Here is a 57,000-nt window from a genome sequence, read left to right as displayed (position 1 = left end):
TCGTCTTCGACACCGCGGTGACCGCCGCGACCTGGGACGAGACCCAGCAGCGCTGGCTCGTCGAGACCGAGGGCACGAACGGCAGGAAGACGTACGCAGCGACCACCGTCATCGCCGGACCCGGCGCGCTCTCCGAGCCGAAGCTCCCGGACATCGAGGGCATCGAGGGCTTCCAGGGCGAGATCTTCCACTCCGCCCAGTGGAACCACGACGTCGACCTCACCGGCAAGCGCGTCGCGGTGATCGGCACCGGCGCCAGCGCGATCCAGATCGTCCCGGAGATCCAGAAGAAGGCCGCGCGCCTCGACGTCTACCAGCGCACCGCGCCCTGGGTGCTCCCCCGCAACGAGCACCGCTACTCCAAGCTCGAGAAGGCCGCCTTCCGCCACGTCCCCGGCGTCCAGCGGCTCGCCCGCGCGGCGGTCTACTGGGGCCTGGAGGTCCGCGTCCTGGGTCTGGCCGTGGAGCCCAGGCTCACCAAGGCCCACGAGCTGATGGCACGGAACAACATCCGCCGCGGCATCAAGGACCCCGAGCTTCGCCGCAAGGTCACCCCCGACTACACGCTCGGCTGCAAGCGCACGCTGATCTCCAACGCCTACTACCCGGCGCTGGCCGCCGACAACGTCGACCTGATCACCGACGGCATCGACCGGGTGAGCGAGAACGCGATCGTCGCCAAGGACGGCACCAGCCGCGAGATCGACGTCCTCGTGGTGGCCACCGGCTTCTACACCACCGACCTACCGATCGCCCACGCGATCACCGGCAGCAAGGGCCGCACCATGGCCGAGCGGTTCGCGGAGACGGGGATGAGCGCCTACAAGGGCACCACCGTCCCCGAGTTCCCCAACCTCTTCTTCGTGGTCGGCCCCAACACCGGCCTGGGCCACTCCTCGATGGTCTACATGATCGAGTCCCAGGTGGCCTACATCCGCGACGCGATCCGCACGATGCGTACGAACGCGTACGCCACCGTCGAACCCACCGAGGACGCCACCTCCGCCTGGAACGACGACCTGCAGCGCAAGATGGACAAGACGGTGTGGTCGGAGGGCGGCTGCGCGTCGTGGTATCTCGACGAGCACGGCCGCAACACCACCCTGTGGCCGAGCTTCACGTTCCTGTTCCGCCACCTGACCAGCAAGTTCGACGTCGACAAGTACGCCGTCACCGCCGCCGGCAAGCCGGCAACGACCAAGGAGAGTGTCCCCGCATGAAGTCCTTCGACGACAAGGTAGTCGTGCTCACCGGAGCCGGCTCCGGCATCGGCCGCGCCCTCGCGCTCAACCTCGCCGGGCGCGGCGCCCGGCTGGCGCTCTCCGACGTGAACGAGGCCGGCCTGGCCGAGACCGTCGAGCTCGCCAAGCAGGCCGGCGCCCGTGAGATCAAGGCGGACAAGCTGGACGTCGCCGACCGCGAGGCCTTCACGGCGTACGCCGCGGACGTCATCGCCCACTTCGGCACGGTCAACGTGGTGATCAACAACGCCGGCGTCGCGCTGTCGGGCCGCGTCAACGACCTCGACTGGGACGACATCGACTGGATCATGGGCATCGACTGGTGGGGCGTCGTGCACGGCACGAAGCTCTTCCTGCCGGCCCTGATCGAGTCCGGCGACGCGCACATCGTGAACATCTCCTCGCTCTTCGGGCTGGTCTCGATGCCCGACCAGGCGTTCTACAACGCGGCGAAGTACGCGGTGCGCGGCTTCACCGAGGCGCTGCGCGAGGAGATGCTGATCGACGGCCACAAGGTGGGCGTCACCTCGGTCCACCCGGGCGGCATCAAGACCGCGGTCGCCCGCAGCGCCCGCGTCTCGGCCAAGGACGACCAGGCCGCGACCGCGAAGTTCTTCGACGAGAAGCTCGCCAAGATGGAGCCCGAGCGGGCCGCCGAGATCATCGTCAAGGGCATCGAGAAGAAGCAGGCCCGCGTGCTGGTCGGTCTCGACGCCCACGTGATCCACAACTTCGGCAAGTTCACCGGTTCCCGCTACCAGGACCTCATCGCCTTGGGTGCCAAGTACGTGATGCCGAAGAAGCAGGCAGACTAGGCCCATGCGCTTCGAGGCCGGTCATCCTGTTCGTGTCGAGTTCACGAAGTGGGGTGGCCGGCCTCACTGGTCCTTCACGGGTCTCTACCTCGGCGAGGACGAGCACGGCGAGTGGATCGGCCACCCGGTCGGCACCGAGTTCGCCCGCCCGGGCCGGGGCTGGGTCGCCGACTGGGAGTCGGTCAGCCTGGTCCCCCACCACGACGCGGCCCACTTCCCCGCCTTCAACCGGCCCAACGAGCGGGTGACCTCGCAGATATATGTCGACATGTGTACTCCGCCGGTGTGGCAGGACTCGACGGTCACCTGCATCGACCTGGACCTCGACGTGGTCAAGAAGTTCGACGGCTCGGTCTACATCGACGACGAGGACGAGTTCGAGCACCACCAGATCGAGTACGGCTACCCGCCCGAGATCATCTCGATGACCGAGGACTCCGCCGAGCGGGTCTATCTCGCGGTCAAGGAGAGCCGGGCGCCGTACGACGCGACCCCGGAGCGCTGGTTCGAGGTGCTCGCCGGCCTGTGAGGCCTAGGCATCGGTCTCGACGGCGGCCGGCACCGGGGTGGTCCGGTCCTTCCGCAGCGGACCGACCAGGCGCGGTCCGGAGAGTCGGGTCTCGATCCGCCAGGACCGGCGGCTGAGTGGCTGGGCGATGTATTCGCCCAGATAGACGCCCGAGGCGAGAGCCAGCGCGACCGAGGCCGCGGTGAAGAGGGCGACCAGGCCGACCGAGGTGGTCGCCGGGGTCTCCTGGGCCAGCATGGTGAGGCCGCGGTAGATCGAGTAGCCGGGCAGGAACGGCACCACCGAGGACACCACGATGACCAGCGGCGGCACCTTCAGCCGGGTGGCCACCGAGTAGGCGATGAGACCGATGAAGAGGGCGGCCACGGCCACCCGCCACGTACGTCCGACGTCGCCGGGCACGACGATCGACAGCACCACGGCGATGCCGGCGATGACCGCGATCGGGACCAGCGTCCGCTTGGGGGCGTACGCCGCGTAGGCGAAGGCCGCGGCCCCGACGGCCCCGCCGACGGTGGCGAGGGTGATCGACTGCAGCGTGCTGGTGCCGCCGGAGACCGCACCGTGGATCGGCACCCCGACCGCGCCGGCGAAGACCAGACCGCCGGTGACCCCCGCGATGATCCCGGCGGTGGAGACCAGGGCCTCCATGATCCGGGCGCTGGCGGTGACGTGGAAGCCGGTCAGCGCGTCCTGCAGGGCACCCATGAAGCTGATCCCGGCCAGCATCACGGTGATGTTGGCGGTGATCGAGGTGGAGACGTCGAGGTTCAGGGGCAACGCCGCGGCGATGACCGCGAGCAGCGTGGCCAGGCCTGCCCCGGCGACCTGCAGGTAGAAGAGCGGCAGCCGCCAACGGCGGTGGAGGAGGTGCTGCAGCTGGTCGATGGACGCGCCCGAGATGAAAGAGAGGACGACGACCCAGGGATCACCACCGACGTAGACGGTGAACGCGGCGGCCATCACCGCCATGCCGAGCGTCGCGGCCCAGCGCGGCCGGCGGTGGCCGCCGGAGATGATGCGACCCAGTGCGATCCGGGCGCCCTGGAGGTCCACCTCGTCGCGTACGACCTGGCGGACCAGGTGGTCGACGGCGGTCAGGTGGTCGTAGTCGATCGTGCGGTTCTTGACCTGCCGCGTGGTGTGGATCGGGATCGCCTCTGGGTCGGCCTGATAGCTCATCGAGAGGCTGGTGTAGGTGACGTCGACCTCGGCTCCGCGGAGCCCGAGATGCTGAGAGAGCGACCTCATCGTCGCGGTCACGTCAGCGGCCCCGGCGCCGGTGGAGATCAGCAGCTCACCGACGCGGAGGCAGAAGTCCAGAGTCAGGTTCACCTCGCGCGCGTCCACCGTCACAGGGTGCCATCGGGGCGGTGATCGACAGGCATTCACGGTGCTCGACAAACGGGCCCGTGCAAGGAACGCTCAATACATGCGGATCGACTTCCACCCCTCCCCGCGACCGACGCTCGGCGTCGAGTGGGAGCTCGCCCTCGTCGACCGTCAGAGCCGGGACCTGGTCAACGTCGCCGACCATCTCTTCGCGCGGGCCAAGGCCCGGGTTCCCAACCCCGAGCGGATCCACAAGGAGCTGCTGCGCAACACCGTCGAGATCGTGACCGGGATCTGCGGGACGGTCGAGGAGGCCATCGACCAGATCCGGGAGACGACCCTCGAGGTCGTACGCGCCGGGGACGATCTCGGCGTGGACCTCTTCGGTGCCGGCACCCACCCGTTCGCGTCCTGGACCAGGCAGGAGCTGTCCGCGGGGCATCGTTACGAGGAGCTGATCAACCGCACCCAGTGGTGGGGGCGGCAGATGCTGATCTGGGGCGTGCACGTGCACGTCGGGATGCCGGAGCGCGACCGGGTGCTGCCCGTCCTCAACGGGCTGCTGACCTACTACCCCCACTTCCAGGCGCTGTCGGCGTCCTCCCCGATCTGGGCCGGCGTGGACACCGGCTACGCGTCCAACCGGGCGCTGATGTTCCAGCAGCTGCCGACGGCGGGGCTGCCGTTCCAGTTCGCGACGTGGCCGGAGTTCGAGGCGTACGTCTCGGATCAGACGGTCACCGGCGTGATCGAGGACATCAGCGAGATCCGCTGGGACATCCGGCCCTCGCCCCGGATCGGCACCATCGAGAACCGGATCTGCGACGGGGTCGCGACCCTGCAGGAGCTGGCCGCGATCGCGGCGCTGGCCCACTGTCTCTGCGTCGACCTGGATGCCAGGGTGGCCGCCGGCGAGCCCGTCGCCACGATGCCACCGTGGCACGTCCAGGAGAACAAGTGGCGCGCCGCCCGCTACGGCCTGGACGCGATCGTGATCCTCAACGACGCCTCGGACGAGCGGCTGGTCACCGAGGATCTCGCCGAGCTGCTGGTGCGGCTGGAGCCCGTGGCCGCGCGCCTCGGCTGTGAGAAGGAGCTCGCCGGGGTGCACGACATCATCCACAAAGGTGCCTCCTACCAGCGACAACGTGCCATCGCGGCGTCCACCGAGGGCGACCTGGTCGCGGTCGTCGACTCGGTGGTCCGTGATCTGCGCGGGTCGCTGTGAATGCTCACCGAGCTGACTCGGTGAGCATTCACCGAGGCGGCAGCGGCGGCAGCGCGTCGGTCGCCTCGAACTGCCCCATCCCGGTGACCCCGAGCAGGTCGACGATGATCGACCTGATCTGGACGAGGATGACCTCGGCGTTGAGCGATTCCGTACGCTCCACCTCGGCCGAGTGCTCGCCGACCGCGAGCAGCACCGACCGGGCCTCATGGCTCAGCCCGTCCGGGCCGAGGCCCGCGGCGAGCTCGGCCTCGACGACGTCGACGGCGTCGGCGAGCCCGAAGGCCAGCTGGTAGTAGCTCTCCGGCACGATGTCGCCGCGATAGGCCGACACCGCCGCCCGCCGCACCAGCACCCGGGTGCTCCGCAGCGCCCGGTCGAGCGGCTCGACCAGCTCGGCCATCCGGTGCACGTGGCTGCGATGCCGGAACCGGAACGGCGAGACCGCCAGCACCGACATGCCCTCGTCGGAGGCGTCCTGCAGCTCGCGGATCAGCGGATCGGTGGCACGCGCGTCGGCGAGCACCTTGAGCCCGTGGACCGCGTCGGCGTCGAGCATCACCTGGCCCGCGGCACGCAGCAGCGAGGCGATCTTCCTGGCGACCACCGCCGCCTGCTCACCGGGCCGTCGCAGCGGGGCGGCGGGCACGATCGAGGCCGCGACCAGTGCGACCGCACCGCCGATCAGCGCGTCGGTCCAGCGGGTGAAGGCCGCGCCGGGCGTCGGCAGCAGCCCCATCACGAAGATCGACTGCACCGCGGCCTGGTTGCGGAAGACCTGGCCCGAGGAGATGAAGATCCCCACCGCCATGGCCATCCCCACGACCAGGGTCATCTGCCAGGCACCTTCGCCGATGACCTGCACCACGACGTCGCCCAGGAAGACGCCGAGCGCGACCCCGATGGTCACCTCGGTGACCCGTCTCAGCCGCTGTCCGTAGGACGTGCCGAGGCTGACCACCGCCGCGATCGGCGCGAAGACCGGTTGGGCGTGGCCGAGCAGCCCTGCCGCGATGAACCACGCCACCCCCGCCGCTCCCGCGGCCTGGAACACGTGCCACCGCTTCGACTTCAGGCGCGCCAGCCGGCGACGTACGTCGGACTTCACCTGCTCACGGGTGACTCGCGGAGCAGTGAACGCCATGGCGCAGATCCTAGGCCAGCCGAGTCCTCAGTTGTGGCGGCCGAATCGGTGGTTCTGGCGAATGAGATCGGGATCTCGGCTGCCATTTCCACCGATTCGGCCGCCACTTCTGCAGAGTCGGCGTGGGGTCAGCGGGCGAGGGTCACCGACACGGTCTGGCTGCCGCAGCCGTTGGCGGAGGTGAGGTTGGTGAGCGCGGACTTCTCGGTGCTGTCGACGGAGAGCCGCCAGCGGATCTTCACCGAGACGAACTCCTTCAGGTAGCGGCACTTCTGCAGGTCGGGCATCCACCCGGCCGGGTCGGAGTCGGACTTCTCCTGGTTCTCGTTGTCGGTGACGCCGACGAGCGAGCCGTAGTAGCCGAGGTCGTTGGCGTAGTTCTTGCGCTCGGTCGAGGTCCAGGTGCGGGCGCCGGAGTCCCAGGCCTCGGCGAGCGGAACCATGTGGTCGATGTCGATGTCGCTGGTGGCGGTCCAGGACAGTCCGTCGTAGTAGGAGTACCAGCGGCCGCCCGACAGCGAGCAGCTCGAGCCGACCGTGGGGGCCTCCTCGGCTTCCGCGATCAGCACCTCGTTGCGGGTGTTGCAGCCGTCGCCGTCGGCGTCGATCCAGTGCTGGAAGAGGTCGCGGCTGTAGCCGGTGCGGTTCTCGGCGGCGACCGGGAGGTCGCCGATGGCGGTGGAGAGCGGCTGGGAGTAGGACTCGGCGTGTGCTGCCGCCGGAATCGTGAGCGGCACGAGGGCGCCGCAGGCGAGGATGAACAGGCCACGGAGTTTCATGGGGGTCTCCCGAGGTGAGGTGTTCGGTCGCCCCCAGACGATGCCGCGTTTTGCGCGGCCCGTGTAACGCGGTTACCAGATGTTGCGAGAAGTTCATCCAGCGGCGCGATCACGCCGAGACGAACGGCTCCGTCAGGTGCGGCGTCGCGAGGTGAAGCGTGGTGTCGGCCTCGCGGCTGAGCATGCGCTCCCTCGAGCGCCTGGCCGCATCGGGATCGACCTCGTGCGCGTAGGCGAGCTCGGGGTGGAGCAGCTGGAGCGCGTGCACCAGGAGGTCGCCGGTGACCAGCACCAGCTCGCGCCCCTCGGTGACCAGCACGCTCTGGTGCCCGGGCGTGTGACCGGGCGTGGCGACCACGCGCCCGGCGCGCAGGGACGTGTCACCGTCGAGGAGCCGGAGCCGACCGGCCTCCGCGAGCGGGTCGGTGAGGGTCTCGCGAAGCTGGGGGTTGAGCGAGTCGAGGGCGTCGTACTCGGCCCGCTGGAGCAGGTAGTCGGCGTTCGGGAAGTAGGGGTGGCGACCGTCGGCCTCGGTCACGACGGCCCATCCGACGTGGTCGGTGTGCAGGTGCGTGAGCACCACGGTGTCGACCTCGGCCGGGTCGATGCCCGCGGCGTCGAGCGACCGAGGAAGCACACCGGGCACGGGCGCCCACGAGGCGGCCGGGCCGTCCGCCGGGCCGATCCCGGTGTCCACCACGGTGAGGCCCTGGTCGCTGCGGATCGCGTAGGCACGGAACTGGATCCGCCAGCGACCCTCGGCGTCGACCGCGCCCGGATCGTGGCGGTCGGCCTCGGCCCACTGAGCGGCCGTGGCCTCGGGGAAGGCCTGGGCACGCGGGGAGAAGAACGGGCCCTCGCCATCGGCGAGGGCGATGATCTCGGTCGAGCCGATCCGGAGGCGGGGGACGCTGAGGGCCATGGCCGCGATCCTGCCACGCCTTCTACGCGCCTCGCGTCACACCAGAGGTCTCGAGAAGCTCACCCAGGTCGCGCTCGACCAACCCGTCGGTGCCGCCGTTCCCGTGCGCCGCGACGACGGCCCGCAGCCGGGCGCGGGTGATGTCGGAGACGTACGCCATCTCGGCCTTGGCCGCGTTCGAACCGGGCCGGGTCGTCTCGGCGATCTGCACCGACCAGCACGTACGCCGCGCCCCGTCCTCCACGTTGGCCAGCGCGACCGCGTGGCCGGTGGTGCCGGATCCGGCGAAGAAGTCGAGGACCCTCGCGTCGGTCGGCATCGTGGCCAGGATCCGGCGGATCAGCCCGGTCGGCTTCGGCGACTCGAACAGCGGCCCCACCAGCGACTTCAGCTCGGCGACGGCGGAGTCGGTCGAGCCGATCTCCTCGGCCAGCCAGATCGTGGTGAGCTTCTTGCGCCGGGCATCGCCCGAGGCGTCACGGGAGAGCCAGTCGCGCTGGTAGACGTCGACCCGCTCCCCCAGCTTCCCGCGTACGCGACGGCACATCAGGTCGTCGGGACGGGCCTCGATCAGCGGGGCGCTCCACCGCCAGACCGCCGGGCGGCCGTCACCGAAGACCGGCCAGATCTCCTGGCCCCCGTCGAACGGCTCGACACTGACGCGGCCGGAGTCGGGGTCTCCCCACACCGGGAAGTGGAGCGTCCGGGCGGTCGCCGGGTTGAACTTCTTGTTGGTGTTGCGCAGCGGGAGCCGTCGGTAGTGGCGCCCGTCGTCGGTGACCAGCGGGAAGTCCCGCTCGTTGACGGCCTCGGGGATGCTCGACTCCAGCGCACAGGACCGGGCGTCCTTGGCGTAGACGAGCAGATACTCGTGGGACGTGGCGAACCCGTTGCCGAGCTGGCGGCCCTTGGGGTTGAGGTTGACCACGATCTGCGCGAGGTGGTTGCGCTCGTCGAAGACCTCGTCCATCAGCACCTTGAGGTGTGCGGCCTCGTTGTCGTCGATCGAGACGTAGATCGCCGCGCGCTCCGACATCACGGTGCGCGCCGCCTCCAGCCGGGGCCGCATCATCGCGATCCAGGCCTCGTGGCGGCCGGCCCGCTTGCCATCTTTCCCGCGCCGGTCGTCGTGGTAGGCGAAGAGGCTGCCGGTGTTGTAGGGCGGGTCGATGTAGATCAGGTCGAAGGTCTCCCCCGCCGCCGAGAGCGCCTGGAGCACGTCGAGGTTGTCGCCCTCGACGAAGGTGTTCCACGGCTCCCCCACGCGGGGAACGTTAGCCGACCGGCTGATCGACACTCAGCAACGCGACCGATCGCTCGGCCACCAGGCACTGGATCTTGGTGCTCTTGGGCGGGGTGACGTGGAGGACCACGTCAGCGCCGGAGGTGGAGGCCGTGATGGTCGCCGGGTCCGGCGCCTCGCAGCCGTCGTAGACCGTCTGGGCATAGAGCCGCTGGCCGGACGGGACATGGGCGAGCAGCCTGGTCGCCTCGGTGGTGAACGAGTCCTGGAGCGAGGAGCCGAGGCCGGCGGCGTACGCCTGGATCGCGGCGGCGTCCGGGAGCGGGGTCGCGGTCTTCTCCAGGTCTCCCTCGGCCGCGCCGCCGGCGGAGACGAGGCCACGGACGGGCTTCTCCGAGCTCGGCGGACGGGACGGCTCGGGTTCCGACTTGGGCGTGCCGGGCGAGGAGGCGGAGGGCGTCGGGCTCGAGCCCGGGTCGGTCGCCTCGTCGGGGCTGCCGCAGGAGGAGACGAGGAGCGCCGTCGCAGCGACTGCGAGTGGGAGAAGACGCGTGGGGTGCATATTTCACATACTCCCCACGGCACCCGGCTGTTGCACCCCCGAGGGCCCGGTCGTTACGGAGATGGAAAGATCACGCCGTGGCCCGCTTCACCCAGGCCGAGCTCCAGACCTACTACGGCGCCTCGGTCCCCGACCTCCTCCCGGCAGACGACCAGCCGCTGCGCCTCCTCTTCGTCGGCATCAACCCCGGCCTGTGGACCGCGGCGACCCAGACCCACTTCGCGCACCCGCTGAACCGCTTCTATCCCGCGATCTTCCGCGCCGGGATCACGACCCGGCCGATCGACGCCTCCGCAGGGATGACGCCGGAGGACCGCGACTACTTCCGGTCCCGGGGCATCGGCTTCACCAACATCGTCCGGCGTGCCACGGCCAAGGCCTCCGAGCTCTCCAACGCCGAGCTCAAGGAGGGCGGCGCCGAGCTGTTCTCCCTGGTCGCACGGAGGAAACCGGCCGTCGTCGCGATCGCCGGGATCACCGCCTACCGCACCGCGTTCAACCGCCCCAAGGCCAAGCAGGGCCGCCAGCCCGAGCCCCTGGCCGGCGCCGAGCTCTGGGTGGTGCCGAACCCGTCGGGCCTCAACGCCCACGAGACGGTGCCCACGCTGGCCGCCGCCTACGCCGAGGCGGCCCGCGCCGCCGGTCTGATCTGAGACCTCAGAACCCGGAGGGAGCTTCCGGCAGCTCCGGGACCCCGAGCTTGGCCAGCAGCGCGACCGCGTCGTCGGCCGAGACCCTCGCGGACTGTGAGTGCAGCATGTCATCGACAGCGAGGTCCACCTCGGCGGTGAGGCAGACGAGCACGTCCTCGCCCTCGGCCTCGGCCGGCCCCTGGAAGGCGAGCACGGGCAGGTAGGCCAGGTCCAGGGATGCGGCCTTCTGCAGGAGACGTACGGCGCCGAGCACGTCGGCACGCGGATCAGCGACCTCGAGCGGGCGGCCCTCGACGGACGCCACCCCGTCGGCCGGCACCTCGACCACACCGGCCGTGGAGGGGATGTCGTACTGCTCCACCACGGCGATCCCGCCGGGGTGCACCACGACGGCCTCGATCTCGCGGCCGGAGACCGGGACGTTGAGCACGACCAGCGCCGACTCGAGCTGGCCCAGCGCCTGGCGGAGCTTCTCCTCGCCGAAGGTCTCCGGCGCACCGAGGTCGAGCATCCAGCCGCCCGCGGCGGTGGCGACCCAGGAGGCGGTCTCCTGCTCCTTGAGCGCCATCAGCTTCTCGGCCTCCTGGCGCAGCCGGTCCCGCTCCAGCGCCGCGTCGTGCGCGCGCCGGCGCTCGTCGTCGAGCTCGGCGCGCAGCATCGCGACCTCACTCTCGGCCAGCTGCTGCAGCTCCCGGCGGCGCTCCGCCTCCCGGGCACGCTCCTCGGCGGCCTGCTTCTCGGCCCGCAGCCGGGCGACCTCGAAGCGGCGTACGCCCTCCTCCAGCAGGCCGAGGGTGCGGTCGGAGACCGCGACGTCGGCGCCCGACTCCAGCCGGTCGCGCAGCGCACCCCAGTTGACCTCGGGGTGGTCGGTGACCAGCGCGTCCAGCACCTTCAGGAGTACGTCACCCTCCACTCCCGCACGCGCGGCCAGCGAGGCCTGGTTGAACCGAGCCGGCGCGGGCGCCGGGGCCGAGACGGGCGCCGGGGCCGGGGCCGGAGCCAGGCTCCACTGCCCCGGAGGCCCCTCGACGAAACCACCCGAGCCGAGCACGGCGAGCAGCTCCTCCTCGGTCAGCAGGACCCGCTTCCCCTTCAGCGCGGCGCGCAGGACCTGCAGGCTCAACGGAGCCCGCAGGCGCAGGATCTCGGCGACGGCCGGCTTGGAGGATTCAGGCATAGGGGCTGGTAAAAAGGGGTCGTTCTCGCAGGCGCGGCGATCGTACACCGGCCCACCGACAATCGAGCTCCGCCAGGAGCCGTTGCGTGGAACAAGACGAAGCCCCGGACACCGCCAGGTGTCCGGGGCCCCGTCATCGGGCTAGTCCAAAGGCTTCAGGTCGAAGTTGTAGACGGTCGTCTGACCAGCCACGATCTGCGCCTTCTTGGTTGCCGGCACGAACCCGTCGGCCGCGACGATCACCTGGAGCGGCGCGTTGGACTTCTGCATCCAGTACCCGTAGGTGCCGTCCGCCTTCGTCCGCAGCGTCACGTCGTAGGACACACCGTCGAGAGCCACGACAGCTCCCTCGAGCGGCTCGCCCGAACCCGTCACCGTGCCCGTGATCTTGCCCCAGCCGGAGGGCGCCTTCACGATCATGGTCGCCGGGACCGGCGCCACGGTGTAGGGGGTGTTGTTCCCGATGACCACGTCGGCCGTGTAGGTGCCCGGCTGGTCGACCGTGGCGTCGAACGTGACGATCGCGGTGACCGCCTTGCCCGGCGCCAGCGTGAACGACGGCGGCTGGACGTCCAGCCAGGCGACGCCACCGCCGCCGGTCTCACCGGTCACATCGAGGATGATGTTGGAGTCGGGGAACCCGAGCTCCGCGGCGTCCGTCGGCTCCGGCGTACCGCAGGCGTCGGAGGCCAGGTAGGTCGGCGACGTCTCGGCAGCGGGGTTGCCGCCGAAGTAGACCGCCGCACCCGCCACCGAGACGACCAGGATGTCGTCCGGCGCGATCTCCGCGGAGGCCGCGACCGGCACCGTGTAGGTCGAGCCGAAGTCGCTGGTCACCGTCGTGGTGCCCGACCCGATCGGGGTCAGGTTGGCGAAGGTGAACGCAGCACCGGCCGGCAGGGTGTAGAGCGTCGCCGTCACCGGCGTGTTCCCGTTGGCCGTCTCCTGGACCGCGAAGCTGACGCTGGTCGGCGTGAAGCCTCCGGAGATCCCGAAGTCGCCCGGCGAGTAGGTGCGCAGGATCGTCGTGGTCCCCGAGGGGCACGCGACGGAGCTGGACTGCACGACCTCGTGCGAGCTCGAGTGGGACAGCGTCGTCTCACCCGCCGGCGTGGGCGCGATCGCGGTGACCGAGGGCTTCCCCGACGTACCGAGCTTGCTGCCCGGCTTCGAGGAGGTCAGGCCCGACGACTTCGAGCCGGCGCCCGCCTTCGTCTTGACCGCGGTGGCCTTCTTGGTGGTGCTCTTGGTGACGCCGGCCGAGGCGGTCTTGTCACCCAGGATGACGACCTCCTCGCCGGTGGCACCCAGATCGACCTCGACCGGCGCCGAGCCGGTGTTGGCGATCTTCAGGTTGCGCGAGACGGAGCCACCCATCGCGAGGCTCGCGTTGAGCGCCGTCTGGGTGACGGCGAGCCGGCCGGCCTTGAGCTGGGCGTCGGAGGTGACGGTCGCGTCCTCGGCGACGGTGACGTCGCGGCTGACCGAGACGTAGTCGGGCGCGGTGATGCTCACGCCGTACGCACCGGTCACCGCGTCGACGCTGTAGGAGCCGTCGGCGCCGGTCTCGACCGTCTTGGCGGACCCGCCGGCGGCCGGGGTCAGGGTGACCTCGGCGCCGTCGATGCCCGACTTGGTGTTGTAGTCGGTGACGACACCGGAGACCGTGCCCATCGGGGCCAGGTCGAAGGTGATCGACTTGTCGTCGCTCAGCGAGGCGGTGTTGAGCGAGAACTGCGTGCCGATCGTGCCGGTGGCGTTCTCGATGCCGACGGTGGCCGAGCCACCCAGGGCCCGGTCCCCGCTGGGGAGGTCCCCGTAGCCCAGCTCGACCCGGCCGTCCTCGAAGAGGGTGACCGAGAAGTCGAGCGCGTCCGTCGTGCCGAGCAGGAGGATGTCCCGCCACTCGATGACGAACGCGTCCTCACCGTCGACGGTCGTCGCCCCGGTGAACACGTCCGCGTCGCCACGGGCGTCGAGGTCGTCCCAGAACGGGTAGATCGCCGCGTTCGGCACGCTCGCCGACGGGATCCCACCGTTGGCGTAGGCCGTGCTCGAGGCGAGGAAGTTCACGTGACCGTTCGAGGTGACGTACGCCTTGGCATAGCTGCCGCCGTAGAGCGGGAAGCTGAACGGCAGGTCCACCGAGGCGGCCACGTCGTCGCCCTCGAGCCCGAGAGCGGTGGTCCCCGAACGTACGCCGCTCGAGCCCTCGGAGCAGAAGTACCCGTAGTCGTCGTAGGAGAAGACCACCTTCACGTGGTGGGTCTTGTTGCCCGTGACCTCGATCTCCGAGCTCGTCGCCTCGGCACAGCCCGACCCCTCGGTGAAGATCGTGTACGTCCCCTCCGGGACGCCCGCGAACGAGTAGGTGCCGTCGGCGCCTGCGGTCGCGGACAGGTTGCCCGGCGACAGCTGGACCACGGCCCCGGCGACCGGGGCGTCGGTGCCGGCGTTGGTGACCGTGCCGCTGAGCGTGTACTTCGGGGCCTCGGCGAGGTCGAAGTCGACGGTCGTGGTGGCGTCCTCGGTGACGGTCGCGGACCCGGTCTCGGTGACGAACCCGAAGGCCGAGGTGGTCAGCTCGTAGTCGCCGACGTAGACGTCGGCCGAGAAGTGACCCTCCGCGTCGGTGGTGAGGGTGCGGTCGAGGGTGTCACCGTCGAGCTCGACGGTCGCGCCCGCGATCGGGTCGCCGCCGCTGGTGACGGTGCCGGCGACCGTGCCGCCCTCGGCCGGGGCCAGCGCGATCAGGCGTGCCAGGTCGAGGTAGCCCTCGCCGTACACGTTGTTGTTCGCGGCGGTGCCGCCGCAGGTGGTGTCGTCGACGTCGGTCGCCGCCTCGTTGAGCAGGCGGCGGGTCTCCTCGACGTTGCCGATCAGGGTCGGGTTGTAGCTCCACAGCGCCGCGACGGCGCCGGCCAGGTGCGGCGCGGCCATCGAGGTGCCGTTGTAGCTGGCGTACCCACCACCCGGGACGGACGAGCGTACGTTCACGCCCGGCGCCGCGATGTTGGGCTTGACCAGGCCGTCCTGCCCCGGGCCGCGGCCCGAGAACGAGGCGACCGTGCCGGAGGAGTCGACCGCGCCCACGGAGTAGGTGAGCGTGTTCGCGCCCGGCGAGGACGTCCCCTGGCACATGGAGCCCGGGTTGCCCGAGGCCCACGAGGAGAACTGGCCGGCTGCGTTCCAGGCCGCGTTCACGTCGTCGAAGAAGGAGTCGATGTAGCCGACGCCGTTCCAGCCCCAGGAGTTGTTGATGACGTGCGGACGCTTGGACACGTCCGGGTTCTCGCCGTCGGCGTCGGTCGGCTCCAGCAGCCACCAGCCCGACTCGAGGAGACCGGCGTCGGTGCCGCAGCAGCCGTTGGTCTCGATCCACTCGGCGTCGGGGGCGACACCGATCTGGTTGCCGGCGCCGTCGTCGCCGACCATGGTGCCCATGGTGTGGGTGCCGTGGCCGTCGAGGTCACAGGGACCGCTGGAGCAGTCGCCGTAGGCGTCGAACCAGTTGTAGTCGTGGGTGAAGGTGCCGTCGCCGTTGTTGCCGCGGTACTGGCCGACCAGGGCCGGGTGGGTGTAGTCGGTGCCGGAGTCGACGCTGGAGACGACGATGCCGGCGCCGGTCGCGCCCTGCGCCCAGGCCTCGGGAGCATGGATGAAGTCGATGCCCCACTCGGTGCCCTGCGGCGCCTTGGTGGCCGTCTCCTCCTTGACCGGCTCGACGAGCGAGAGCTTGGCGCGTTCGTGGACGGTCTTGATCTCGGGGTCGGCGGCCAGCTTCAGGGCCAGCTCCTCGGAGCCGCCCTTGACCAGGATCGCGTTCGAGATCGCGTACGTCTTGTAGCTGGCCTTGGCGGCGTCGAGCTGCGCGACGGCCCCGGCCTGGGAGGCCTTCGCCGTCTTCTCCAGCGCGTCGACGACGTACTGACCGCGCTCGGTCCAGTCCTTGATGGACGTGGCAGGCCCGAGGTTGGCCTTGTCGGAGAACCGGAGCCAGAAGTCGGTCGAGTCCGACTTCTCGAACTTCGACTCGAGGGTGGACGAGAGCTTGGCCGCGGGGGCCTTGTCGTCGGCTGTAGGGGTGCCGGCGAATGCGGGGGTGGCGGCAAGCATCGCAGCGGTGGCGGCGAGTATGCCCGTGGCTGCTACGGCCGAACGGCCGAGGCGTGAATATCTCAAGGTGGGTCTCCTTGCGGAAACCGTCGGCAAAGCCCGTGACAGATCGTGCGCGTTTCCCGGGTGATGCGGACGGATCGAATATTGCCGCCCGAAATCGTTCTCCGAATTTGTTACAGGTAAAGACATTCGGGCCGCCGAAGCGCGGCAGATACCTGTCAATGTCGTAAAAGCGACACGTGGTCTAGACAGGTTGGCGAGTCAAATATGACACGGGCGCGTCATTGACACCGCGCCCGGTATCCGCGCCGATCGAAAGCCCCCTGAGCACCGCGGGTCGTTGAGGTAGGTCCCCTTTCCGTTCGCTGTACGTTTTTGTGAAAGGAGGGGCATGTCTGCGATCAAGCGCGTGACGAACACGTCCGAGGCCGAGGCGCTGGCGGCGTTGCTCAACGGCGACACCCGCACCAAGCCGACCGTGGTGGTGACCGTCGCGTCCGGACACACCGATCCCTACGCCGACGTGGAGCGGATCGCCGCCGAGATCGGCGACCTCGCCGAGCTCTACCTGGTCACGACCGGCGGACACACCTGGGCCTTCTCCAACAAGATGACACCCGGCACGCAGGTCTACGGCGGCGCCGGGCGGGTCTACCCGATCGGCCTGGGGTGGAACGTCGACCTGAAGCAGGCACCGCTGCGCTTCGCCTGGAACAAGTCCGAGGGCAAGAAGCTCACCGGACAGCTCATCGACGACGCCCTCGACATGGCCGCGGCCGCCGGCCTCTTCGACAGCGCCCGCACCGCGTCCACCCGGGAGCGCCGTGCCGGCACGGTGCGCTCGATCATGAGCGAGCGCGCGCTGGTCGACCTCGTCGGCGGCGACATGGCGTCGATCCCGCCCCAGCTCGCCCAGGCCGGGGTGCCGATCGAGCGGGTTCTCGCCCCCGGGATGCACGTCGACGGCGTCCTGGAGAAGAAGTCACGCTGGCTCGACATCCGGGAGAGCCGCCCCACCGCGGACGAGGCACTGAAGACGTACGCCGCCGGGGACGTCGTCCCCGCGCAGGTGCGCTCCGTCCTCGCCGGCTCCGCGGACCTCCGCCTGCATCCCGACGTCACCGTCGAGCTCTTCCGCTCGGACGTGACCGGCGACCCCGACGACGATTTATCGGCGCTTCTCACTCCTGGTGAGGTCGTGCTCGCGCGCGTCCTCGCGACCGGCCCCAAGTGGCGGCTGTCGCTGCGCGAGGTCCGCGAGCACGACACCGCGCGCGAAGCCCTTTCCCTGTACGCCGGCGGCCCGCCCTGGCTCGACCCGGATGCGCCGCCGCCCGCCATCGTCGAGCACGTCGAGACCGTGCCCTCGGCTCCGGAGCCCGACGAGAGCGTGCCGGACGCCGAGCCAGTTCCCGAGGCGCCGCCCAGGCCGGCGGTGCCGAGCCCGGCGATGATGCCGCGCCGCCGGGGCGAGCCGGTCCGAGCGGTCCGGCCCGCACCTGCGCCCTCGCCTGAGCCGTTGCCGGCGAAGGAGCCTGCGCCGGCGAAGAAGGCGGCGGTGCAGTCGATGTCGCTGCAGGTCACCGCGATCAAGGCCGAGAAGGCCCATCTCGAGGCCGAGCTGGCCGAGCTCCGCGACCAGGTCTCGGGGCTGCGCAACGAGCGCGTGCAGTTCGCCAAGGACCTGGCCCGCGCGGCGCGGCAGGTCGAGACCCGCGACGCCGAGCTGGCCCGGATGCGCTCCCAGCTGCGCCGAGCCAAGCAGCGCACCGCGCCGCCCGACGTCGCCCTGCCCGTCTTCGCCGACCGCGAGCGCGGCTTCCGCCATCTGGTCGAGGCCGCCTGGGCCCGCCGGATCCCGGTCGGCGAGCAGCCCACCCGCCCGCTGCCCGAGTTCGCGATCGGCGACCGGTTCCTCGACAGCGTCGACGCGCTCGAGGGCATCACCGTCGACAAGATCGCCGACGTGGTCATGGAGGTGCTCACCGGCCTCGCGGAGCAGTCGACCGGGCGCGAGCTGCACCAGCTGCGTACGTCTGCCGGGGGTAATGCCGCGCCACAGTCACGTCCCGACGGCGCGGTCTGCTACCGCGTCTCGATGCAGATCCACACGCCCAGCGCCCGCCGGCTGCACTTCTGGAAGTGCCCCGACGGCACCATCGAGCTCTCCCGCGTCGTCGTCCACGACGACATGGAGCCGTGACTCAGCCCCAGCACCAGGTGAGGAGCCCCACCAGCGGGTCCGGGATCGCCTCGATCTCGACGGCCTCGCCGAGGATCGTGCCGTAGCGGATCTTGCGTCCCGAGGCGGTGCCGAAGAAGCGGTGCAGCTGGTCGGCGACTTCCTCGCCGCGGTGCTCGGGCTGGTTCTGCAGCGTACGGAACTTGCCGCCCTCGCCGTTGGCCTCCAGGATCTCGACGATCCGCGCCGCACCGATCGCCCGGATCATCTCGTCCTCGAGGTCGCGGCGGCACGCGAAGAACCCCTGCCCGGAGAGGTCCTCACCGAGCTGGCGGCCGAGCGCGTTGGCGACGAAGCGCTCCTCGGCCTCGTCGTAGAGCCCGCCGACCCGGTGTCCCGCCGCCGTCGTCTCCTTGATGAACCGGCCCGCGTTGCCGGCGCCGTTCATCGAGACGACCTCGATGCCGAGCTCGGTCAGCTCCACCCCGTAGCGCGGCGCCAACGCCTCCACCAGAGCCTTGTCCGACTCCCCCTCGACGAGCAGCGTGATCGGTCGCGTCATGGCGGACACCTTAGAAGAAGGTGCGTCGGCACGCCTGTTCCATATATGCAACATCCTTTACTAGGGTTGCATATATGGAACAGGACGTCGGGCGCCTCGTTGCGGAGTGCATCGAGCGCTCGGGGCTCAGCGCTCGGCAGGTGGCTGCGCGGGCCGGAGTGTCCGCCTCGACCGTTCACCGGATCGTCAACGGCGTGGTCAGCCCATCGGTCGACACGCTCGACACCATCACCACGGCCTGCGGCGCCGGGCTCGTGCTGAGCGCCGCTCCGCTGGCGACGCCGGCGGCCGCGGCGGGAGCGCGCACGATCCTCGATCCGCTGTATCCGACCGAAGTTGCTCCTGACATCGAGCATTGGGCCGGCCGGCTCGACGCCTGGGCCGACGGCGACCCGGTCGAGATCGTCGAGGCGGCCGCGCGGGCCTCCGGCGTACTGCACCGGCCGGAGGCCGTCCGACTCAGCGGGGAGACCACCATCGGCCGGCTCGCCTCCGCCGGCGACGCGTCGGGACAACGGTGGGCGCTCTCCGGTGCGGCGGGGCTGGACCTGCCGTCCTTCGACGAGGCCGTCCCTGCGATCTCGGTGATGTGGTGCGAGGACCCGAGCGCTCTCGCACCCGTTCTCGTCGGCGGGCCCCTCCGCCCGGCGTCCGCCCCCGACGGTGCCACCGTGGTCGTCGCCGCCGCCGAACCGGACCTGTTCCTCGGTACGTTCGAGCGCGACCGCGTCGTCTACGCCGCCCCGATCCAGATCGCCATCGACGCCCTCTCCGTCGGCGGCGACGCCGCGGACCGAGCCCGCGAGGAGATCCGGACATGGTGACGAAGCAGCCTCGCTGGGCACCGGACCCCGAGACGTACGCCGCCCGCAAGCCGGCCACGGACGACACCTACCGCGTGGTCGCCGACCGCGAGGACCAGGTGCGCGATACCGGCGTCTGGTGGACCGAGATCGACACCTCTCGGATGCTCCCCGGCGACACCGAGCGGGCCTGGCGTCGGTTCCGCGCACACCTCCCCGAGCTGGTCTGGCACGCCGCGCGGCTCGAGGGCAACAGCTTCACCCTTTCCGAGGTGCGCACCCTCCTCGCCGGCATCACCGTCGGAGACCACCCGGCCGGGGAGGAGCGGCAGGTGCTGGCGCTCAGCGAGGCGTACGGCACGCTCCGCGACCTGGTCGGCTACGGCAGGTTCCATATCGACAAATCAACGTCCGACCGCCTCAACCGCATCGTCGCCCGTCATGAGTCGCCCGACGCCGGAAGATTCCGCGGCGAGGGCACCCTCCGCCGCGGTGGCAGCGAGCTGCTCCGGACCCGCTTCGCGGCGCTGCGGGAGCGCGTCGCCGAGACCGACGACCCTCGACTCCAGGCGCTGATCTACTTCTGCTCCGCCGCCCGCACCCGGTTCTACACCGCCGGCAACAAGCGCACCGCCCTGTTGATGATGACCGGCATCCTGATCTCGAACGGCTTCGACCCCATCACCGTCCCCCACGTCCGGCGCCTCGAACTCGACCACGCCCTCGACACTCTGGTCACCACCGACGACGCCACCGAGCTGATGTCCTTCCTCGTCGACTGCGTCGCCTCCGAAGGCTGATCATCACAGCACCCGATCTGCCCGATCACGTGTCGCCCGCACCAGCGCGGCGTTGCGCAGATCGCTCGCTGCGATCTTCGCCTCCGCCTCCTCCCGCGACTTCCCGCCGGCGAGGAACCGCTCGAGCAGCCTCGGCACCAGGACCTCGTCCGGAACATCGATGAACCAGACCTCATCGAGCAGACCACGTACGTCCCGCCACGGCCCCTCCTCCAGCAGCAGGTAGTTGCCCTCGGTGATCACGATCGACTTGTCCTCGATGACCACCCCACCAGGCACTGGCTCGTCGGTGACCCGGCTGAACGTCGGCCACTCAACCCGTTCCTGACCCCGCACCTGTCGCAAGGCGGCCACGTACCCCTCGGCATCAAAAGTGTCCGGCTCCCCCTTCCGCGCCCTCGCCCCCATCGCGTCCAGCTCCGCGTTGCTCCGGTGGAACCCGTCCATCGGCGCCACCACCGCGACATGCCCGCCCTCATTCAGTACGTCCCGCAGCCGCTCCGCCAACGTCGACTTCCCCGCCCCCGGCGGCCCGACGACGCCGAGCAGAAATCTGCTGCCGGTTTTCTCCCGTAGCTGCTCCGCCAGCCGAAGGAGTCCGCTCTCACTGACGGCCAACGTAAACCTCCACGACGCACCCGAGCCGATCGGCAATCGGGTCTTTTACTAGACGATGACACTCCGCGAAACCCGCTCGCGCCGACGGATCCCAGCCACGCATGATCACGTCAGCCCAGGCCAAACGGCAACGGAAGGCGATCCCCGCATCCCCGATTCGGTGGATACGTTCCGACGCAGATCGACCACGACTCGATCACGAGCGCCAATGGAAACATGAAGTCCCGAAGGCCACTCACCCGATGAGCACGGCGCTCCTCATCGGCGCAGGTATCGGCTACCTGCTGGGCATCCTCGTCGGCGTGTGGATCGCGCACGGCCGCCGGACCGCTCACTAGACCGCCACGCCGAGCTACCGCGTCGTGCTCGCCCGCACCCCCGCAAGCGTCGCGACATCCTTCACCGTCGTCCGGCGCTACCTCACGGTCGCAGGGTCCAGCGTCATCACCGCTGCCCCCACAACCTACGGCGCCGACGCTGACCGCCGTCATGAGCGACCTCGGCGCGCTTACGGATCTCGGCAGCCAGCCCGTCGATGCCACCCTCGATACCGTCGAGAATGAGCATCTCTCCAGGAACCAAACGGGCACACCACAGTCGCGGCGTCCGCCGCGTGTGGTGGATCGCGGACGGATCAGCTGGCACCACACGGACGTCGTCGACGCGAGGCATCGCCGTGTCCACATCGCTGAACGCAATCTCGCTGCGCAGCCCGAACTGCTCGTTCACGATCCTCGTAGGCGTCAGCCATACGCCACCAAGCCGGAACAGACCGACAGCACGCAGGACAGGGAAACCCAAGAAGTACGCCGCTGGGAAGGCCGCGAGCACCGGCCAGAGCCAGTTCTCCTCGACTGCTCCGACGACGCCCATCACCAGAAACCAACCACCAAGCAGGACGAGCACGATGTTGCTGACGACACTGCCTCGGTGTGCCCTTCGAGGCAGGAACCGCGCGGGCTCGTTGTCGAGGACAGTGTCGCGGGCAGGGTGAGCCGGTTTCCTTGAACGCTTGGCGAGAATCAAGCCGACGCAGGAGATCAGAACGATCAGACCGAGCACGATGGGGAGCGACGACCACACGATGATGAAAGGCTCATCGTGGTAGTTCCTCAGGACCACAGCGCCGATCCCCAACGACGCCAACCCGGAGAAAACCGCAAGGGCACTGCCAACCGGGCCGGGGGCTTGGGGCGAACTCAGTCGAACCACCCGCCAACGGCCTTCACTGCTCCTGACACTCCGTCTCCGATGGCTTCGCCTGTGTCAGCCAAAGCCTTCCCGCCTTCCTCCAGCGCCTTGCCCACATCGGGCCCGTTTTCGAAGAGTGAATCGATCGCCCCATCGGCGAAGATCGCTATTCCGGCACCGACAGCCGTGCCGACAACTGCACCAACTGCGGTGCCCAGGCCAGGAACCACCGAGCCGACCGTCGCCCCTACGATAGCGCCGGTGGCGATGGTTGCGCCGGCGCCTGCTGCGACTCCAAGTCCTGCAGAAACGCCTTGCGACACGACGATCTGCGTCCCCGTTTCACCCTCTTGGTAGTCGTTGTACAGACCAAGGCCGAGTCCAAGGGGACCAAGCACCTTGCCGGCACGTCCGAGGAACTTCGGGATCTTCCCTCCGTCGAGTTTCGCTGCGTCGTCGAGAAGCTTCTCTGCCTTGTCGAGCTTCCCCTCGAGGGCAAGCTGATCTGCCCTGAGCTTCGTCTCATCGAGGGTTTCGAAGAAGAGCCACTTCCTCTTCATGTAGCGCTCCGGATGCGCTTGGAGATCTCGGATGGCCTGCTTCGTCTCATCGACAAGGGCCTGCGCCCGGCCGTGGAGCTTCGACTGCTTCGCGGCGACGTTCACGCCAATCGCACCTGCCGCGGCGGCACCGAGCACGTCCGCAGCGTTCAGGATCCAGGCCGCATGCTGGTTGAGCGCATATTCCTCTTGAAGGGCCTTGCACGCCGTCGCGTATTGCCGGTCGATGCGAGCAGCCTCTGCCTTGGCGTCGCTGTACGCGATGACCTTGTCCAGGTGATCGTTGTACGCCTTCACGTCCTTCTCATACTGCGACACCTGCTCAGGTGTCCCGGTGAAACTTCCAGGCGGCTCAACTGGCGGCGGCCCAGGGTCTTGGACGAGAAAGCCAGACACGACAAGGTGTGCATCCCGCGCGTCACGCCGTACGTCCTCCATCTGGTCCTGGCATCTGCGCAGCTTCTCGCCGAAGTCCTCGAGGTCTCCAGCCATCTTCTTCGCGGCCTTCTCCAGGTCCTCGGTCTTGTCGCGCGCCCGAGACATCATGTCGACGAACTCATCACCCGCGTCCGAGTTCCACGACCCGTCCGCGTTCCGTCGGGAGTCGTTCAGCTTGCCGGCGGCATCTCCGATCTTGGAAGCGAGCTTGCCCTTGACCCAGTTCGCGGCACTCTCCACGTGCGCCGGGTTTCCTTGGATCTCGGTGTCGATGCTCAATTGCCCATCACCTTTTTGATGTCGCTGAGGCCAGCCTCAGCGTCGGCGTCTGCACGTTCGTAGTAGCGGCGGCACAAACGGACCGCATCAGCCGCGCCGGACATCGACGTCGACACGTTGCCAGCGCTGTCGACGATCTGGCTCAACATGCTGGTGATCACCGCGGTCATCGGACCAGCATCGATACCGCTGGGAACCCCGCTCGCCAGGCCCTCCAACCCTTCCGCGCCGTCGTCCAGACCACTGGCGATATCGCTGAGCACATTCAGCTCGACATCGACACTCATGAGACCCCGTCCTTCTCCCAGTCGCGGAGACCTGGGTCGACATCGAGGAACAACAGGTCGTAAGGCGTCTCGTCATGCACGCGCTGGAGTGCTGGCACATCACAGACCACCCATGGCGCCTTCGGCAAGTAATAGCGATGGAGCCGGTCGATCGCCGAGTACGTGTAGAGAGCCGTACGTCCGTCCTCCACCTTGTGCATGAGGATCCTGCGTGTTGCCGGGTCGTCCTCGCTTGTCGTGGGCACGTACACGAGCGGCGGAAACTCAGTCCGGTTCTCCGATGTTTCCGCACTGGACTCGTTGTCAACCATGGCCAAACCCTCCCGATAGAGATGTGAATTCCACAACACGTCACCGCCCACGACGGGGCTGCTGTGGCTCGCCGCCGGCGTTCAACCCCAATGCATCCTGAAGCCAGTCCGCAAGCGCCTCGGCGGTGTGTCCCATCATTGAACAGCGGACAACCATCGAATCCGTCGCGATCCTGCGGCTTCCTCGCCACAGCGCCGGACACTCGGTCACCACCGCGGGTGACTCCAAGACCAGCACCACGGCATTCCCCCTGCCACGCACCACCCGAACAGAGCTCCCAGGACAACCGGACCAGCCGGCCGGGGTGCGATGAATGACGTAGCCATCCAAAATCACGAGCGCCTCGTTGCGACGCCTGCCAACCACAGCAAGCAGCGCACGAATCAGGAACCATGCGCCAAGCGTTCCGACAACCAGAGCTCCAAGGAGCCAGTCGCTGCCAGCGCGAACCGCCAGGACACAGATCACGACTCCCGCCGTCCCCAGTCCCAGGTCGAGCCCGACCGCGTGCCACCAGTCCCCCCGCCATGCATGAACCTCGAATCCGGCCTTGCCATCGTGGACATGCGGTTCGACCGTCGGCAACTGTCTCGTCACGACCAACGCCACGACCAAGACGAGGGTGATCACGACCGCGAACAGCGTGAACCAGGCAGCAACGCGCACCGGGAGCACGTTCGCGGGGACCTGCGAGAACGCAACCCAAGCAAGCAGAGAACCGAGCGCCGCCAACAACACGTTGCCCGCAACCTCACCCCACTTCGCGCGGCCGCGGAACGGGATCGCTTCTGGCGCCCTCATCAGATCGCTCCTGCTATGTGGTGGGCCATCGTCTGCTTCCAGTCGAGAACGGGTGGTCACGGACTCTCATACCCAGAATCGGATGTCCTAAACCAACATCTCGAGAAACTCAGAAAGAAGGCTGACGAGAACACCGTCGCGCGCCGCGCTCGAGCAGGTGCTTCGTCACCTCATACCCGGCCTGCCGCGGCTGTCGATCAGCACCCGATCGACCTTGCGCTGCCCGACCTCCCCGATCAGCACACCGGCGGCAACTGGTCGTCGGTGGACGATGATGCTGTCCTTGAGCCGGATCGGGTTGAGGATCAGCCCGTCGATCTGGTGCTCCCGGGCCCGCGAGACCAAGTCGTACTCCCGCTTCGGCTCCGCCGCCGTCTCCTCGATCTGCACCACCATCCCGCGCTCGTGCGCCACCTGCACCACCCGGTGCACGACATCCGCCGAGAACGCCGTCGCCAGATCCGGCAGCGCCAGCGCGATCACCCCGGTCCTTCCGTTCCGCAGGCTTCGGGCACGCAGGTTCGGTACGAACCCCAGCTCCTCCACCGCCGCCAGCACCCTCTCGCGGGTGTAGGGACGTACGAACACGGTCTCGTTCATCACGTTCGACACCGTCATCGGCGACACCCCCGCAAGCGCCGCGACATCCTTCACCGTCGCCCGGCGCGGCCCCGTGGTCATGAGGTCAGCGTAGATGAACCCACGAGCGTCAGAGACCGGGGAAGGTCTTTCGAAGCACTTCCATAAGCTGCTCAGCGATGGCCCGGTCGACCTGTATTGACTGACTGCTCTTCGGCGCGCTCTCGCGTGAATCCGAACCGAACGTCGTGAGGTGCAGCAGCCGCTCATTCCGTGGACCGTCGACTGTCTGATAGAAGCAGTCCACTTCTGACGTGTGTGGGCGCACATTCTGCGTCCCTGGATCGAGCGTCCTGATACGAGCCATGAAATCCCTCTCGAAGATCCTTCTTCCACGCTAGGACAACGGTGGCGAGCCCGCCACAGAACGAGCGATGTTGCGGTCACATCCCACCGAGGATCCGGTAGGGCAACAGGCATGCGCGGTTCTGCCACTGTGCGCGCCCTTAATCGAGACTGAGCGTGTCGCGAAGATGACGATCGTGGACTAGCTTCTTCGCGGATGAGCTGCGAAGCTCGCCGACGTGGAGGGCTATGCGCGGCATGTGGGGACATTGGTGCCACTGCATCATGCCGCGGAGATGAAGAAGGTAGATGAACTCGCTCAAGATCTCCTCGCACACATCGAGGCGACAAAGGATGAGATCGCCGCGATCCACGTACACGGCGCCAAGAGCCAGGAGATTCAGGCGCACTTCGCCCGTTTGCTTCGTCTTGAGCTCGGCTTCAGGGAGGAGGTCGTCCTGACTCCGCAGGCAGGCTTCGTGACGAAGGCTCGACCGGACTTCTTCTTTCAGCTCGGAGCTGGCCGCGGCATCATCGCAGAGGTCGAGCGCGGCGGTGCGACGACGAACAACCATGACCTCAAGGACATGTGGAAGGCGCACATCGCCGTCGACGCCCAACACCTGTTCCTCTTGGTCCCTCGCAACAACTGGCGGGAGGACGGGTCTCCCCGGGAACGACCGTTCCAGACCGTCGCCCGCCGCCTCGGAGCGTTCTTCGGCGATACGCGTCGCGAGGTGGACGTCCTCAGCGCACACATCTTCGCGTACTGATCCAGACTTGCCCGCGACACCGACAGCGGCGATCACGTCGACGCGTCCGAGATCCGTAGACTGCTCCCGAGGTGAACACATGAGCGAACGAATTCCGAGTCAGCCCGCAGTCTTCGACCGGGGGATGCCCCTGAAGCTGGCGCCCCATGCTGAGCACGTCGACGATGCCGACCGGCTCGTAGACCACTGTCGAGCGCTTCGCTCAAAGCAACCTGGAACGCTGCTCGCTGCAGATCTGTTCTCAGGAGCTGGGGGTATGAGTCTCGGACTCGAAGACGCTGGCATGCGTGTCGTTTTCGGCGCTGACTTCGACGCAGACGCGTTAGAGACCCACGCTCACCACTTCGGCGGCATGGCTGTCGACTGGGATCTCGGCGACCCGACCAACGTCGATCGTGTGGGAAAGATCCTCCGGTCTGTCGAGATCGACGTTATCGCCGGCGGCCCGCCGTGCCAGCCCTTCTCCAAGGCAGGTCGCTCCAAGATGCGTCACTTGGTCCGGGAAGGGATGCGAGAGCCGCACGACCAGCGACGCGACCTGTGGCGTTCCTACTTGGAGATCATCCACACCGCGCAGCCGCGTGCGGTGATCATGGAGAACGTGCCGGATATGGCACTGGACCGCGAGATGTTCATCCTCCGAAGCATCGTGCAGGAGCTGGAGGACGCCGGATACGCCGTGCAGGAGCGCGTGGTCGAGACATCCTCATATGGTGTGCCTCAGTTTCGGCAGCGACTGATCCTTGTCGCGTTGAAGAGCGGCTCGGACTTCACGTGGCCAGAGCCGACTGAGGAACGTGTAACACTGAGCAATGCCATCTCCGATCTGCCCAGCGTCGACCCGAAGGCCGGCTGGCAGGCTGAGACGACCAGAACTGAGTACAAGCCGTACAGCGGCCCCACAACGAGCTTCCAGCGTGAGATGCGGAGCGGGGTCTCCAACCTTCATCGCTTCCGCGTGTACGACCACGTCACCCGCAAAGTCCGCGACGACGACCTCGAGGCTTTCGAGCATCTGGACACGAAGACCAAGTACTCCGAGCTGCCTGAAAACCTCAAGCGGTATCGCGACGACATCTTCGATGACAAGTACAAGCGCTTGGACGGCGACGACCTGTCTAGGACCATCACGGCGCATATCGCGAAGGACGGCTATTGGTACATCCACCCAAGGGAGAACCGGACGCTCACTGTCCGAGAGGCTGCAAGGATCCAGACATTTCCGGACGACTTCAGATTCGCTGGATCACCGACGTCAGCGTTCCGGCAGATCGGTAACGCTGTCCCGCCGTTCCTCGGACGTGCAGTCGGTCGGACGGTCGTCGAAGCGCTCAACGCTGACTCGGGTGTGAAGGCGGTCCCAAGCTCTTGGACCCGTAACGCTCTTGCCGCCTGGATCGAAGCCCACCTCGAGGAGTTTGACCCCTGGATCACCTCGGGATCGCGGTGGAAGGTCCTAGTTGGCGAGACGCTGCTCGGCGGCGAGAGTGATGTGGTCAAGCGGGCTCTTTGGCCCCTAGTAGCAGGTTTGGAACGGCCCCAACAGGTCTTGGATTCGGACGAGACGATCCGCGAGATCTGCGAATGGATCGACCGCGCGCAGGCTGCTGACACATTGCTGGCGATGGCTGACACATTGGTGGAACATGGCGTCGATTCGACGATCCCCGATACCGAACTCCAGATCCTCGTCCAGGACAAGCTCGTCCCCAACGGGATAGCTGAGCTCTCGATGGTGGTGCAGTCCGACGAGGAGGAACCCGTCATCGCCACAGCCGGAGCGCTGAGGGTTGCGGGGCGATTCTTCCAAGGCAACGAGGGATGGCTGCGCAACCGCAACAGCGATGGACGTATCGCAATCGCGCGGCTGATCGGTAACTCCGAAGCCAGTCGGGCTGCCCAGCTCGCTCTGATCGAACTCGGCCAGCGGACCTGCACACCGAAGGCCCCCAATTGTGGCGGTTGTCCGCTCGCCATGTCGTGCCGCCGCAACTTCGACGACTCCGCCCGAGAACGTCTACAGACCCAGCGCGTCCGCTAAGTCGGGGTTTCGTCGCCGTAGCGTGTCAACGGCGATCTTGAACGAGGGCAGTCCATTCTCTTCAAGCAGAGCCGCTTTGAGCGCCACGCCGACCTCATGCAGGGCGACCTGGGAAGCAGCGGACTTCGAGGCCTCCTTACGGTCACCTGCATTCGCCGAGCGTCGGTAGGCGTCGTTGGCAAGGACCGAGAGTTCATGCACAGGTCGCTCAAGCATCTGCTTGAGCGACGGCGGAAGTTCGACCTTCATCTTCGCGACGTTGATCTGGAAAACCTCATCGAGATTCGTGTCGAAGTCGATCGACGCACGAGCGAGCTTCGTGTGCTCGTCGATTCCTCGAATCCCCGACCAGCCGCCGTGCTGCACCAGACGATCGGCCCGATAGATATAGAGGCCCTGCTGCCGGTTCCACTTCAGCGGGCCCGACATCCGGTCGAACTCATCGGAGGATGAGAACCGATCACGGGCAGGCAGAATGTATCCGCGGAATTTTACCGACGAGGATCCGCCATCGGCTTCGATCTCGAATCGCTGCTGAGGCAGCGCTTTCGTCTCCGGCTCCGAGAGTGCAAACGGGTTCCAAGGCTTAAGTTTCTCGCCATTCACCGCCATTACCATCTCGTTGCGGTTCGCAACAGTTCCCTCTATGAAGCGGTGGAACACCATCGCGAGGTGCTCGCTGGTCTTAGACGCAAGGCTACCGAGCCGCCGGCGGCCCCAACCGTTCTCCGCATAACGGTCCGGAAGCACTCGGTCAAGGTCTTCCCACACGACAACAGTCCCCGGCGCCTCTTGGAGCTTGTCGATCGCACGCTCGATCGCTGGCGAGCTCTCATCCGCCAGAACAGCCCACGAGTCGTCACGTGCGACACGATTGAGATCGAGGGTGACGACGTGGATATCAGGCTTGCCTCGGTGGCTACGAGAGACGACAGTCAACCGTCGGCACTGAGAGAACGAACCGGTCTTGAGGCCCAACCCGAATCGGCCCAGCTCGTTGAGCTCGTAGCCCCGCCTGGTCCCGAAGCGCAAGGCTTCGACAGCTTCGGTCTGGTTCATGCCGGAGCCATCGTCGGAGATGAGCACATACGACCCATTCGGTTCGAAGACCGTCTCCACGTTGATGTGCGTCGCACCTGCTGCGACAGAGTTGTCGACGATGTCCGCGATCGCAGTGTGGAAGTTGTAGCCAATGTCGCGCAACGACTGGGTCAGCCGCGCTGCCGACGGTGCCACATCGTACGATCGACTCATTACCACCAGGCATCTCCTCCTACACTGCGATGATGACACGTACGAGACCTCAAAGTCGGTCACCCGAACACGTGTCTGAGGAACGTTACCGGGATGGACCGACAGGCACGGCATCCTCTGCGATCGTGCCGCCGGTCTCGCCAGCCGCGGCAGCGACGATGCGGGCGAACCGCTCGCGAGACACGGGCCCCGAGATGGCGTTGCGGCGGGCTCTCCACTCGGCCGGGCTGCGATTTCGAGTCGATGTTCCGCTTCCGTTCGACCGGCGTCGGCGGGCTGACATCGTTTTCACGCGGGTGGGTCTGTACGTTTTCGTGGACGGATGCTTCTGGCATGGTTGCAGCGAACACTTCGTTGTGCCGAAGACTCGACGCGAGTTCTGGACGGCCAAGGTCGCCAGCAATAGAGAGCGGGATCTAGACACAACCGGTCGGCTCGAGGCTGCCGGCAATGCCGTCATCCGAGTCTGGGAACACGAAGATCCGTCGACCGCAGCAACCCGGATCGTCCAGCTCTATTTTCAACGCCGAACCCTGTGACGCTACTGCTCACGCACTCTTGATCAGCTCATCGAGCTCGGCGTCGTCGAGCACGTCCAACATCCGTGGCCCGGTCAAGAAGGTGACGCGCTTGTAAAGCCTTCGGGCCCACTCTGACCTCGCCTCGTCACCCGAATAGGACATCACTGCAACCGCCAAACGGCGGGCGAGAGCGCGATTCCGGACAAGCGCGGTGCGCTCGAACAATCCGACAAGCTCGTCCTCGCCAAGTGGCCTGCTGGATCCCTGCATGAGATCGGCAAGGAGATCCTGTCGCTGCCAAGGTCGTCTCAGCGCGTTCCTTCCAGTGCCGACGAGGCGGTCCTCATGCATGTCTGGGAACCGCAGTACCACCACGTCCGGCAGCACGACTAGGGACAAGAAGCTCCACGTCCCTTCATGCGCAGCATCGGCAGGAAGGATCTGCAGACTGTCATGAAGCGCTGCACCGAGAGCGTTGTCGAACAGACTGACTGCCGAACGACTGAGCTTTCCGTTCTGGTACCAAGGCGAGACCGCACCCAACACTTCGTCGCGGACGACACGGATCCGCTCCGCAGTAGCGATGGTGGCTCCAGTTGCCACTGGCTCCGCCCTCGGATGCTCCGCAGCCGCAGCATCTGCAAGCCCCGAGAGTCCTCGTTCACGGCTGACAGACGCGAGCTCGTCGATGATGCCCCTAGCTGCTGACAACGGCAGGCGCGGGTATGCGAATCGCCCCATCAGAAGACCCCTGCCCAAGGTTCCAGTACAGCCTGAAGGATGCGTTCGAGCTTTGCGGGGTCTTCGCGATGGGTTTGCACCGCGACCTCCAAACTCCGCTGAAGGAAGAGCAGACACATTCCGCCGAGGACGTCCCCCACGGAACCCTCGATGTACTCCTGACGTACTTCCTCCTCAGATCGGGCAACCTCTGCGATGAGAGTCCGCAGAATGTCTGCTTGGAGGAAGCCCTTGACCGAGGACGCCGTTGCAGGATCTAACGCACGCCTTCCGATGGGATGTTCAGTGTTGACGAAGAGCCGAACACCGCCCATGAACGAGTCGTTCAGATCGTAGAACGTCCGAGTCACGGTCCACGGTGCCTGCTCCATGCCCAGTGTCGAGAAAGGGACAGCCTCAGTCGGGAACCGGGAAGCATCCCCCTCGAGCACGACCGAGATGCGCTGGCTCGTGGCCAACCGAGCACCCTTGACGCGTGGCACGTCGAAACCGGTCGGCTCCCATGTGGAGGCGAGAACGAGGTGGGCTGACAGATCCAGTTTGTGGGCGGCTTCGCCCGCGGGAATCGTTAGTGAAAGATCGACCGGTCCATTGTGAGTGTTGCTCATGCGCTGTCTGACGACGAAGCGTCGGAGGACCTCGCGGCATTCAGCGATCACGACGACCTCGACTTGGTCGAGCGAGCCGAGACCGGTCGACGTGAGCACCTCGCTCGGGTCCAGGTCCAAGGTCAGACCGATGGTCTCATCTTTGGCGTAGTCCCAGCCATCCATCAGATAGGGCAATGGTTCCTTTGCACTGCCATTCATGCGCCACCAGCCGCGCCAGATCAGTGCCCTGTCCGGGACGACGCGATGTGGGTAGAGGCGGAGCTTCGTCATACCGGCTCGTTCACCACACTCGCATCCACGTCGATCGCGAGGTCTTCGCGAGATTCATAGACGAAGTGCGATTTCGCTCCGGGGAGGAAGGTTCGGTCGTTTCCGGCGGTTGAGTCGCTCCAACCAACCACTCGAATGACGTCGTCGCCTTCCTCGCTTCCCCCGTCGATTCCCACTCTGAGGGTGACCCGGACCGTCGCGCCTACGGCTGGAAGGTCTTCGGCTGTCAGGGTAAGCGTCGTCCGCCTCCAGCCAGGCGACGCATGCTCCCGCTGGACCGATTCCACGACTGCTCTAGGCCGTGCCGCACGCTTCCCAGCTCCGCCCTTGGCTTCAGGGGTCCGAGTTGAAGGACCAGGGCCCTCGATGCCGGCAAGCATCCCGGCGAGCATGTCCCCAACGGCCGCCGCGGACGTCGCCACGTCCCGGGACGCTGCGGACGGAGGTGCCAAGAACTGGTCGACAGCCTCCTTCATCCGAGTGAACGAGATATTCACGTCCCGCTTCATCCTCGGATCCTTGATGTGTTGGGTGAGCCAGTCGTCATGAGCGGGAGGCTCCGCCTTCGCGAAAGACGCGTCCACCTCATTCACGGGTTTGAACACGCCTGCCCATTGGAAGCCCGCCGTGGTCAGCGTCTGTTGAAGCGACGTCGTGACCACCAGTTCTGCCTCGTGGCGCATCATCGTCACTCCGCGCCCCGGATCAATCCCCGCTGCATCGGCGGCACGCTCGTCCAGCGGATAGCGTGTAAGGGCCAGATGACCTAACAGCTTGATCGGACGCTGGCTACGGATCTCATGGACGTCCACTTTCCAGGCAGCGGTCGGCGTGGGCCATCCTGCTTGTGCCGCCCGCACCGCTTGCAAACAGTCCGCATAACCTGAAAGGACTGGATGAGTCTCAACCGCGGGTACCGGCACTTCCGCACCGTCGATCTGGATTCGGATGTTCATCCGCGACCGATCCCGCTGATCCCTTAGCAACTTCGGCCAGAGATTGTACAGGGTGGCCTTGACAAGCATATCCACATCCGCCTCGCGGTCAACGCCGCCGAGAACTGGGCTAAGGACGAGTTGACTAGTGCCGGTGGCACCATCATTGAAGCCGTGACTGAACACATCGCTTCCGACTGTGGACGCCTCTCGCCCGAGAATGGGCTCCACGCGATCACCATCGATCGCACGCCCCCACCAGTGGCGGCCGGTGTATCGCTTGCCGCCCCGGTCGAAGGCCTCACCAATCGCGGAACCGATGAGGCGATCCTGAACCTCGGCTTCGTCTCGACACCGGGACCAGATGAGCACGGCTCCGACCTCACTCACGGAGTAGGAGATCGTTTTACCGAAGCCATAGTTCCCACCAGCGTGCGGGTCGCTCTTCGTGGACCCGACGTTGAAGACAAGATCGATGAAGTTCGTGCTCACGCCAGGAGTGACCGCCAAGTCGTTTCGAATAGGTCCCCCCAGTCCAACGGTTCCCCGGTCTGAAATCTCCAACGCCCAGACCTCAGGGCGGGTTAAAAGCTCGCGCAGGCCGGTTCCGGTGGCGGCGCCGGTGAACACTTGCTCGCGAAGCACTGAGACGACCGCCGGGCTCAGTTTTCGAAGATTCATCGTGAACGCGATCTCCGCAGCATCGCCACGTGCGTCCCAACTGTTCTGCGCCATCTCTCGAACGAGAACATCCGCCGGAGAGACAGCAGGCGTACCTAGCAGCTTCTTCGCGCCTTCGCCGTTGATCGCGCCGGCGTCGAACTGCTTAGGAAACCAACTGAGCGGTGCCGTGTCCACGCCCATTAGGACCCCTGCAACCAGGACGCCAACAAATTACCGAACTCCATGGCGCCCATCCTGGGCGGGGCACTGTCAAGTACAAGGTCGTATCTGAGCCGACTCACGCCGCGTCGGCGTTCTTCACTCAGATCCGAGGACCGGATTCCGGGAAAGTTCTGACCAACACGCCAAGCACGGACGGTCCGGACGGCATACCGCGTGTTCACGATCGGATCCGACTCGTATACATAGCCCGCTTCCTTGACCTTGCCCAACAGCTCGCTGCGCGACATCCCGGAGAGAAGGAGGGCATCGATCCTCTCGTCTAGCGAAGGAGCGGACTCGTCCTCCCGCGCATGAACGACGACCAAATGCAGTTGCTCGACCAAGGACGGATCCAACTGGTCGATGTTCGAGATAGAGACGTATGTCCCGTCGACCGATGCAGTCGTCTTGACCTCGATCTCGGAACCGCCCCGAACGAAGTCGTGCACCGACTTGTTAGGTCCACGCCATGACGCAAGTGCGGCGTAGGGGTCATGCGGCACCAATAGCCGCAGGAACTCCAACTCTCCGACGAGCCCGACGATCGTGTCGCGGTCTACGTCACGGCTCGCCGCACGAAGAAGTGAGCGCCAATCCTCAAGAGCTTGTCGAAGCGTCTGAACAGGCTTGGCTGGTGCGGTCTCCAGCCGAACGACCACGTCCGAGACCAAGCGTTCAAACACCAACCCGAGTCTCGGAATCGTGCAATAGAGATCCGCGTACGAGATATTGTTGCCGCCGATGGTGACGGTGCGTTCCCCCAGCACGACACCTTGGCTGGTTCGGTCCGAAGAAATGTTCTCGGATCGAGCTGGCACGAGCAGGTGCTTCTGCCCAAGGCTGTCGATCCCGACGAGGACTCCCCGATCGCCGAAACTGATGCCGAGCGGCCGCGTGAGGATCTTGGTCTCGGCCTCAGGTCGGGGTCCATTGCCCAGCAGCACGAAAGTTTCGGAGACGTCGATCATCAGTTGTCCCCCGCACCGGCAGTTGCACCGTCGACTTGAGCTCCGGGCTCGGTGTCTCGTGGCAGGTCCTCATCCTCAGTCACCTCAACCTCCCAGTCGGGGTGCACCGAGTAGTAGGTGCCTTCCGAGGCGACTCCGTCGCGGTCGACGTCTGGGAAGATGACCCCAAGGCCGACTAGATGCTCTTCAGCATTCATCCGTCGGCGACTCTTCGCTTTGGTTTCGCCTCTGCCCATCGGCTCGGAATCCTTGCTCACGGGGTAAACGATGATCAAGCCCCTACCGTCGGCATGTTCCCTGCGGACGCTCTGCGGGACCTTCCTCGCCTCCGCCGATAGTTGACTTACAACGGCGGGGTCTAGGTCCCTGAACCAGTCCTGGTGCGAGAGAAGCGCTTTGATGTTCGCCACGCCTGGCGTCGACTTCACCAGCGGGGCACGGTTGACTGCCGGAACTGGTTCATCCAGACCAAGGTCGACCGATCCGAGGTCAATGACCTCACCTGTCGACCGCCGCTGAGCCCGCGACTGGCCGATGACGACCACGTTCCATAGAGCTTCGGGCGCAGCTTTCTCGATCCATCCAGTCATGAGGTCGGCGCCGAGTGAGACCTGATCCGGATGGAAGGCGTAGGCCCCCAGGTACTCGGTCACTACTTCGCGAGGCACGTCGGCGAAGTGCCAACGCTTCGAATTACGCGGACGGACCGGATCTGCGACTTCCATGCACCTCTGAATGAAAGTCCGGGTTGCCTTGATGTTCCGCTGCGCCATCGTTTGTCCCGGGTCGAACATGAACGTCTGTAGCCGTTGTCCGCTGAACGACACGCGTACGACGTCAGCATGCTGCATCTTGTTGCGTGCCACTATCGAGAGCCGCCCCGGGTGGGAACGGACCCGCACACCCATCTCCTTCGGGGTAACGCCCATCCGTTCCATGTGACGCATGTCGAGCCGGATCTCTTCCTCGACGAGCGCCAAGAACCGAAACTCTTCAGCAAGTGACTCCTGCATCCAGATCCGCGGCAGGTCCTCATATCCCGGTCGGTACCCGAACCAACGTCCCATCTGGAGGAGCGTGTCGTAGGTATTCGATGTGCGCGTGAAGTAGGAGACAACCAAGCCCTCCAACGTAAGTCCCCGCGACAGGGTGCCGCCACCGATCGCGATGACGGTCTCGGGGAGGGACTGTCCCTGCTCGTCAGTCTTCTCGTAATCCAGCCGGTCCTCAGAGCTTCCGTTGTCCACGACGACCCGAACACTATCGAGCACCTCCCCCAGCGAGCCCGCGACGAGGTCCCATCCAGGCAGTGGCCTAGTCGCTACCTCCCTGACCCGGGTCGCCTCGCTCGCGAAACTCGACTCGAACCGGACCGTCCGCGACCTTGACCACTCATCGTGAAGTTGACTCACAAGCGCCGCGATGCGGTCACGCATCGCAAAGTGCGGGTCCGTGTAGTGCGTCGTGTGAATGAGCATCGAACTGTGTGCTGCCACCTGACCGCGGGCACGGCGAATCGCCGTCGCCACGAGGAACCAAACGACGGCATCAATCAACGACTTTGGTACCTCAGGATCGAAGTCAGAGCGGGCATCCTTCGACGACGGGGGGCGCAAAGCATCTGCATCCAGTTGCGGGATGTCGCGAATCATGTCCAGACCGCTGTCGGGCGCGTCGTCGTCATCGACCGGCTCCCGACCGAAGACCCTTTCAGCACCGAAGTAAGCCTCCGGTCTGGGCAAATCTAGGATGAAGTCCGATGGGTAGAGCTCGGTCTCATCGTTGGGGTCCATGAAGATGTTCGCGAACGGTGTCGCTGTATAGCCGAGATAAGTCCCCGTGGGAATCTCGCCCCAGATTTCCCGCAGCAGCTTGTTGATTGCTGTACGCTGCTGCCGACCGGTTGCTGAGTTCGGAGTAGCCTGATCGGCCTCGTCGTCAAGTAGAAGAACCGGAACCCGCGCGCGGATGTCGGGTGGGATATCATGCAACCAGTTTCGAAGCTTCTTGAGGCGGGTCGGGTTCTTCTTGACCACCGCCACCGCATGCACCCCGCGCTTGAGCATCGCGGCGCCGTTGATCACGTTCCCGAAGTCCGCGTCGTTGGTCGTTAGGCCAGCCCAACTGTCGTCGACGAGGTCCTTTGACAGCCGGACCTGGGTTTGCCGACGCAGATTATTGTGCAGCCCAGCAAGCACGATGAACAGTTTGAATCCTGCGTCAGCCGCCTTGGCCATGACAGCTGTGTAGTTCGCCGTCTTCCCCGACTGCACGTATCCAACGACCATGCCACGCTTCTTGAGACGCATCACGTTCGGGTTGCTCAGTTGAGCAACTACCTTCGTCGAGGCTTTATCGATCTCATCGAGGACATCGCTCATCGAGCCTGAACTGAGATGTTCCCGCAGTCGTGGCCAGAACTCGTCCCCGTCCTCTGGCCCCGAGTACCAAGCGGCAAGCCGCGCCTCATCCTCAGTTTGCCGATCCACCACGCCGGTCGGCGTGTCGAGCAACTGATTCTGATCGATGTCGGCCCGAATACTGTCGATCGCTGGCCGGAGAGTGGCGACAGGAACACCGAGACCCTCCGCCGCCGATCGGGCCGCGACGTCGAGTGTCTCGCCGCGACGGCGCATACGGTCGATCAGCATCTGCCGGACGAAATCCGGATTCATAAAGCGGTTCTCCTGAAGGGGAAGAGCGGCAGCGTGGTCCAAACAGCAAACATAGTTGCCCTCACCGAGAGATGCTGACGTTTCAGACGATCGTCACCGGCCGATCCCCGGCTGCGGCCCTGTCCGGCCGACGAGTTCGGCTCCAGCCCGAGAACGACCCGCCCGTCCTCGCGGGCTCCAGAGCAACGACGGCGATCTCGCCAACGAGCTCTACACCGGGGCAATCGCCGCTCGAGAAGCTAAACGGTGGCAGCCCTCGGCACCGTGGGCGAAACTGCTGTCAGGTTTCGGGAGCATCGGGGGACATGGGTTGGGCGGTCGGGCACCGCTTCGAGTACGCCGAAAGGGCAGGCGATCGCGTCTGCTCGTGGCTCTGCTCGCCCTGACCTTCGTCGTCATCGGGTCGGTCGTGGGCGGTTCGCCGGCTCACGCGGCCGATCTCGCATGCAACAACGACGATGCGCCCATCCCTGCCTCCCCTCACGGGGCAGGATCGTGGATCGTCCAGCTCGGGGAGAGCCCGAAGGACGCTGATCCTTTCGACGACGACGGCGTGACCCTCGAGTCGACCTACGGCACGACCCCGCAGCTGTGGACCTACGACAACGGCTGCACCGGCCAGTTCGTCGCCGGAGCGGGGACGGCGATCGGGAACATCCTGCTGCAGGTCTCCGGCACGATGCCGAACTGGACCCACGCGCTGCTGGCTGCCGTCGTCGACCCAGACTCTCCGGTCCAGGCCCTCGACAACCCGGTCGTCGACGCCACCCGCGCCGTCACCGACGGGGTCTGGCGCCCATGGATCACCATCGCCGTGCTCCTTGTCGCGGCGACCGCGATCTGGCGCGCACGCACCGGGCACATCGCCGGATCCGCGACCGCGGTCGCATGGGCTGGTGTCGTACTTCTTGGGACGTCCCTGCTGATCTCCTACCCCGCCGAGTCGGTCCGCCTGGTCGATGACGGCGTACGCAACGCGGTCACACTGATCGCCACCGGGTTCGAGGACCATCCGGCGCCGGGCGAGGATCCTGCGGTGGCTGCGATCAACGGCCAGATGGACGAGGTCGTACGCTCCACCCAGTACCGCACCTGGCTCACCGGCGCCCTGGGCGATGCCGACTCCGCGACCGCACGCGAGTACGGACCTGACTTGTTCCGGGCAACCCACTTCACCTTCGACGAGTACGAGAGCTACCGGTCCGACCCCGAGGGTGAGGGCAAGGCGATCGTCGAGGAGAAGCAGGACTCGTTCAAGACGATCGCCGGTCAGATCGACCGTGAGGACTCGGTCGCGTACGAATACTTCAAAGGCGAGCACTGGGGTCAGCGCGCCACCGCGGGTCTCGTCAACCTGGTCGCGGTAGTCGTGACCTGCGGCTACCTGCTGATCGCCGGGCTGGCGATCCTGCTCGCGTTCGTGCTCATCCGCCTCATCGTCCCGTTCGCGCCGGCGGCCGGGATCCTGTTCATGTTCGACCGCACTCGCGACCTCGCCGTGGGCTGGCTGCATCGCGTGATCGGTCCGCTGGTCATGGGGCCGATCTATTTCGTTGTCGCCCTGTGTCTGCTCCGGTTCTTCAGCGCAGTCCTGACCAGCGCTCAGGTTCACTACGCCCTCAAGCTCGCCATCTGCGCAGTCCTCACCTACCTCGCCTGGCGGTTCACACGCCCCGCCGCCTACGGGGTCGGCCACATCTGGGGCGCAGCCGGGTTCGCCTGGGGAACAATGACCGGCTGGCGTCGCCAGCGCTCGCCCTATCGCGAGCCTGCTCCGCCAGCCGCCCCTATCCCTGGACAACCGCGCGTACGGCCCGCGGTGATGGAGGCTGCTGGACCTGCCCCACGTCAGCAGATCGAAACCCGCCCCTCGATGCCCGAACCTTCTGGGGCGATGTCGACTGCCTCAGATCCGACCACAAACGCCATCACCAGCACGGCGGCCGAAGTGCCTGCGATCCCGGCGACGGGCTCGAAGGCGATCCGAGCAATCTGGACCGACCAAGGAGCTCGGGACGAGTGGGTGCGTGAATGGACATCCCGACCCGGTATCGCGACTCCCGAACGAGGATCCGGCCCGGCGTACGACTTCCAGCGAAAGCACGCCGGGTCTGACACCATCCGTCTGCAAGCCGACTTCGGAAAGACCGAGATCGTGGCGGACGGGCTTCACGTCGATCCAGACGACGTCGTCGCAGTCGATGCGAAGTACGTCCTCAAACCTGGCAGTCCGAAATCCATGTACGAAGGCAAACGCCCTGACTTCCTGCTGCGAGACTTCGACCGCGAGATGAAGCGCTACTCCCGTGTCGTGCGAGACACCGCCAACCCGGTCTCACGAATCCGAATCGTCACCAATACCGACCTCGCCGGCGAGTTTCTCGGGGCGCGTGCCCGCCGCATGCTCGGGGAAGATGTAGACCTGACCGTGGACATCCAGCCATCTGAAGAAACGGAGAGTCTCGGCGATGACTGACGGCGCAATCGTCTACTCACCCGACGGCGTGCTCACGCCCTCTCGGGACACGCTCCTGGCGGCAGCTCGCCGTCAATGGCCGAACGTTGAGGTCATCGACCTCGATGATGAGCTGACACTACGTATCACTACCGGCAGCGAACGCTTCCAGATCTTCGACCTCGGCGACGGCATGTTGTCCACCGATGGCAACCACAGCCAACAGCTCGAGTTTGCAGCCTGGGCCAGCGCCCTGGTTCCCGAGACAACGGAGGGTCGCGTCGTACTCCTCAACAAGGATGCTTCCGTCGCCGCCTACCTTCGCCCAGGCATGACTCCTGACGACATCGACGCCGCATGGAACGCCGAACCCCCAGAGTGACGGACTCGAAGCAGGATAGGCAGGGCGAGCTGATCGAGGAGTTGCGCCAGGTGATGTAACGGCCAGACGCCCGTCGGCGAGGTCATCACCGACGCTCTTCGGGGCGCAGATGGCGCGTTCTTGTCCGCGACCGGTTTCGGTCAGTCCGCTGGTTTGAGCGTGAGGTCGGCGCTGACCACAACCTCGCCGAAGCGCGGGAAGTTCAGCGTCACCGCCGCCTCGTGCTCGGGCGCGGTCAAGGCCGCCATAGCGTCCTCCGCGAAGATCAGCTCGTAGCCCAGGTCGGAGGCGCCGCGGGCGGTGGACTCGACGCCCAGGTTGGTGGCGATGCCGGCGAGTACGAGGGTGGAGATTCCGTACCCTTGGAGCAGCTCGTGCAAGCCGGTGTGGTGGAAGCCGCCGATCGTGTGCTTGACGACCACCTCGTCCGCGAGCGCGGCGACCCGTTCGTCCAGCTCACTACCGGGCGGCTGCTCGTCGAGGCCCGGCCGCTCCACACGTACGGCCACGACGAGCGCACCGGACGCGCGGAAGCGTCCGGCCAGCAGGCAGCCGGTCGCCAGCGCCTCGGCGCCGGGGCGCGGGGCGAGGGGGAGGTCGATGATCCGGGGCATGAGATCCACCAGGATCAGCGCGGTCCGGGTCGCGTCGAGCGTGGTCACGGGAGGGGAGGGTAATGATCTTCGGCGCGGGGCGCACGGGGATTGCCGTTCGACTCCGTCCCCGGGGGCTCGACAAGCTCGTCCGCCGGGACTTCACGCCTCCCGACGCCAGCGGTCAGGGGTAGTGCCGTAGCGGGCCTTGAAGCGGCGTACGAGGTAGCCGGGGTCGGTGAGGCCGGTGCGGGTGGAGATCACCGACAGGGGGAGGTCGGTTTCGCGGAGGAGGCGGCGGGCTTCGGTGAGGCGGCGCTCGGTGAGCCAGTCGAGGAGGGTGCGGCCGGTGCGTTGGCGGATGACCGTGGTGAGGTGGCCGGGGGTGTAGCCGAGGGAACGGGCGAGGTCGCCGGCGGAGACCTTGGTGGCGTACGTCCTTTCGATCTCGTCGAAGACGCGACTGACCAGCGGGTCAGGGGCGATGGGGGCGGTCGGGGCCAAACGGGCCGAGGCGACCAAAAGATTGGTGAGGGTCGCGGTGACGGCGTCGTGGGCGCCGAGGCGGTCGGGGTGGCGTAGCTCGTCGGCGAGCTCGGCGAGCCAGGCCTGCCAGCGTGGGCGCTCCTTCTCGGGCACCACCGCATGACGACCTTCGGCGGCGAAGAGGGCGAGCAGGGGGTGGTGGGCCCAGGTGAGCGGGGAGATGGAGGCGAGGGCGGGGATGGCGTCGGGGGTGAAGGCGACCGACCAGGCCCGGGCGTGGGTGAGCTCGGCGAGCGATTCGGCGGCCACGACCTCGCCGGGAGCGACCGCGTGGACCTCGCCGTCGCGCAGCGCCACCTGCCGGCCGTCGAGGCCGACGGCGCCTCCGCCACGCTCGACGTAGGCCAGCACCCAGAAGTCGTGGGCGTGCCGGTTGTCGGGAGGCAGGTGCTCGGTGTCGCAGTCGGGATCGAGAGGTACGACCCTGACCGCCGGCATCCCGGGGCTCTGCTCCCAACGGTAGATCGGGGTGCCGTCGGCCCGGACCGTACGCACCGAGCGCGACAGTGTCGCGGCCGAATCCGAAGAACGTCCCATCGCCGCCTACTTCCCTCCCACCGCAGATCCGCAGAATGTCCCATCGTGGAACCATGACCACGATACAGATCATCGACGGCCGCGCCGAGAGCGATCGGGACCGCGAGTTCCTCCCCGGCATGGGCCGCACCTGGCTCCTCCCCCTCTACGACCTCTTCACCCGGTTCGCCCGCGTGCGCCCGCTCCACGAACGCACGGTCGAGCTCGCCGGCATCCAGCCCGGCCAGACCGTCCTCGACGTCGGCTGCGGCACGGCCAACCTCTCCTTCGCGGTGCTCCGCGCCGTACCCGGAGCCGTCGTCACCGGGCACGACCCCGACGCGAGCGCGCTGCGGCTGGCGGCCCGCAAGGCGGGTCGGCGAGGCGTACGTCTCTCGCTGGTGCAGGGGTATGCCGACCGGTTGCTGCCCGCGGACGGCAGCGTCGACCACATCGTCTCCTCGCTCGCGCTGCACCACGTCGACGACGCCGGGCGCGAGGGGTTCGGGCGCGAGGCGTACCGGGTGCTCAAGCCCGGCGGTCGGGTAACCATCGTCGACTTCGGCGCCCCCGACCACGGCCACGGCGGTCACGGACACGGGAAGGGACACGAGGGTCACCGTCACCGCGGCATGAACGCCTACACCGAGCGCAACCTCGACAACGGGATCGTCACCATCCTGACCGACGCCGGGTTCACCGACGCCCGCGAGATCGACCACATCGAGCACCGGTTCGGCCCGATCACGATCGTGCAGGCGACCCGCTGACGACCGCGGAGGTTAGGCACGCGCCGCGCGGACGGGCAGTCTGGCCTCATGCACTTCATCGGAGTCGACCTCGCCTGGGGCGTGCGCAGGCCGACCGGCCTGGCCGTCCTGGACGAGGAGGGCCGTCTCGTCCACGTCTCGGCCGCCAAGACCGACGACGAGATCGTCGCCGCCCTGGAGCCGTACGTCGACAGCGACTGCCTGGTCGCGATCGATGCTCCCCTGATCGTCACCAACGCCACCGGCAACCGGCCGGCGGAGGCGGCGCTCAACAAGGACTTCGCCCGCTTCGATGCGGGCGCGCACCCCACCAACACCAGCAAGCCGGAGTTCGGCGAACAGCCGCGAGGCGCCCGGATCGCGGCCCGGCTCGGGCTCGACATGAACCCTCGGTCGGGTCGTCGGCGCCGGGCGATCGAGGTCTACCCGCACCCCGCGACGGTCGCCCTCTTCCGCCTCGGCCGGACCCTGAAGTACAAGCACAAGTCGGGCCGTGAGATCGACCAGCTCCGCGCCGAGCTGCTCGTGCTGCTCGGCCTGCTCGAGGGTCTCCAGAGCTCCGAGCCGCCGCTGCTGCTCGACGACCCGGCCTGGCTCGCCCTTCGCACCGCCGCCGAGAACGCCGTACGCAAGAGCGAGCTGCGCGCGGTCGAGGACCAGGTCGACGCGGTGCTGTGCGCCTACATCGGCCTGTTCGCGACCCGCGCCCCGGACCGCACCACGACCTACGGAGACTTCGCCACCGGCTACATCGTCACGCCGACGCTGCCCGACGACCTCCGCCCCACACCGCGCGGTCAAGCCGGCGCGAAGATCCACGACCCCGGGACCGCTGTCCGTGAGTACGCCGCGATCCAGCCGACGCTGCAGGAGGCGGCCGACCAGTACGTACAGCTGGTGACCTCGATCCTCGACGAGGCGGGTATCAACTACCTGACCGTGACCTCGCGCGCGAAGTCGGTCGCGTCGTTCGCGGCCAAGGCGGCTCGCACCGTCGACGGACGGCCGGTCTACGCCGACCCGCTCCGCGAGATCACCGACCAGATCGGGCTGCGGGTGATCACCTACGTCCACAGCGACGTCCAGGCGGTCGCAGAGCTCCTCGACGACCAGGTGGTGGTCCTCGACGACCGCGACATGGGCGAGGAGACCGCGAGCGAGGGCCGGTTCGGGTACGCCAGCCGTCACCTGCTGGTCGGCCTCGACCCCGCACGCGAGGGGCAGGCGGCGTACGAGCTGTTGCGCGGCCGCCAGGCGCAGATCCAGATCCGCACCGTGCTGCAGCACGCCTGGGCCGAGTTCGAGCACGACATCCGCTACAAGGGCACGATCCCCAGCGAGCACGTGCCCGACTTCGACCGCCGCTTCACGCTCGCCGCGGGCCTGCTCGAGCTCGCGGACCGTGAGTTCTCCACGATCAGGGACCGGCTGCGGCAGGGCGTCACCGGCGCCACCACCGAGGCCGTCGACGACGACCCGCGCATCAGCCCCCGAGAGCTGGCGGCCTTCCTCGCCGGGCAGTACGCCGACGCCGGCTGGTCACGCACCGACCACTACGGGTGGATCTCCGGCGTCATCCTCGAGCTGGGTATCACCTCGCTGACCGAGCTCGGCGACGCGTTGCGCTCGGTCGACGAGGACACCCTGATGGCGCGGATGGACTACCGCTATCCGCCGGGTGCCGTGCGGCGGCTCGACGACGCCCTGCTCTGGGTCTATGGCGACGCCTACGTCGAGCTGCGCGCCAATGCGCACCGGGTGCCTGCCCTGCGCGCCAGGCTCGCCAAGATGCGCGACTCCGACTGAGTCGACCGCTCGCTGAAATCCGATCCGGGCGCGGGCGCGAATCCCCGCTATGAGACACCTGGATCGCCATACCCTCGCCCATGCCGCCGCCGGTGTGCTCGCCGGTGCCGTCGGAATGTCCGTCGCGCACCTCACGGCCGCGCTGCTGACGCCGGCCTCGTCCCCAGCGCTCGCGGTCAGTACCGCCGTCATCGACGCGACGCCCACCCCGGTCAAGGAGTGGGCGGTGCGCGAGCTCGGCAGCGCGGACAAGCCGATCCTGATCGGCAGCGTGCTGCTGGTCACGATCGCGTTCGCCGCCGTGATCGGCGTCATCGCCCGACGGCGGCTGAGACTCGGCGTCGGGCTCATCGCCGGCCTGGTCGTGCTCGCCGGAGCCGCCGTGGTCCGCCAGCCGCTCTTCCAGATCACCAACCTCGTGCCCACCCTGGTGGCGCTCGTCCTCGGGCCCGCCGTGCTGATCCTGCTGACCCGCGCCCTGACCCGCGCCCTGACCGCCGAGCCCGCGCCGAGCCACCGGCGAGAGGCCCCGAACGACGGCGCGGCCACCCGCCGCAGCGTCCTGATCGGGTTCGGGGCCCTGGCCCTGCTCTCGGCCGCGGCCGCGACCGGCGGGCAGCTGATCGTACGCAGCCGCACGGCGCTCGCCGACCTGATGCTGCCGCGGGTCCGCGACCCGTTGCCAGCCCTCCCGGCAGGGCTGGAGGAGACCCACCAGGGCATCTCCCGGTTCATCACCCGCAACCGCGACTTCTACCGGGTCGACACGAAGCTGGCCGTCCCGATCGTCGACCAGAACAGCTGGTCGCTGACCATCGACGGCGACGTCGAGCGCGAGCTGACCTTCAGCTACGACGACCTACGTCAGCGCGAGAACGTCGAGCACGACATCACCCTGACCTGCGTCTCCAACGAGGTCGGCGGCAAGCTCGTCGGCGCGGCGCGCTGGACCGGCGTACCTCTCAAGGAGCTGCTCGAGGAGGCCGGCGTCGGCAGGAACGCCGACCAGATCCTCTCGACCGACGTCGAGGGCTTCACGATCAGCACCCCGCTCCAGGCGGCCATGGACGGCCGCGACGCGATGGTCGCCCTCGGCATGAACGGCGAGGTCCTCCCCCGCGTCCACGGCTTCCCGGCCAGGCTGGTGGTGCCCGGCCTCTACGGGTACGTCGGCGCCACCAAGTGGGTCACCAAGCTCACCCTGACCCGCTACGACGAGGCGACCGCCTACTGGACCGACCGCGACTGGGCCGTCGATGCCCCGATCAAGCTCTCCAGCCGGATCGACACGCCCCGGCCGCTGAGCAACATCTCCGCCGGCCGCACCGTCATCGGGGGCGTCGCCTGGGCCCAGCACCACGGCGTGGCCAAGGTCGAGGTACGCATCGACGGCGGCCGCTGGCAGCCGGCGGAGCTCGGCCCGGATGCCGGGATCGACTACTGGCGCCAGTGGTTCCTGCCGTGGGATGCCGAGCCGGGGAGCCATCAGCTGGCCGTACGGGTCACCGACCGCGACGGCGCCGTGCAGAGCGACGAGCGAGCCACCCCGTTCCCCGACGGGTCGAGCGGCATCCAGCAGATCGTCGTCACGGTCGCCTGAAAAAAGACGAAATCCGATCCGGCCACCGTGCCGAAGCCCTCATGACAGCAAGACGAACCATCCCTCGAAAGGCCAATCCATGAAGACCAACACGCTCACCCGCACCGGCGGCGCGGCTGCCACCCTGGCCCTCCTGATGGGTCTCGGCCTCTCCGCATGCGGCTCCGAGGACACCGAGTCCACGGACAACGGCGGCTCGAAGACCTCCGAGACCACCGAGGCCGCTCCCGAGGAGACCGAGGAGGCCGGCGCCCAGACCTTCGGCGAAGGCTGCAAGCTGATCCCCGCCGACGGTGCCGGCTCGTTCAACGGCATGTCGACCGCACCGGTCGCCTCGGCTGCGAGCGCGAACCCGCTGCTCAAGACGCTGGTCTCCGCCGTCGGCCAGGCCGAGCTCGTCGACACCCTCAACAGCGCCGACGCGCTGACGGTCTTCGCCCCGACCGACGACGCCTTCAAGAAGATCCCGAAGGCCGACCTCGACGCGGTGCTGGCCGACAAGGCCATGCTGACCAAGGTCCTCACCCACCACGTGGTGGCCGGACAGCTCGGCCCGGACGAGGTCGCCGGTGAGCACGAGACCCTGGCCGGCGACATGATCACCGTCGAGGGCTCGGACGAGGAGTTCACCGTCGGCAAGGAGAACGCCAAGGTGCTGTGCGGCAACATCCCGACCGCCAACGCCACGGTGTACGTCGTCGACACCGTGCTGATGCCCTGATCGGGACATCGGACCGGATATCCGCAAGGATCGACACATGAGATCGCTCAGCTCAGTTCCCTCCGGCGACCCGTCGCCGGAGGGAACCGGGTCGTCCCCGGGCCTGGCCGGCCTGCTCCGCAGCATCGCCCGAGGCGACGAGGCCGCCTTCGCCGCTCTCTACGACGCGACCTCCGCCCGCGTGCACGGCCTGGTGCTGCGGGTGGTGCGTGACCCGGCTCAGGCCGAGGAGGTCACCCAGGAGACGTTCCTGCAGGTGTGGCGTACGGCCAGCCGCTACGACGAGAGCCTGGGCAGCGCCCAGTCCTGGCTGCTGACGCTGGCCCACCGTCGCGCCGTCGACCGGGTCCGGTCCGCGGAGTCGGCCGGCCGCAACGACACGGCCTATCACGGCACCACCCAGACCCCACCTCACGACACGACGGCGGAGGCCGTGGAGGCTTCGCTGGAGGCCCGCCGCGTCCGCTCCGCACTCGAGACACTGACGGCAGTGCAGCGTGAGGCGCTACAACTGGCGTACTTCGGCGGTTACACCCACACTGAGGTCGCCACCATGCTCGACCTGCCGATAGGCACTGCAAAGACCCGTATCCGGGACGGGCTGATCCGCTTGCGCGACGCGATGGGAGTGAGCCGATGACCGCGCACGACATTCACGCCCTCTCCGGCGCCTACGCCGTCGACGCTCTCGACGACGTCGAACGCGCTCGGTTCGAGGAGCATCTCGCCGTCTGCGCGGACTGCCGCGACGAGGTGGCCAGCCTGCGCGACAGCGCCTGGACGCTCGGCAGCCTGACCGACACCGCGCCGCCGCCCGAGCTGCGCGACCGGCTGCTGGCCGGGATCAAGGAGATCCGGCCGCTTCCACCCGAGACCCCGGCGATCCACGAGGACGCTGCCGTCCCGGCGGAGACTTCGTCCGGTGGTCGCCGGTTCGGCTGGCGTACGTTCGCCGCCGCGGCCGCGGTGCTCGCCGTCGTCGGCACCGGGACGGTCGCCGCGGTCGAGCTGATCCGTGACGACTCCAGCCAGACCATGACGACCGCGGAGCGGGTGCTGGGCGCGAAGGACGCGACGACCGTGGCCGTCGACCTGCCCGGCAAGGCGCGTGCCCGGGTGGTCCGCTCGGTCTCGGAGAACAGGGCGGTGCTGGTCACCTCCGGCATGCCGGACGCTCCGACCGGCAAGGTCTACGAGCTGTGGCTCCAGCACGACGAAGTCATGGTCCCGGCAGGGCTGATGCCTGCCGGCAGCGACCAGACCTTCGTCCTCGAGGGCGACGCCGCGGATGCGAGCGCGGCCGGGATCACCGTCGAGCCCGAGGGAGGCTCCGCCGAACCGACCTCGGCCCCGATCGCCCTGTTCGACTTCTCGCAGGCCACCTGACCTGCGAGAAGTCGAGACCGGCCGGGGTCAGGCGTACGGGTCGAGCCCCACCCCGGCCGGCTTCCCACCTGCCAGCGCGGCGCCGAAGCGGGCGTCGGTCAGCTTGAAGGTGGCGGCGCCGAAGTCGGCCGCGACCAGCCGGTCGCGGATGCCGGCCGGGTAGTTGTCCCAGCCGACCAGGCCCTTGACCTGCCAGACGCCCTCGTGGTTCTCGGGCGGCTCGTCCCCGCCCCCGGTCTTCGGGAAGCGGAAGCAGTGGGTGCTGCCGCCGTCCTTGTGATAGACGGCTTTGGGGTGCGTACCGCCCTCGAACTGGAGCTCCGCCTCGGGCTTGATCTCGTAGCCGGAGTGCTGGGAGACGGACATGTAGCGCGCGTGGCCGTCCTGCACCCACACGATGATGTGCTCCCAGTCGTGCCGGTGGCCGGCCGACCCGGGCCCCCAGGAGACCTGGTCCTTCTCGAAGTAGTAGCCGTAGAGGTACGCACACCAGCCGTTGTTGCACTTCGAGCGGGAGTAGACGTTGGTGTTCTGCAGGTCCGAGAGGTCGCGGCACTGGCCGTTGACCGTGCCGCCCATCGCGAGGCCGCCGTTGAGCGTGCCGTCCGGCCCGATCGCCGGGGTGCTGTAACAGCCGTCGGTGTCGAAGTCGAGCGCCGGCTGCCAGGTGCGGTCGGCCTCGGGCGCGGAGGCCGGCAGCGCCGGTGGCGGAGCCGCCCAGGCTGCCGCCGGAACGACGGAGAGAAGTGCGGCGAGCGGGAGCGCGAGGGCCAGCCTGCGCGTGAGTCGTTTCCCGAGAGTCATGTGGGGGTCCCTTGTGAGTGGGGGAAAGGGGGCGCACTGATGCAAGCAGTGCCGCGATCGCGTGACAACCCCGTGCGTGTGAACGCGCCGGTAACGCTGCCCGCCGACCCTGGTTGGATGGGCGGGTGGACGCGACACAGTGGCAGCAACGGATCACCGCCGAGCTCGCCGGCCTCGGGCAGCAGGAGTTCGTGATCATCAGCGAGCCCGAGCCTCCGGCGCCGGAGCCGACCGGCTTCCTGGCCCGGCTCCGGTCGAAGGCATCACGGTCGGTCGCGCCGTCGCGCTGGGGACAGGTGCTGTGTGTGGACGAGATGCTCTCCGCCGAGTTCGCAGGTACGCAGCACATCGGTGGCACCTGGGAGGCCTCGGCCGAGCAGCACGAGGCGCTCCGCGCGGCCGGCTGGCTGACCCCCGACGAGACCGACCCGATCGCACCGGCGCCGGGGGTGCCGCACTACTGGCGCACCGTCCCCCAGGCTGATGCAGCGCTCGTCGCCGGCCTCCTCGTCGACGCCTTCCGCATCCTCGGCGCCGACCTCGCCACCTCACCCTCCGCCGGGATCAGTAGTCGCCGAGCTGCTCGCACAGCAGCCGGTAGAAGGCGGTGTTGGTGATCGGGGTGAGCGTGTCCTCGAGCGCCAGATGGAGACCGTCGGGTCCGTTGATGCCGGCGAGCTGCCACTCGCCGACCGTGATGGACCAGGCGGTGCGGGCACTGAGCTCGTTCAGGGCCTCGTCGCGGGAGCGTTGGTCCTCACCCAGCAGCACGGCCATCCGGGCCGTCGGGAACGGGCGGACCGAGCCGGTGGCGCCCTTGACCGGGCGGATCTTCAGGGTGCGGACCAGGCTCGGGACGAGGTGACCGCGCGGGACGCCGAGGTGCTGCGTCCGCGTGGCGTCGAGGGCGAGCCGGAGGTGGATTCCGGTGGGGTCGACCACGGCGCGGTGCTCCAGCCGTCCACCCGGGCCGGCGAGGATCCAGACGACCTCCGTCGCCACGGTCGTCGTCTCGGCGCTCATGCCGGGCTCCAGGTCGCGGCGGTGGCGTCGATCCGGGCCGCCCAGGTCGCATAGTCGCCGGTCGGCAGGGTCGCGGTCAGGGTGTGGCCGACGCCGTCGATCGCCACGAACCACTGCTCCATGGTCAGCGCGGAGCCGCCCGGTCCGTCGTACATCGCCAGCCGCCGCCCCGCCTCCTGTCCGGCGATCGTGAGCCGCTCGAGGTCGATCGGCGTGTAGCCGGGCATCATCTGGGCGAACGCCATCTCGGACCCGACCTGCCAGTCGCGGAACCCCAGGTCGCCGTTGGTCTGGGCGGTCACGGTGATGTTGGCGCGGAACGTGCCGTGGGCCGGCGCGAGCGCCAGGAAGCGTACGCCCTCGGGCGGGTCGACGCTCTCCCAGCCGTCCGGGAGCGTCAGGGTCGTCCGAGTCTCAGCCACGGTCACTTCTTTCCCGCGGTGCGCTTCTTCGGGCGCGACTCGCGATACCACTTCGGCTTGATGAACGACGGGGTCGGCAGGATGACCAGCAGCGGGTAGACGACGCAGGTCAGCAGGAAGAGCCCGCCGATGATCGTCCAGGCGGCGGTCTGCTCCGGCACCAGCCCGAAGGCCGTCGAGCCGGTGATCGCCAGCGCGGAGATGCAGGGCAGGTGGATGAGCACGACGTCCTCGCCCACGCCGCCCCGGTTCCACGCGTTCGCCCAGGAGCGGGCACGGGCCGAGAGCCCGAGATGCTGCCAGATGCTGACGCCGGCGCCGATGACGCCGACGGCCAGGATGAGTACGGCCCAGATCATGGTGGTCCTAGTCCCAGAAGGTGATGGCGTCGCCGACATCGGAGGCTACCTCGCCGGCGCCCTCCGCGAAGTCGCTGACCCCGTCGACCACGGCCTCACCGAGCTCACCGGCCTCGTCGACCACGAAGTCGGCTGCCTTGCCGGCCAGCCCGGAGCCGATCGCGCCACCGATCACACCGCCGACGACGCCACCGATGACCGTGCCCGGGCCGGGGAAGATGCTGCCGATCGCGGCGCCGGCCTGCGCCCCGGCCCACGCTCCGCCCGCGGCACCGGCGGTCGTGATCGCGGACGTGCTCACGGTGCGGCTCACCCGCTCCGTCGTCGACAGCGACGGGTCGTCGGCGTCCTTCTGCCACTGCTCCCACGCCGAGCTGCCGGCCGTGACCACCCAGCCGGCGCGGGTCGCCCACTTGCCCGCGGTCAGCCACTTGCCGCGTACGGCTGCCTTGTTGGCCTTCGCCTGCCAGTTCTTGTCGCTGAGCACCTTGGCGGCACGCTCGAGCTTGGTCAGGCTCGCCGGGCTGGCGAACCGGCCGTTCACCCGCGGCTGGAACGTCCCGTAGCGGCTCTTCACCATCCAGTCGACGCCGGCGCCGGCTCCGAGACCGGCCAGCCCCAGGGCGTACGCACCGATCTGCATGCCGTCGGAGAAGTCCTTCGGCAGCAGGCCCAGGTCCTCGAGGCGGTCCTCGATCCAGCCGTCGCCGGTCGACTTCGAGATCGCCTTGCCGAGGTCCTCGTGGGCGTTGTCCTCGTCCTTGCGAGCGGTCTCGACCCGGCTGACCAGGTCGTTCCACTTCTCGACCTTGGTGTTGTGGGCGTTGACGTCGCTCTCGGACGCATCGTCGCCCGGGTCGGTGGGCGGCGAGATCATCGTGCCGCTGACCGTGAGCCCCGCGCCGCTGGCCTCGTCGCGGATCGTGGACATCTTGGTCTCGACGGCCTTGAGGTCGCCCGAGAACGTCGTGAGTCCCTTGCCCATGGCCTCGATCCGCGACTCGAGCTGACGCAGGTCGCTCTTGCGCTTCTCCGCCTTCGGCTCGAAGGCGGCGCCGGCCTGACCCTTCCAGGAGCCGGCGGTCTTGATCGCCTTGCCGAGATCGTCGAGGGCGTCCCCGACCGCGTCCTTGGCGGTCGTGCAGGCGTCGGCCGCGGTCTGCGCGGCGGCGGCGTCGCCGTAGACCTTCGTGTCCATCGCCTCCGGCATCAGCTGCCCCTCACCCTCTGCTCGTGGCGACGACCCGCATCGCCGCTGGCGTCATCGGTCGTGGTCGCGTGGTCGAGCGCGTTCTGGACGCTGTCGCCGAGCGATCCCAGACCCTCGGACATCCCACCGACGGCCGCCGCCAACGACGCCAGCGCGGTCGCGACCTCGGAGGACGACTCTCCGACATCTGGGGTCTTCTGCAGCGGCTCGGCCTGCTTGAAGAGGTCGCCGCCGGCGGTGTCGAGCGTGTTCTTGATGGACCTGAGATCGTCTGGATTGACGTGGATGTCATCGTCGGTCATGCCCTCGTCCTACCCGCTCTCGCGGATTTCAAACACGGACGAAAGTAAAAAGCCCTACAAGGTGGCGCCGGCCGGGCTCAGGTCGCTCTCGCCCTCGACGATCTTGCGGGAGAGGACCGCGAGCGCCTCGTCGAGCTTGGCGTCGTCGGCACCCCAGTCCGCGAGCTCGGTGGCCAGCCACTCCTTGAACGCCGCGACCAGCTTGCCGAGCTCCTCCTTGCCGGCCTCCGTCAGCGCGTAGCCGGCCTCGTCCCCGTGGAGGTAACCCTCCGCGGCGGCGGAGGCGAAGGCAGGGGCGAGCACCTCGCCCGGCATCCCGAGACGGTGGCCGATCGCGACCAGCGACCGCTCTCCGCCGACCCATTCGCGGATCCCGATCTGGCGTACGCACCAGGCGGTCGCCGCGTCGAGATCGACCGCCGACTCCCGGAGTCGGGTGAACGTCTCGGGCGGCTGGCGGCGCACCAGCTGGGCGACGGCGGCGTCGAGCCGGATGGCGCTGTCGGAGGAGTTGGGCATCGCGAACCCGTCGCCCGGATCGGTCGCGGCCGCCCTCGAGGTGCCTCTCAGGGGCACCTCCTTGAGGAAGAGGGCGAGCAGGAACGCCAGCCCGGCGACCGGGACCGCGGCGAGGAAGACGACCTGCAGCGTCTCGGCGTAGGCACCGATGATCGGCTCGCTCTGGGCATCGGCCAGCGTGTGCAGGAGCGCGGGTGTCGCGACATCGTCGGCGGAGACACCGGCCGCGGCAAGCGCCGCCGGCAGCCGGTCGGCCAGCTCGTTGGCGTAGACCGTGCCCATGATCGAGGCACCGAACGAGCTGCCCATCGTCCGGAAGAAGGTGACGCCGGAGGTGGCGACGCCGAGGTCCTCGTAGGCCGCGGTGTTCTGCACGATGATCGTCAGGATCTGCATGCTCAGGCCGACGCCCATCCCCATGATCAGCAGGAACAGCGACATCATCAGGGTGCTGGTGTCGGCGTCCATGGTCGAGAGCAGATAGAGCCCGAGCGCCATGATCAGCGCACCGGCGACCGGGAAGATCTTGTAGCGCCCGGTCCTTCCCACGATCGAGCCCGCCAGCGTCGAGGTCACCAGCAGTCCGATCACCATCGGCAGCGTGCGGATCCCCGACGATGTGGCGGAGACGCCGTGGACGTACTGCATGTAGGTCGGCAGGTAGGTCATCGCGCCGAGCATCGCGAAGCCGACGATGAACGAGAGCACGACGCTGACCGTGAACACCCGGTCCTGGAACAGCCGCAACGGCAGGATCGGCGATACCGCCCGCGACTCGACCCAGACGAAGATCGCGAACGCGACCGCGGAGCCGATGAACAGGCCGATGATGGTCGCCGATCCCCAGTCGTACTCCGTCCCACCCCAGCTCACCGCCAGCGTGAGCATCGATGCGCCGAGGCCGACGAAGAGGATGCCGAGGTAGTCGATCGACGGCCGCTTGCCGCGGGCGATCTGCGGCAGCGTCAGGCTGGCGATCGCGATCACGGCGATGCCGAGCGGGAGGTTGATGTAGAAGGCCCAGCGCCAGGAGAGGTGGTCGGTGAAGAGGCCGCCGAGGAGAGGACCGAGGACGGTGGTGGCGCCGAAGACCGAGCCGAGCGCACCTTGGTACTTCCCGCGGTCGCGCAGCGGGATGACGTCGCCGATCAGTGCCGTGGCGGTCACCATCAGGCCGCCGGCTCCGATGCCCTGCACGGCGCGTGCCGCGATCAGCCAGACCATGTCGGTCGCGAAGCCGCAGGCGGCCGAGGCGAGAATGAAGAGACCCGCAGAGACCTGCAGCATCAGCTTGCGGCCGAAGAGATCGCCGAACTTGCCGGCGAGCACGGTCGCCACGGTCTCGGCCAGGAGGTAGGACGACACCACCCACGACAGGTGGCCTGCACCTCCGACGTCGGCCACGATCGTCGGCAGCGCGGTCGACACGATCGTCTGGTCGAGCGCCGCGAGCAGCATGCCGAGCAGCACGGTCCCGAAGATGAGGTTGATCCTGCGCCGACTCAGCTGAGGCTCGGTGTCCGATGCCGCCTGCGGTGCTGCCATTCCGACCCCCACGTCTCGACTGGGATCAAACTAAGCCAAACGACACGTTTGAGCGAGAGGCGTCACGGAGTGTCAGGCGGCCTCCTCGTGGTGGTCGACCAGGTCGTGGATGAGGCTCGCCGCCGGTTCGTGGACGAACTCGGCGAAACCGACGAGCGCCGCGCGACCCTCAGGCGGCAACCCGGCGCGCAGCGCAGTGATCGTCTGGGGACGGACCAGCCAGGCGGCAAGGCAGGCCGGGTAGTCGGCGGGATGGGTGAACAGCTCGGCGAGCTCTTCGTCATCAGGGTTGTGGAACGCGTGCAGGCCAGCATCCATCGCGAGGTTGACCAGGGTGTGCGGAATGTCGGTGAGCAGTCCGTAGTCCCGCAGTCCCCGCCGGATCCAGATCTCGTCCGGGTCCTCGGCACAGGCGTCCCGCAGCGCCTCGGTCCATCTGTCGGGCTCGTCCGCGACTGCGTACGCCACCTCGTCCGGCACCCGCAACGGCGCAGTCTCGAACATCGCCCCGCTCTCCAGCGGCACGATCCGGCCGATCGCGCACTCGCCGTCCTCGACGAGCATGCCGGCGCCGATGTTGATCGTGCGCACCTGCTCCCCGGTCTCGGGATCCTCCCACAGCAGGTGTCTGGGCTCCCGCTCCAGAAGTCGTACGCCGCGCATCGGCGCCCGCGCCCACTCCCAGATCCGGTCCGCGCCGGCGATCAGAGCGCCGGAGGCGTTGTGGCGCAGAAACGCCTCGAGCCCGCCGAGCTCGTAGAGGAACGACTGGCGATAGACCCAGTCGCGATCCATGATCCGGATCCGGTCGTCCTCCCGGTCACGGTGAGGATCGGGCCCTCCGTGGACGTCCAGCGCGATCTTGATCGCCTTCGCCATCCGCAACTGGTTGCGCGGGTGGGTCCCCTGCATCGCCTGCGCGACGATCCACCGCGAGTGCGCCCATCGCGGTAGGAGCGACCCGAGCAGCCGGATCTGCTCCAGCCGCTCGAGCCGCGAGGGATGCCAGAACTGCTCGTCGTCGAGCTGACGAGCGGTCTTGCGGACGATCTCCAACGCCGCCTCGACGTCTCCACGGGACTCGGCATCGTTCACCGCGAACATGGCCGGCCAGTAGGGACTGCCGACGACCTTCTCGGCGAACGACCGCCGCCGTGGGTCCCCGAACCTGTTCGGTGGTCGAGGTGATCTTTGGTGCTTCCTTGGTTTGGGCATGCCCCCAGCAGACCCCGGGATCTCACCGTCCCGCCACCGTCATTCGCGAGCCTGTGGACAACCCCGTCCCGACACCTGCCTGTGGACAGCAATCGGCCCGCGAGCAGCGCCTTCCCGAGCAACCCAGGACCAACCAAAATGAGTCCGGTCCCGCACCCGAAGGTGCGGGACCGAACTCAGTCAGTCAGGACTCAGCTGCAACCAGAGGTCGAGCCGCAGCCCTCGCAGACGTAGCAGGAGCCGGCGGGGCGCATCTTGGTGCCGCAGGTGAAGCAGAGCGGGCTGTCGATGGCCATGCCGCTGATCGACTCGAGCAGCTCGGCGGTGGTGTGAGCCGTCTTGGGGGCCTCTTCCGCGACAGCTGCCTCGGCGGGAGCCTCCTCCTTGACGTCGGCCTCGACGACCTCGGTCTTCGCCGCGACCTTGCGCTCCGGAGCCGGCCTCTCGACGAGCTCGGCGGCGGTGGTGCCGTTGCCGAGCTGCTCGTAGGAACCGGTCTCGAGGTAGCGCTGACGCTCGTCGGCGGAGTAGATGCCGAGCGCGGCACGGTCCTCGAAGGACATGTAGTCCAGCGCCAGCCGGCGGAAGACGTAGTCCATGAGCGACTGCGCCATGCGTACGTCCGGGTCGTCGGTCAGACCGGCGGGCTCGAACTTCAGGTTGGTGAACTTGGAGACGTAGGTCTCCAGGGGCACGCCGTACTGGAGGCCGACAGACACCGCGATGGAGAAGGCGTCCATGACACCGGCCAGGGTCGAGCCCTGCTTGCCGAGCTTGAGGAAGACCTCACCGAGCTCGCCGTCGGCGTGCGCACCGGAGGTCATGTAGCCCTCGGCACCGCCGACCGTGAAGGAGGTGGTGCGCGAGACGCGGGACTTCGGCAGGCGCTTGCGGGTCGGCGCGTAGACGATCTTCTCGATGATCTTCTCGACGACCTCGGGCTCGACCTCGGCGGCCGGAGCCTCCGCAGCAGCAGCCGTGGAGAGACCCTGGTCCTTCTTGGCGTTCTCCGACTTGCCGTCGGCCAGCGGCTGGCCGACCTTGCAGTTGTCGCGGTAGATCGCGGTGGCCTTCAGGCCCAGCTTCCACGACTCCATGTAGACCTGCTCGATGTCCTCGACGGTCGCGGTCTCGGGCAGGTTGACGGTCTTGGAGATCGCACCGGAGAGGAACGGCTGGGTCGCCGCCATCATGCGTACGTGGCCCATCGGCTGCAGCGCGCGCTTGCCCATCGCGGTGTCGAAGACCTCGTAGTGCTCCTGGCGCAGGCCGGGGGCGTCGACGACGTGGCCGTGCTCGGCGATGTAGGCGACGATCGCCTCGATCTGCTCGGCCTGGTAGCCCAGCTTGGTGAGGGCCCGCGGGATCACCTGGTTGACGATCTGCATCGAACCGCCACCGACGAGCTTCTTGAACTTGACCAGCGAGAAGTCGGGCTCGATGCCGGTGGTGTCGCAGTCCATCATGAAGCCGATGGTGCCGGTCGGCGCGAGCAGCGAGGCCTGGGCGTTGCGGAAGCCGTTGACCTTGCCGATCTCGACGACGTCGGACCACACCCGGGTCGCCGCGTCGATGATGTTGCGGTCGACCGGGTTGATCGAGCGGACCGCGTCGTTGGCGGCCTGGTGCTTGCGCATGACCCGCTGGT

Annotated in this window: 53 protein-coding genes (2 of these 53 cut by a window edge); 20 read left to right on the top strand and 33 right to left on the bottom strand. The window is 67.7% G+C overall.

Going from position 1 to position 57,000, the window contains the following annotated elements; genetic code table 11:
- The 3 genes in view from ACWZJV_RS18410 to ACWZJV_RS18400 are tightly spaced (at most 4 nt apart) and all read left to right on the top strand, a layout consistent with a single transcriptional unit that may run on beyond the window.
- Positions 1-1,220: the 3' portion of a flavin-containing monooxygenase gene (locus ACWZJV_RS18410; protein ID WP_008362460.1), read on the top strand. The gene continues 304 nt to the left of window position 1, outside the view; only the last 1,220 of its 1,524 coding nucleotides appear in the window; the start codon falls outside the window, past its left edge; its stop codon occupies positions 1,218-1,220.
- Complete coding sequence (locus ACWZJV_RS18405) at positions 1,217-2,056, top strand: SDR family NAD(P)-dependent oxidoreductase (protein ID WP_008362461.1); 840 nt, start codon at positions 1,217-1,219, stop codon at positions 2,054-2,056. The genes ACWZJV_RS18410 and ACWZJV_RS18405 overlap by 4 nt, the downstream gene beginning before the upstream one ends.
- 4 nt (positions 2,057-2,060) lie before the next feature.
- Complete coding sequence (locus tag ACWZJV_RS18400) at positions 2,061-2,585, top strand: DUF402 domain-containing protein (protein WP_008362462.1); 525 nt, start codon at positions 2,061-2,063, stop codon at positions 2,583-2,585.
- Positions 2,586-2,588: 3 nt separating this feature from the next.
- Here the strand turns inward: ACWZJV_RS18400 and ACWZJV_RS18395 are convergent, their stop codons facing one another.
- Entirely contained in the window at positions 2,589-3,935 is a 1,347-nt protein-coding gene (locus tag ACWZJV_RS18395; protein WP_307785690.1) for a threonine/serine exporter family protein, read from the bottom strand.
- An 82-nt stretch (positions 3,936-4,017) separates the two neighbouring features.
- Here ACWZJV_RS18395 and ACWZJV_RS18390 point away from each other — a divergent pair, with 82 nt between their 5' ends.
- Positions 4,018-5,145, top strand: coding sequence for a glutamate--cysteine ligase (locus ACWZJV_RS18390; protein WP_457177710.1), 1,128 nt, complete (start codon positions 4,018-4,020; stop codon positions 5,143-5,145).
- A 28-nt stretch (positions 5,146-5,173) separates the two neighbouring features.
- Here the strand turns inward: ACWZJV_RS18390 and ACWZJV_RS18385 are convergent, their stop codons facing one another.
- From ACWZJV_RS18385 to ACWZJV_RS18365, 5 genes are all read right to left on the bottom strand, one after another.
- Positions 5,174-6,289: an FUSC family protein gene (locus tag ACWZJV_RS18385; RefSeq protein ID WP_196875563.1), complete on the bottom strand. Its 1,116-nt coding sequence runs from the start codon at positions 6,287-6,289 to the stop codon at positions 5,174-5,176.
- Between the two features lie 128 nt (positions 6,290-6,417).
- Positions 6,418-7,068 carry an HNH endonuclease family protein gene (locus tag ACWZJV_RS18380; protein ID WP_008362470.1) on the bottom strand — a complete coding sequence of 217 codons (651 nt, stop codon included), beginning with the start codon at positions 7,066-7,068 and terminating at the stop codon, positions 6,418-6,420.
- A 109-nt stretch (positions 7,069-7,177) separates the two neighbouring features.
- Positions 7,178-7,990, bottom strand: a complete 813-nt coding sequence (locus tag ACWZJV_RS18375) for an MBL fold metallo-hydrolase (RefSeq protein WP_457177708.1) — start codon at positions 7,988-7,990, stop codon at positions 7,178-7,180.
- A gap of 22 nt (positions 7,991-8,012) precedes the next feature.
- Positions 8,013-9,254: a site-specific DNA-methyltransferase gene (locus ACWZJV_RS18370; protein ID WP_457177706.1), complete on the bottom strand. Its 1,242-nt coding sequence runs from the start codon at positions 9,252-9,254 to the stop codon at positions 8,013-8,015.
- A 10-nt stretch (positions 9,255-9,264) separates the two neighbouring features.
- Positions 9,265-9,795 (bottom strand): hypothetical protein, encoded by a 531-nt coding sequence (locus ACWZJV_RS18365; protein ID WP_457177704.1) that lies wholly within the window; start codon positions 9,793-9,795, stop codon positions 9,265-9,267.
- Positions 9,796-9,872: 77 nt separating this feature from the next.
- Between ACWZJV_RS18365 and ACWZJV_RS18360 the strand changes: the two genes are divergently transcribed.
- Positions 9,873-10,448: a mismatch-specific DNA-glycosylase gene (locus ACWZJV_RS18360; protein ID WP_008362475.1), complete on the top strand. Its 576-nt coding sequence runs from the start codon at positions 9,873-9,875 to the stop codon at positions 10,446-10,448.
- Positions 10,449-10,452: 4 nt separating this feature from the next.
- On the opposite strand, the gene ACWZJV_RS18355 is transcribed toward ACWZJV_RS18360, so the two are convergent.
- Together ACWZJV_RS18355 and ACWZJV_RS18350 are read right to left on the bottom strand one after the other, a co-directional pair.
- Positions 10,453-11,628 carry a hypothetical protein gene (locus ACWZJV_RS18355; protein ID WP_457177702.1) on the bottom strand — a complete coding sequence of 392 codons (1,176 nt, stop codon included), beginning with the start codon at positions 11,626-11,628 and terminating at the stop codon, positions 10,453-10,455.
- A gap of 141 nt (positions 11,629-11,769) precedes the next feature.
- Entirely contained in the window at positions 11,770-15,810 is a 4,041-nt protein-coding gene (locus ACWZJV_RS18350) for a carboxypeptidase regulatory-like domain-containing protein (protein ID WP_457177700.1), read from the bottom strand.
- A gap of 328 nt (positions 15,811-16,138) precedes the next feature.
- On the opposite strand from ACWZJV_RS18350, the gene ACWZJV_RS18345 reads away from it, so the two are divergent.
- Complete coding sequence (locus ACWZJV_RS18345) at positions 16,139-17,950, top strand: hypothetical protein (protein ID WP_457177698.1); 1,812 nt, start codon at positions 16,139-16,141, stop codon at positions 17,948-17,950.
- 1 nt (position 17,951) lies between these two features.
- Here the strand turns inward: ACWZJV_RS18345 and ACWZJV_RS18340 are convergent, their stop codons facing one another.
- Positions 17,952-18,491: a TOPRIM nucleotidyl transferase/hydrolase domain-containing protein gene (locus ACWZJV_RS18340; protein WP_457177696.1), complete on the bottom strand. Its 540-nt coding sequence runs from the start codon at positions 18,489-18,491 to the stop codon at positions 17,952-17,954.
- A 74-nt stretch (positions 18,492-18,565) separates the two neighbouring features.
- On the opposite strand from ACWZJV_RS18340, the gene ACWZJV_RS18335 reads away from it, so the two are divergent.
- Positions 18,566-19,315, top strand: coding sequence for a helix-turn-helix domain-containing protein (locus ACWZJV_RS18335; RefSeq protein WP_457177694.1), 750 nt, complete (start codon positions 18,566-18,568; stop codon positions 19,313-19,315).
- Positions 19,309-20,094 carry a hypothetical protein gene (locus ACWZJV_RS18330; RefSeq protein ID WP_457177692.1) on the top strand — a complete coding sequence of 262 codons (786 nt, stop codon included), beginning with the start codon at positions 19,309-19,311 and terminating at the stop codon, positions 20,092-20,094. The genes ACWZJV_RS18335 and ACWZJV_RS18330 overlap by 7 nt, the downstream gene beginning before the upstream one ends.
- A gap of 3 nt (positions 20,095-20,097) precedes the next feature.
- Here the strand turns inward: ACWZJV_RS18330 and ACWZJV_RS18325 are convergent, their stop codons facing one another.
- The 7 genes from ACWZJV_RS18325 to ACWZJV_RS18295 all read right to left on the bottom strand — a co-directional run bounded on the left by ACWZJV_RS18325 (position 20,098) and on the right by ACWZJV_RS18295 (position 25,261).
- A complete protein-coding gene (locus tag ACWZJV_RS18325) occupies positions 20,098-20,712 on the bottom strand; it encodes a nucleoside/nucleotide kinase family protein (protein ID WP_457177690.1) in 615 nt (204 codons plus the stop codon).
- 444 nt (positions 20,713-21,156) lie between these two features.
- Complete coding sequence (locus ACWZJV_RS18320; protein WP_457177688.1) at positions 21,157-21,834, bottom strand: hypothetical protein; 678 nt, start codon at positions 21,832-21,834, stop codon at positions 21,157-21,159.
- Positions 21,835-21,911: 77 nt separating this feature from the next.
- Positions 21,912-23,180 (bottom strand): WXG100 family type VII secretion target, encoded by a 1,269-nt coding sequence (locus ACWZJV_RS18315; protein WP_457177686.1) that lies wholly within the window; start codon positions 23,178-23,180, stop codon positions 21,912-21,914.
- Positions 23,177-23,467: a hypothetical protein gene (locus ACWZJV_RS18310; RefSeq protein ID WP_457177684.1), complete on the bottom strand. Its 291-nt coding sequence runs from the start codon at positions 23,465-23,467 to the stop codon at positions 23,177-23,179. The genes ACWZJV_RS18315 and ACWZJV_RS18310 overlap by 4 nt, the downstream gene beginning before the upstream one ends.
- On the bottom strand, positions 23,464-23,778 hold the full coding sequence (locus ACWZJV_RS18305) for an SAV_915 family protein (RefSeq protein WP_457177682.1): 315 nt from the start codon (positions 23,776-23,778) through the stop codon (positions 23,464-23,466). The genes ACWZJV_RS18310 and ACWZJV_RS18305 overlap by 4 nt, the downstream gene beginning before the upstream one ends.
- A 40-nt stretch (positions 23,779-23,818) precedes the next feature.
- Positions 23,819-24,580: a hypothetical protein gene (locus ACWZJV_RS18300; protein ID WP_457177680.1), complete on the bottom strand. Its 762-nt coding sequence runs from the start codon at positions 24,578-24,580 to the stop codon at positions 23,819-23,821.
- A 165-nt stretch (positions 24,581-24,745) separates the two neighbouring features.
- Positions 24,746-25,261 (bottom strand): LacI family DNA-binding transcriptional regulator, encoded by a 516-nt coding sequence (locus ACWZJV_RS18295; RefSeq protein ID WP_457177678.1) that lies wholly within the window; start codon positions 25,259-25,261, stop codon positions 24,746-24,748.
- A gap of 539 nt (positions 25,262-25,800) precedes the next feature.
- Here ACWZJV_RS18295 and ACWZJV_RS18290 point away from each other — a divergent pair.
- Complete coding sequence (locus ACWZJV_RS18290) at positions 25,801-26,277, top strand: hypothetical protein (RefSeq protein WP_457177677.1); 477 nt, start codon at positions 25,801-25,803, stop codon at positions 26,275-26,277.
- A 79-nt stretch (positions 26,278-26,356) separates the two neighbouring features.
- On the top strand, positions 26,357-28,318 hold the full coding sequence (dcm, locus tag ACWZJV_RS18285) for a DNA (cytosine-5-)-methyltransferase (RefSeq protein WP_457177675.1): 1,962 nt from the start codon (positions 26,357-26,359) through the stop codon (positions 28,316-28,318).
- Here dcm and ACWZJV_RS18280 read toward each other — a convergent pair.
- A complete protein-coding gene (locus ACWZJV_RS18280) occupies positions 28,295-29,572 on the bottom strand; it encodes an ATP-binding protein (RefSeq protein WP_457177673.1) in 1,278 nt (425 codons plus the stop codon). The two genes, dcm and ACWZJV_RS18280, sit on opposite strands and share 24 nt — an antisense overlap.
- A 29-nt stretch (positions 29,573-29,601) precedes the next feature.
- On the opposite strand from ACWZJV_RS18280, the gene ACWZJV_RS18275 reads away from it, so the two are divergent.
- Positions 29,602-30,111 carry a very short patch repair endonuclease gene (locus ACWZJV_RS18275; protein WP_457177672.1) on the top strand — a complete coding sequence of 170 codons (510 nt, stop codon included), beginning with the start codon at positions 29,602-29,604 and terminating at the stop codon, positions 30,109-30,111.
- A gap of 9 nt (positions 30,112-30,120) precedes the next feature.
- Here the strand turns inward: ACWZJV_RS18275 and ACWZJV_RS18270 are convergent, their stop codons facing one another.
- From ACWZJV_RS18270 to ACWZJV_RS18250, 5 genes are all read right to left on the bottom strand, one after another.
- Positions 30,121-30,696: a hypothetical protein gene (locus ACWZJV_RS18270; RefSeq protein WP_457177670.1), complete on the bottom strand. Its 576-nt coding sequence runs from the start codon at positions 30,694-30,696 to the stop codon at positions 30,121-30,123.
- 137 nt (positions 30,697-30,833) lie between these two features.
- On the bottom strand, positions 30,834-31,715 hold the full coding sequence (locus ACWZJV_RS18265) for a hypothetical protein (RefSeq protein ID WP_457177668.1): 882 nt from the start codon (positions 31,713-31,715) through the stop codon (positions 30,834-30,836).
- Positions 31,712-33,508: a hypothetical protein gene (locus tag ACWZJV_RS18260; protein WP_457177666.1), complete on the bottom strand. Its 1,797-nt coding sequence runs from the start codon at positions 33,506-33,508 to the stop codon at positions 31,712-31,714. Before ACWZJV_RS18260 ends, ACWZJV_RS18265 begins: the two co-directional genes overlap by 4 nt.
- A gap of 5 nt (positions 33,509-33,513) precedes the next feature.
- A complete protein-coding gene (locus tag ACWZJV_RS18255; protein WP_457177664.1) occupies positions 33,514-34,503 on the bottom strand; it encodes a PD-(D/E)XK motif protein in 990 nt (329 codons plus the stop codon).
- Entirely contained in the window at positions 34,503-37,220 is a 2,718-nt protein-coding gene (locus tag ACWZJV_RS18250; protein ID WP_457177662.1) for a Z1 domain-containing protein, read from the bottom strand. The genes ACWZJV_RS18255 and ACWZJV_RS18250 overlap by 1 nt, the downstream gene beginning before the upstream one ends.
- 325 nt (positions 37,221-37,545) lie before the next feature.
- Between ACWZJV_RS18250 and ACWZJV_RS18245 the strand changes: the two genes are divergently transcribed.
- Both ACWZJV_RS18245 and ACWZJV_RS18240 read left to right on the top strand, forming a co-directional pair.
- Positions 37,546-39,654, top strand: coding sequence for a restriction endonuclease fold toxin-2 domain-containing protein (locus ACWZJV_RS18245; protein ID WP_457177660.1), 2,109 nt, complete (start codon positions 37,546-37,548; stop codon positions 39,652-39,654).
- The gene (locus tag ACWZJV_RS18240; RefSeq protein WP_457177658.1) at positions 39,647-40,015 is read left to right on the top strand and encodes a hypothetical protein; all 369 of its coding nucleotides are present in this window, start codon (positions 39,647-39,649) and stop codon (positions 40,013-40,015) included. The genes ACWZJV_RS18245 and ACWZJV_RS18240 overlap by 8 nt, the downstream gene beginning before the upstream one ends.
- 140 nt (positions 40,016-40,155) lie before the next feature.
- Here the strand turns inward: ACWZJV_RS18240 and ACWZJV_RS18235 are convergent, their stop codons facing one another.
- Together ACWZJV_RS18235 and ACWZJV_RS18230 are read right to left on the bottom strand one after the other, a co-directional pair.
- Positions 40,156-40,677 carry an isochorismatase family protein gene (locus ACWZJV_RS18235; RefSeq protein WP_457177656.1) on the bottom strand — a complete coding sequence of 174 codons (522 nt, stop codon included), beginning with the start codon at positions 40,675-40,677 and terminating at the stop codon, positions 40,156-40,158.
- A gap of 93 nt (positions 40,678-40,770) precedes the next feature.
- Complete coding sequence (locus tag ACWZJV_RS18230) at positions 40,771-41,691, bottom strand: AraC family transcriptional regulator (RefSeq protein ID WP_457177654.1); 921 nt, start codon at positions 41,689-41,691, stop codon at positions 40,771-40,773.
- 53 nt (positions 41,692-41,744) lie between these two features.
- Here ACWZJV_RS18230 and ACWZJV_RS18225 point away from each other — a divergent pair, with 53 nt between their 5' ends.
- The 6 genes from ACWZJV_RS18225 to ACWZJV_RS18200 all read left to right on the top strand — a co-directional run bounded on the left by ACWZJV_RS18225 (position 41,745) and on the right by ACWZJV_RS18200 (position 47,953).
- Entirely contained in the window at positions 41,745-42,440 is a 696-nt protein-coding gene (locus tag ACWZJV_RS18225) for a class I SAM-dependent methyltransferase (RefSeq protein WP_457177652.1), read from the top strand.
- A gap of 48 nt (positions 42,441-42,488) precedes the next feature.
- Positions 42,489-44,246, top strand: a complete 1,758-nt coding sequence (locus ACWZJV_RS18220; protein WP_457177650.1) for a DUF429 domain-containing protein — start codon at positions 42,489-42,491, stop codon at positions 44,244-44,246.
- Positions 44,247-44,295: 49 nt separating this feature from the next.
- A complete protein-coding gene (locus ACWZJV_RS18215) occupies positions 44,296-45,846 on the top strand; it encodes a molybdopterin-dependent oxidoreductase (RefSeq protein WP_457177648.1) in 1,551 nt (516 codons plus the stop codon).
- A gap of 79 nt (positions 45,847-45,925) precedes the next feature.
- Complete coding sequence (locus tag ACWZJV_RS18210) at positions 45,926-46,567, top strand: fasciclin domain-containing protein (protein WP_008362509.1); 642 nt, start codon at positions 45,926-45,928, stop codon at positions 46,565-46,567.
- 37 nt (positions 46,568-46,604) lie between these two features.
- Positions 46,605-47,207 (top strand): ECF RNA polymerase sigma factor SigK, encoded by a 603-nt coding sequence (sigK, locus tag ACWZJV_RS18205; protein WP_196875580.1) that lies wholly within the window; start codon positions 46,605-46,607, stop codon positions 47,205-47,207.
- Positions 47,204-47,953: an anti-sigma factor gene (locus ACWZJV_RS18200; RefSeq protein WP_457177645.1), complete on the top strand. Its 750-nt coding sequence runs from the start codon at positions 47,204-47,206 to the stop codon at positions 47,951-47,953. Before sigK ends, ACWZJV_RS18200 begins: the two co-directional genes overlap by 4 nt.
- 27 nt (positions 47,954-47,980) lie before the next feature.
- Here the strand turns inward: ACWZJV_RS18200 and ACWZJV_RS18195 are convergent, their stop codons facing one another.
- Positions 47,981-48,757: an NPP1 family protein gene (locus ACWZJV_RS18195; RefSeq protein WP_008362514.1), complete on the bottom strand. Its 777-nt coding sequence runs from the start codon at positions 48,755-48,757 to the stop codon at positions 47,981-47,983.
- Positions 48,758-48,882: 125 nt separating this feature from the next.
- On the opposite strand from ACWZJV_RS18195, the gene ACWZJV_RS18190 reads away from it, so the two are divergent.
- On the top strand, positions 48,883-49,374 hold the full coding sequence (locus ACWZJV_RS18190) for a TY-Chap domain-containing protein (protein WP_457177643.1): 492 nt from the start codon (positions 48,883-48,885) through the stop codon (positions 49,372-49,374).
- Here the strand turns inward: ACWZJV_RS18190 and ACWZJV_RS18185 are convergent.
- The 8 genes from ACWZJV_RS18185 to ACWZJV_RS18150 form a co-directional block, all read right to left on the bottom strand.
- On the bottom strand, positions 49,322-49,780 hold the full coding sequence (locus ACWZJV_RS18185; RefSeq protein WP_457177641.1) for a hypothetical protein: 459 nt from the start codon (positions 49,778-49,780) through the stop codon (positions 49,322-49,324). The genes ACWZJV_RS18190 and ACWZJV_RS18185 overlap by 53 nt on opposite strands.
- Positions 49,777-50,202, bottom strand: coding sequence for a hypothetical protein (locus ACWZJV_RS18180; protein WP_457177639.1), 426 nt, complete (start codon positions 50,200-50,202; stop codon positions 49,777-49,779). The genes ACWZJV_RS18185 and ACWZJV_RS18180 overlap by 4 nt, the downstream gene beginning before the upstream one ends.
- Positions 50,203-50,204: 2 nt before the next feature.
- Positions 50,205-50,561: a hypothetical protein gene (locus ACWZJV_RS18175; protein WP_457177637.1), complete on the bottom strand. Its 357-nt coding sequence runs from the start codon at positions 50,559-50,561 to the stop codon at positions 50,205-50,207.
- A gap of 7 nt (positions 50,562-50,568) precedes the next feature.
- Positions 50,569-51,771, bottom strand: a complete 1,203-nt coding sequence (locus tag ACWZJV_RS18170) for a hypothetical protein (RefSeq protein ID WP_457177635.1) — start codon at positions 51,769-51,771, stop codon at positions 50,569-50,571.
- Positions 51,771-52,073, bottom strand: a complete 303-nt coding sequence (locus ACWZJV_RS18165) for a hypothetical protein (RefSeq protein ID WP_008362526.1) — start codon at positions 52,071-52,073, stop codon at positions 51,771-51,773. Before ACWZJV_RS18165 ends, ACWZJV_RS18170 begins: the two co-directional genes overlap by 1 nt.
- A 54-nt stretch (positions 52,074-52,127) precedes the next feature.
- The gene (locus tag ACWZJV_RS18160) at positions 52,128-54,137 is read right to left on the bottom strand and encodes an MDR family MFS transporter (RefSeq protein ID WP_457177633.1); all 2,010 of its coding nucleotides are present in this window, start codon (positions 54,135-54,137) and stop codon (positions 52,128-52,130) included.
- 72 nt (positions 54,138-54,209) lie between these two features.
- Complete coding sequence (locus ACWZJV_RS18155) at positions 54,210-55,241, bottom strand: hypothetical protein (RefSeq protein ID WP_457177631.1); 1,032 nt, start codon at positions 55,239-55,241, stop codon at positions 54,210-54,212.
- 302 nt (positions 55,242-55,543) lie between these two features.
- Positions 55,544-57,000, bottom strand: the 3' portion of a protein-coding gene (locus tag ACWZJV_RS18150) for a vitamin B12-dependent ribonucleotide reductase (RefSeq protein WP_457177629.1). The gene runs 1,474 nt beyond the window's last position; only the last 1,457 of its 2,931 coding nucleotides appear in the window; its start codon lies off the right edge, out of view; the stop codon is at positions 55,544-55,546.

It is taken from the genome of Nocardioides sp. WG-D5 (assembly GCF_054031175.1).
The sequence above is the reverse complement of the archived record's forward strand: the minus strand, read 5'-3'. Positions and strand labels throughout refer to the sequence as shown.

Coding starts and splice junctions, on each gene's coding strand:
- ACWZJV_RS18305 (WP_457177682.1), bottom strand. CDS start 23,778: ATGGTTGACAACGAGTCCAGTGCGGAAACATCGGAGAACCGGACTGAG.
- ACWZJV_RS18380 (WP_008362470.1), bottom strand. CDS start 7,068: ATGAAACTCCGTGGCCTGTTCATCCTCGCCTGCGGCGCCCTCGTGCCG.
- ACWZJV_RS18400 (WP_008362462.1), top strand. CDS start 2,061: ATGCGCTTCGAGGCCGGTCATCCTGTTCGTGTCGAGTTCACGAAGTGG.
- ACWZJV_RS18295 (WP_457177678.1), bottom strand. CDS start 25,261: ATGACCACGGGGCCGCGCCGGGCGACGGTGAAGGATGTCGCGGCGCTT.
- ACWZJV_RS18340 (WP_457177696.1), bottom strand. CDS start 18,491: ATGACGCGACCGATCACGCTGCTCGTCGAGGGGGAGTCGGACAAGGCT.
- ACWZJV_RS18220 (WP_457177650.1), top strand. CDS start 42,489: ATGCACTTCATCGGAGTCGACCTCGCCTGGGGCGTGCGCAGGCCGACC.
- ACWZJV_RS18155 (WP_457177631.1), bottom strand. CDS start 55,241: ATGTTCGCGGTGAACGATGCCGAGTCCCGTGGAGACGTCGAGGCGGCG.
- ACWZJV_RS18160 (WP_457177633.1), bottom strand. CDS start 54,137: ATGGCAGCACCGCAGGCGGCATCGGACACCGAGCCTCAGCTGAGTCGG.
- ACWZJV_RS18290 (WP_457177677.1), top strand. CDS start 25,801: ATGAAGAAGGTAGATGAACTCGCTCAAGATCTCCTCGCACACATCGAG.
- ACWZJV_RS18195 (WP_008362514.1), bottom strand. CDS start 48,757: ATGACTCTCGGGAAACGACTCACGCGCAGGCTGGCCCTCGCGCTCCCG.
- ACWZJV_RS18240 (WP_457177658.1), top strand. CDS start 39,647: ATGACTGACGGCGCAATCGTCTACTCACCCGACGGCGTGCTCACGCCC.
- ACWZJV_RS18255 (WP_457177664.1), bottom strand. CDS start 34,503: ATGATCGACGTCTCCGAAACTTTCGTGCTGCTGGGCAATGGACCCCGA.
- ACWZJV_RS18330 (WP_457177692.1), top strand. CDS start 19,309: ATGGTGACGAAGCAGCCTCGCTGGGCACCGGACCCCGAGACGTACGCC.
- ACWZJV_RS18405 (WP_008362461.1), top strand. CDS start 1,217: ATGAAGTCCTTCGACGACAAGGTAGTCGTGCTCACCGGAGCCGGCTCC.
- ACWZJV_RS18345 (WP_457177698.1), top strand. CDS start 16,139: ATGTCTGCGATCAAGCGCGTGACGAACACGTCCGAGGCCGAGGCGCTG.
- ACWZJV_RS18175 (WP_457177637.1), bottom strand. CDS start 50,561: ATGATCTGGGCCGTACTCATCCTGGCCGTCGGCGTCATCGGCGCCGGC.
- ACWZJV_RS18215 (WP_457177648.1), top strand. CDS start 44,296: ATGAGACACCTGGATCGCCATACCCTCGCCCATGCCGCCGCCGGTGTG.
- dcm (WP_457177675.1), top strand. CDS start 26,357: ATGAGCGAACGAATTCCGAGTCAGCCCGCAGTCTTCGACCGGGGGATG.
- ACWZJV_RS18310 (WP_457177684.1), bottom strand. CDS start 23,467: ATGAGTGTCGATGTCGAGCTGAATGTGCTCAGCGATATCGCCAGTGGT.
- ACWZJV_RS18265 (WP_457177668.1), bottom strand. CDS start 31,715: ATGACGAAGCTCCGCCTCTACCCACATCGCGTCGTCCCGGACAGGGCA.
- ACWZJV_RS18185 (WP_457177641.1), bottom strand. CDS start 49,780: ATGAGCGCCGAGACGACGACCGTGGCGACGGAGGTCGTCTGGATCCTC.
- ACWZJV_RS18355 (WP_457177702.1), bottom strand. CDS start 11,628: ATGCCTGAATCCTCCAAGCCGGCCGTCGCCGAGATCCTGCGCCTGCGG.
- ACWZJV_RS18300 (WP_457177680.1), bottom strand. CDS start 24,580: ATGAGGGCGCCAGAAGCGATCCCGTTCCGCGGCCGCGCGAAGTGGGGT.
- ACWZJV_RS18210 (WP_008362509.1), top strand. CDS start 45,926: ATGAAGACCAACACGCTCACCCGCACCGGCGGCGCGGCTGCCACCCTG.
- ACWZJV_RS18390 (WP_457177710.1), top strand. CDS start 4,018: ATGCGGATCGACTTCCACCCCTCCCCGCGACCGACGCTCGGCGTCGAG.
- ACWZJV_RS18170 (WP_457177635.1), bottom strand. CDS start 51,771: ATGCCGGAGGCGATGGACACGAAGGTCTACGGCGACGCCGCCGCCGCG.
- ACWZJV_RS18275 (WP_457177672.1), top strand. CDS start 29,602: ATGATGACACGTACGAGACCTCAAAGTCGGTCACCCGAACACGTGTCT.
- ACWZJV_RS18365 (WP_457177704.1), bottom strand. CDS start 9,795: ATGCACCCCACGCGTCTTCTCCCACTCGCAGTCGCTGCGACGGCGCTC.
- ACWZJV_RS18375 (WP_457177708.1), bottom strand. CDS start 7,990: ATGGCCCTCAGCGTCCCCCGCCTCCGGATCGGCTCGACCGAGATCATC.
- ACWZJV_RS18280 (WP_457177673.1), bottom strand. CDS start 29,572: ATGAGTCGATCGTACGATGTGGCACCGTCGGCAGCGCGGCTGACCCAG.
- ACWZJV_RS18225 (WP_457177652.1), top strand. CDS start 41,745: ATGACCACGATACAGATCATCGACGGCCGCGCCGAGAGCGATCGGGAC.
- ACWZJV_RS18200 (WP_457177645.1), top strand. CDS start 47,204: ATGACCGCGCACGACATTCACGCCCTCTCCGGCGCCTACGCCGTCGAC.
- ACWZJV_RS18385 (WP_196875563.1), bottom strand. CDS start 6,289: ATGGCGTTCACTGCTCCGCGAGTCACCCGTGAGCAGGTGAAGTCCGAC.
- ACWZJV_RS18165 (WP_008362526.1), bottom strand. CDS start 52,073: ATGACCGACGATGACATCCACGTCAATCCAGACGATCTCAGGTCCATC.
- ACWZJV_RS18335 (WP_457177694.1), top strand. CDS start 18,566: ATGGAACAGGACGTCGGGCGCCTCGTTGCGGAGTGCATCGAGCGCTCG.
- sigK (WP_196875580.1), top strand. CDS start 46,605: ATGAGATCGCTCAGCTCAGTTCCCTCCGGCGACCCGTCGCCGGAGGGA.
- ACWZJV_RS18230 (WP_457177654.1), bottom strand. CDS start 41,691: ATGGGACGTTCTTCGGATTCGGCCGCGACACTGTCGCGCTCGGTGCGT.